Here is a 56740-nt window from a genome sequence, read left to right on the forward strand (position 1 = left end):
CGCAGATCCACGGCCCCGCGCACGACGCGGCCGACGCCCTGGAGCAGGTGCTCGCGGTCGAGATCAACGCGGCCGCCGAGAACCCCCTCATCTCCCCCGAGGACATGGCCGCCTACCACCACGGCGGCTTCTACCAGGCCCAACTGGCCCTCTCACTCGATCACTTCAGGCTGGCGCTGACCCAGGTGGCCCGGCTGTCGACGTCCCGCCTGTCGACCCTCAACGAGCCCGCCTACACCCGCCTGAAGCCCTTCCTCGCCGACCACGAGCCCGCCTCGTCCGGCGTGATGATCCTGGAGTACGCCGCCGGTGCCGCCCTCGGCGACCTGCGCGCGTTCTCGGCCCCCGCCTCGCTCGGCCACGCTGTACTCTCCCGGGGCGTGGAGGAGCAGGCCAGCTTCGCCTCGCTCGCCGCGCGGCAGACACTGCGCGCATGCGACGCGTACCGTCTCGTCGTCGGCTGTGAACTCGTCGCCGCCGTACGGGCGTTGCGGCTGCGCGGCCTCAGGCCCGAACCGGAGCTCGGCGTGAGCCGGGCGCTGGAGCTGGCCGAGTCGGTGCTCGACGACGACCTGGCCGACCGTCCGCTCACCGACGACGTGACGGCGGCGGCGGCACTGCTGGACCGGTTCACGGACATCTGGAGGGGGAGCGCCGCATGAGCGCGGACAGGACCACGAGCGGAACGGCACACGGGGTGTCCCACGGGGCGCCCCACGGGGCCGACAGCCCCGCCGCGCGTCTCCAGGCGCTCTTCGAGGGGCACCGGCTCACCCCGACCCAGCGGCGCATCGCGCACAGCATGGTGCGGCGGGCCGCCGACGTGCCGTTCCTGTCCAGCGTGGAGCTGGCCGAGCTGGCCGGGGTCAGCCAGCCGTCCGTGACCCGCTTCGCCGTCGCCCTCGGCTTCGACGGCTACCCCGCCCTGCGCAGGCACCTGCGCGAGGTCGCGCCCGTGGAGCCGACGGCGGACGCGGGCTCGTACAACGAGTACCAGCAGGCCGTCGAGGCCGAGATCGAGAACCTGCGGCACCTCGCGGAGGTGCTCGCCGACCCGCGCCCGGTGCAGAAGGCCGGACGCCTGCTCGCGGCCTCCCGTCCCCTGCCGGTGCTCGGCCTGCGGGCGGCGGCCTCCCAGGCGTACGGCTTCGCCTACTTCGCCGCCAAGGTCCACCCGGACGTACGGCTGCTGCACGAGGGCGGCACGATGATCCACGACCGGATCGACGCCGCCGTACGGGCCGGCGCGAGCACCCTGCTCTGCTTCGCGCTGCCCCGGCATCCACGCGAGGTCGTGGACACCCTGGCGTACGCCAAGGAGGCCGGGCTGACGGTCGTGACGGTGGCGGACTCCGCCTTCGCGCCGGTCGCCAAGGTCTCCGACCTGCTGCTGCCCGCCGCCGTCGGCACGGGCCTCGCCTTCGACACGGCCTGCGCGCCGATGCTGCTGGGCCGGGTCCTGCTGGAGGCGATGGCCGACGACCTGCCGGACGCGCAGGCGCGGCTGGAGGAGTTCGACGCACGGGCGGCGGCCCGGGGGCTGTTCGTCGAGTGAGTTCCTGAGAGCTTCTTAAGGCTCGTCTCACGTTGGCTGGCTAGCGTGCGCGCACAGCGGCTGGACAGTGCTGAGACAGGAGGCGGACGTGGCACGCGGTGGAGGGCAGGGGCTGGCTCGGGTGGCCGTCGTCGTACGGGCCGGGGCGGTGCCGTTGTGGTGGCTCGGCGTGTTCGCGGCGGGCATCGGGGCGCTGGTGCCGGGCCTCACGGGGCGCAGGATCGGCGCCCTGGCCGGCGCCGCGCTGTTCATCGTCGCGGCGGCCGTGGTCGCCTGCGTACGCCGCAAGCGGTACACGGCCCTGGCCCGCTCGGCGGCCCGCGCGGGAAAGCACGATGTGCTCCAGGACCGTGCGGTGGCCGCGCGCAACTGGCGCCGGGGCCACCGATGGTGGCTGCTGCCGGCCTTCCTCGCCGCGCTGGGCAGCGCGTTCGCGGTGCCGGCGGCCGGCGGGCTGCTGCTGGCGGGGTGCGGGGCGGGGCTCCGGCTCAAGGCCGCGTGGCTCGGACGGCTGGAGCGGGCCGAGAACGCCCTGCTGTGGGTGCGGGTCGACTGGCTCGACGGCCGGGGCGGCCGCCCCGCGGGCAAGGCCGTGAAGGGCTACCGCACCACGGGTGTCGCCGCGGGCGACGCGGCCCCCGGGGGAGCCCGCCGCCGCACCGCGGCGCTCGTGTAGGTCAGACCTCCAGGTCCTCCTCGATCTTCTTCAACTGGTGCCTGGCCATGGCCAGGTTGGCGCGCTTGGCGTCGAGGACCAGGTACAGGAAGAGACCGTTGCCCCCGCGCCCGGCGATCAGCCGGATCAGGTGGTACTGGTCGCTGAGGGTGATCAGGATGTCCTCGATGCCGCCCTTCAGCCCGAGGTGCTCCATCGTGCGCATCTTGGCGCGGACGACGTCGGTGTTGCCGGCGGCGGCGACATTGAGGTCGAAGGTCTTGCTGCCGCCGAGCGTGCCCAGCGCCATGCCGCTGGTGTAGTCGACGAGCGCGACCCCGGTCGCGCCCTCGATCGAAGCGAGGCATTCCTTCAGCGTGGTCTCGGTGTTGGCCATGACGTGTGTTCCTCTCAACCTTCAGTAGTGGTAGGCGCGTTGGCATCGGTGCGTGCGGCACGCGCGGTTCTGGTGCGGGTGGGCATGGGTTTGGCGGGCTCCCTGGCGGCGCTCTTGGCAGGGCTGCGGCGCACAGGTGCCGCCTCCGCGTCGACGAGCTCCCCGATACGGGCCCCCGCGCGGCGGCCCTCCAGGTGCAGCCGGCCGACGTTGACGCCGTCCTGGGCGAGCAGCGTCAGCACGGCGGTACGGCCCGCGGCGTACGTCGCCACATAGCCCTCCGTGCCGCGCATGAGCAGTTCGCGGAAGTCGCCCCGGCCGGTCGCGTCCGTGACCCGCACCGCGACGCCGAGCGCGGCGGCGGTGAGGGCGGCGAGGCCGTCCGGTTCGACGCCGGGGGTGTCGTGGGCGAGGACGAGGCCGTCCACACCGGCCGCGAGTGCTCCGGTCAGCTGGGGCACGCGGGCTCTGAGCCGGCGGAATTCGTCGAGTATCGGGGCCTCGGCCGCCATCAGGTGTCTCCTCTCGGCGCGGGACCGCTGCGGCGGGCGCCGCGGCTCGGGCGGCCCGGGCGGCTCGCGGTCCTCGAAGGGTTTGCGGTCAAAGGGCCTCCAGCGCATCCCTGACCCTCTTCAGCAGCGCGACGTAGGGATCGGCTGTGTCGGACGGGGGGTCTTCGACGGCGGGCGGCGGCTGCGGGGCCACGAGCCCCGCCGCGGCCAGCCGCCGTATGTGCACCAGCGTGTGGAACGCCGGCCGGCCCAGCTCCCGCGCGATGTCCGTGGCCCGTCGTACGCCGTCCACCCGGGCGAGTACGGCGGCCTGCCGGGGCGGCACCGCGGGCGCCGCGACCGGGTCGGCCCGGATCAGGGGCGCGCTGTCCGTCGCCGGGTCGGGCCAGAGGCGCAGCAGCAGGGCCCGGCGGCGCAGCGTCTCGCGCTCCACGGCGACGACCGGCACGGGATGCACGGAGGCGAGCCAGTGCGCGGTGCCGTAGCGGAAGCGGCCGGGTGTGCTGCTCGGCGCGAGCGCGAAGTACGCCGCGTCGTACAGCGCGCTCACCTGCGCCAGCTCCAGCGCCCCCGGCGTGACCCCGTGCCGCAGCAGCCGCCCCTCGTCGGCGCTGTCCTCGGCGTCCCGCCAGGCCTCGGAGCCGAGGATGCCGTGGGCCGTGAGGAGCTCGTCGAGACCGGGAGCGAGCGGGCTCTCGGCGTGCACCACCCGGCCTTCGGCGAGATGGAGCGTGCCGTGCTCGCGGTCCAGGACGCCGGTGGCCCGCTCGTCCGCGAGGCGGGTCAGCATCGGGGAGACCCCGCCGGCCCGCTGGTGCGCCGTCTGCCGGTCCCGTACCGGCAGCTGCGGTGGTGGTGTGACCACGGTCATCTCAGCACCAGCCGTTCGGCCATCTCGCCGAGCCGGATGCGGGCCAGCGCGAGATTGCCGTCCGCGCGGGCCAGCCACAGGTACAGGAACACACTGCTGTCGAACGTCGTCGGCACGAACCGGAGCACGTGATAGCTGTCCCGGTTGCTGAGGATCACGTCCTCGACGGGCGGATCCGTGGCGTCGGAGCCGTCCTCCGGCCCGAAGGCGTGCTGCTCGGCGGCCAGCCGTGCCAGCTCCGCCGCCTCGGCGGCCGCCGTCTCGTGGTCGCCGCCCGGAGGATCGCCCACCGTGCCCAGGGCCAGCCCGCTCGTCCAGTCGATCAATGCAGCACCACGCGCACCTGGCAGCCGCATCGTCTCCAGCAAGCACTCGTCGATTCCGGGCACCGTCGCTCCCCTCCCGCCTCGGGGTCCGGCTGAGTGACCGCCAAACTACGCAACGTGTGTGCGGCGAGTGAGCGTTCGGGCATTTTCCAGTGGAACATGCGCCGAGTGACTAGGGTGGGTCAACTGACCCTGTTTTCACGTGGCTTGATCGCATATGGCGTACTGCTGCGTGTTGACCTACGTCAACGGCGCCCCGGCGTGGCCAGGGTGGTGAGCGAGTCCGCGTGCGCCCCTCCCGATTCGGCCACGATCTCTTCGGGCGTCTGCGGCTCGCGCACGGTGGCGAAGGCGATGCCCCCGGCCCCGTCCGGCACGAAACCGTGGATGCCGGGCCGGGCGAGCGAGTTGTACGCGTAGTGGTGCGCGAAGTAGTACGCCCCCGTGTCCAGCGCCGCCGCGAAGTCCCCCTGCTCCAGCAGCGGCAGCGCGGCGCCCTCGGCCAGCAGGTCCCCCGAGAAGCAGGCCGGCCCGGCCACGTCCTGCACCACGGCCGGACCCCCCTTCGCGCGTCCCTTGCCGTCGTACGCGGCGATCCTGAGCGGCCAGCTCCCCGGCGCGTACACCGTCCGCGTGGCGACCTGCACGCCCGCGTGCGTGACCGCCACCGGCCGCCCGCCCGCGCTCTTGGCGTACTCGACCCGCGCCACGACGGTCCCGTGCTTGGCCAGCAGCGACCGCCCGAACTCGGTGACCAGCCCGTACCGCCCGTCGAACAGCCCGGGCACCGCCTCGCCCAGCAGTCGCACGTACTGCGCATACGTCGGTGTCGTCACGTCCGACGCGAAGTTGACCGGCAGCCCGCCGCCGATGTCGAGCGTGTCGATCTGCCGCCGCCCGATCCGCCCGTTGATCTCCTCGGCGAGGGCATACGCCTCCGCGACCCCCTGCGCCATGAGCGACAGCGGGATGCCCTGCGAGCCGGTGTGCGCATGCAGCCGCGTCAGCCACGGGCGGTCCTGATAAGCCCGCACGACCCACTCCCGCGCCCCCTCGTCGCGCAGCGCCACCCCGAACTTCGACGTGGCCGTGGCCGTGGACGTCGCCTCGATGGAACCCCCGCCGACCTGCGGGTTCACCCGGATCCCGAGCGGAGAGCGGCTGGCCGCCGACCTCATCAGGGCGTCGACGCGGTCCAGCTCCTGCGGGTTGTCCGCGTTGACGGCGATGCCCAGCGCCAGCGCCTCCCGCAGCTCGGCCGGCGTCTTGGCGGGCGAGTCCAGGACCGTCATCTCCGGGCCCAGCCCCGCTGCCCGCGCCAGCGCCAGCTCACCCGGGCTCGCCACCTCCGCGCCGACGCCCTCCTCGCGCAGCAGCCGCAGCACCGCCACCAGCGGGGTCGCCTTCACCGCGAAGGCGTGCAGCACGGGCGTGCCCGGCGCCACCGCCGCGTCGAACGCCGCCCGCAGCGCCGCCGCGGACTCCCGGATACCGGTCACGTCCAGCAGACCGACGATCGGGGAGCCGGGCCCGAGCAGCCCCTGCTCCACGGCAGCCCGCACCGCCTCGTCCCGCCGGGCCACCCGCTCGGCGTCGGACGCCGGGATCCCGGCTCCGCTGCCCGCTCCGTTGCCCACAACATCCCCCGTCATGCCGTCGTCCCCCGTCACGTCGTCGTACGAGCCCATGCATCCAGCCAAACATCCGGGACGCGCCGATGCTGGCGCACGGATGTATTGACTAGTTCTATTCAGGCGGCCAGGATGTGAATACCCACCTCAACAGTTCGCAGTCACAGTCCGCTGGGAGGCAGACCATGTCAGGACCCCGCCCCGTCCGAGCACCGCGCGGTACGGAACTGAGTGCCCTGGGATGGCAGCAGGAAGCCGCCCTGCGGATGCTGCAGAACAACCTCGACCCCGAGGTCGCCGAGCACCCCGACAAGCTCGTCGTCTACGGCGGCACCGGCAAGGCCGCCCGCGACTGGCGCTCCTTCGACGCGATGGTGCGCACGCTGAAGGGCCTGAAGCAGGACGAGACGATGCTCGTCCAGTCCGGCAGGCCCGTCGGCGTCATGCAGACCCACGAGTGGGCCCCGCGCGTCCTCATCGCCAACTCCAACCTCGTCGGCGACTGGGCCAACTGGGAGGAGTTCCGCCGCCTGGAGGCCCTCGGCCTCACCATGTACGGCCAGATGACGGCCGGCTCCTGGATCTACATCGGCACCCAGGGCATCCTCCAGGGCACGTACGAGACCTTCTCCGCCGTCGCCGCGAAGAAGTTCAACGGCACTCTCGCCGGGACGATCACCCTCACCGCCGGCCTCGGCGGCATGGGCGGTGCCCAGCCGCTCGCCGTGACCATGAACGACGGCGTCGCGATCTGCGTCGACTGCGACCCGCGTGCCATCGAGCGGCGCATCGAGCACCGGTACCTCGACGTGAAGGCCGACTCCCTCGACCACGCCCTGCAGCTGGCCACCGAGGCCCGCGACGCCCGCCGTCCGCTGTCCATCGGCGTCCTCGGCAACGCGGCCGAACTGCTCCCGCAGCTCCTGGCGATGGGCGCCCCCATCGACATCGTCACCGACCAGACCTCGGCGCACGACCCGCTGGCGTACCTGCCGGTCGGCGTCGACTTCGACGACATGGCCTCCTACGCGGCCAAGGACCCGGCCGGCTTCACCACCCGGGCCCGCGAGTCCATGGCCAAGCACGTCGAGGCCATGGTCGGCTTCATGGACGCCGGCGCCGAGGTCTTCGACTACGGCAACTCGATCCGCGGCGAGGCCCAACTCGCCGGTTACGACCGGGCGTTCGCCTTCCCCGGCTTTGTGCCGGCCTACATCCGCCCCCTGTTCTGCGAGGGCAAGGGCCCCTTCCGCTGGGCTGCCCTCTCGGGCGACCCGGCCGACATCGCCAAGACCGACAAGGCGATCCTGGACCTGTTCCCGGAGAACGAGTCCCTTGCCCGCTGGATCAAGATGGCCGGCGAGCGCGTGCACTTCCAGGGACTGCCCGCCCGCATCTGCTGGCTCGGCTACGGCGAGCGGGACAAGGCCGGCGAGCGCTTCAACGACATGGTGGCGTCCGGTGAGCTCGCCGCGCCGCTGGCCATCGGGCGCGACCACCTCGACTGCGGTTCCGTCGCCTCTCCCTACCGTGAGACCGAGGCCATGCTCGACGGGTCCGACGCGATCGCCGACTGGCCGCTGCTGAACGCCATGGTGAACGTGGCGTCCGGCGCGTCGTGGGTGTCCATCCACCACGGAGGCGGCGTGGGGATGGGACGGTCCATCCATGCCGGGCAGGTCACGGTGGCCGACGGCACGAAGCTCGGCGGTGAGAAGATTCGTCGCGTCCTCACCAACGACCCCGGGATGGGCGTCATCCGGCATGTCGACGCCGGGTACGACATCGCGGAGTCGGTCGCCGACGAGCGGGGCGTCCGCGTCCCGATGCGCGAAGGTGACGACGCGTGACCCAGCATTCGGGCGGGCACGGCAACTCTTCGGTGGGGACTGAGGTCTCGTCGCCGGGTGCCGGTTCGGCCGTGCAGGGCAGCTCCTTCCACTCCATGTGGCGTGACCTGCTCCCCATCGGCCGGCACCCCGCCTCCCGCGGCTACCGGCGTTTCGCCTGGACCGGTGTGGACCTCGAATGCCGGGCCTGGTTCAAGGAGCAGGCCGAGGCGAGGGGGCTCGACTACGAGGTCGACCGCAACGGGAACCAGTGGGCCTGGCTCGGGGACCCCGCCGCCGGGGACGCGGTCGTCACCGGGTCGCATCTGGACTCGGTACCGGACGGGGGCGCCTTCGACGGCCCCCTCGGCGTCGTGTCCTCCTTCGCCGCCCTCGATGAACTGCGCGGCAGGGGCGCCGACTTCACCAAGCCCCTCGCCATCGTCAACTTCGGCGACGAGGAGGGCGCACGGTTCGGGCTCGCCTGTGTCGGGTCCCGGCTCACCGGCGGGCAGCTCACCGTCGAGGGCGCCCACAAGCTGACCGACGGCGAGGGGGTCAGCCTGCCCCGGGCCATGGAGGCCGCCGGCTACGACCCCGACACCATCGGCGCCGATCCGGAGCGGCTCGCCCGCATCGGGGCCTTCGTCGAGCTGCACGTCGAGCAGGGCCGTGCCCTCGACCTGTCCGGCGACCGGGTCGGCATCGCCAGCGCCATCTGGCCGCACGGCCGGTGGCGGTTCGACTTCCGGGGCGAGGCCAACCACGCGGGCACCACCCGGCTCGTGGACCGGCGCGACCCCATGCTGTCGTACGCCGAGACCGTGCTCGCCGCCCGCCGCGAGGCCGAACTCGCCGGTGCCGTCGCCACCTTCGGCAAGATCAGCGTCGAGCCCAACGGCGTCAACGCCATCCCGTCCCTGGTGCGCGGCTGGCTCGACTCCCGTGCCGAGGACCAGGCGAGCCTGGACCGCGTGGTCGGCGGCATCGAGAAGGCGGCCCGTGAGTACGCGGCAGCCCACGGCATCGACCTCGACGTCGTCCGCGAGTCCTTCACGCCCGTCGTCGAGTTCGACCACGCCCTGCGCGACGAACTCGCCCGCATCCTCGGCCAGGAGAGGGAACCCGAGCTCAAGGTCCCCGTCCTGGGCACCGGCGCCGGACACGACGCCGGGATCCTGTCCGGGAGCATTCCGACCGCCATGCTGTTCGTACGCAACCCCACGGGCGTCTCGCACTCCCCGGCCGAGTTCGCCGCCGAGGACGACTGCGTGGCCGGAGTCATCGCCCTCGCCGACGTTCTGGAAGGACTGGCCTGCACGTGACGCCCACCCAGCAGACCCGTACCTACTGGCTGGAACACGCCTGGCTCGGCACTCATGTCGAGCCGGGCGTGGCCGTCGAAGTCGCGGACGGCCGCATCACCGCCGTCCGCACCGGCACAAAGACTCCGCCGCCGGGCGCGGAGGCCCTCCGCGGCCTGACGCTCCCCGGCCTCTCCAATGCCCACTCCCACGCCTTCCACCGCGCCCTGCGCTCCACGGTCCAGGTCGGCTCCGGCACCTTCTGGACCTGGCGCGAGGTCATGTACGCCACCGCCGACCGGCTGACCCCCGAGACCTACCGCGACCTCGCCCGCGCGGTGTACGCGGAGATGGCGCTGGCGGGGATCACGTCGGTCGGTGAGTTCCACTACGTGCATCACACGCCGGGCGGCACCCCCTACGCCGACCCCAACGCCATGGGCGAGGCCCTCATCGAGGCCGCCGCCGACGCCGGCATCCGCATCACCCTCCTCGACACCGTCTACCTGTCGTCCGGCTTCGGACAGCCCCCCAACGCCCACCAGCGCCGCTTCTCGGACGGCAGCGCGGAGGCCTGGGCCGAACGCTGTTCAGTTCTCAAGGACCAAGATCACGCACGGATCGGGGCGGCGATCCACTCCGTACGGGCCGTGCCCGCCGACCAGTTGGCGACCGTGGCTCAGTGGGCCGAGGAGCGGCGAGCCCCGCTGCATGTGCACCTGTCCGAGCAGACCGCGGAGAACGACGCCTGCCGGGAAGCCCACGGCTGCACGCCCACCCGGCTGCTCGCCGACCACGGTGTCCTCGGGCCGCGCACCACCGGCGTCCACAACACCCACCTCACCGAGGAGGACATCGCCCTCATCGGCGGCAGCGGCACCGGCACCTGCATGTGTCCGACGACCGAGCGGGACCTGGCGGACGGCATCGGACCCGCCGTCGCCCTTCAGCGGGCCGGCTCCCCGCTCTCCCTCGGCTCCGACAGTCACGCCGTGATCGACCTGCTCGAAGAGGCGCGCGCCATGGAGCTGAACGAGCGCCTGCGCACCCGAACGCGGGGTCACTGGACGGCGGCGGCCCTTCTGCGGGCGGCCTCGGCCGAGGGCCACGCCTCCCTCGGCTGGGACGGCGCGGGCGCCATCGAACCCGGCGCGCTCGCCGACCTCACGACGATCGTGCTCGACTCGGTCAGGACGGCAGGGCCGCCCCCGCGCCTCGGGGCCGAGACGGCCGTATTCGCTGCGTCGGCAGCAGACGTGTCGCATACGGTCGTGGGAGGCCGGCACGTCGTACGGGACGGGGCCCACTCCCTCGTACCGGATGTGCCGCAAGCCCTCGCGGACGCCGTCGAAGCCCTGCGCGGATGACACGGGGCCGCCCACCCGCGCGGCCCGCCTGGGCCCCCGAACCCGACCCCACCGCCGACCAGGCCACCAAGGACGCCATGAGCAACGCGACGACCGTCAGCCCCGCCCACTCCGCGAGCAGCGCAAGCACGCTCATCACCAACATCGCCGCCCTGGTCACCAACGACCCCTCCCTCGGTGACAATTCCCCCCTCGGACTGATCCAGGACGCGGCCGTCGTCATCGAGGGCGACCGCATCGCGTGGACCGGTGATCAAAGCAAAGCACCCGCCACTGACAATCGGGTCGACGCCGGTGGCCGGGCGGTCGTCCCAGGCTTCGTGGACTCCCACTCGCACCTCGTCTTCGCGGGCGACCGCACGCAGGAGTTCAACGCCCGGATGTCGGGGCGGCCGTACAGCGCCGGCGGCATCCGCACGACCGTCGCGGCCACCCGGGCGGCGAGCGACGAGGATCTGGAGCGCAACCTCACGCACTACCTCGCCGAGGCCCTGCGCCAGGGCACCACGACCTTCGAGACCAAGTCCGGCTACGGCCTGACGGTCGAGGACGAGGCCCGCGCCCTGCGCATCGCCGCCGCCCACACCGACGAGGTCACCTTCCTCGGCGCCCACATCGTCTCCCCGGACCATGCCGACGACCCGGCCGCCTACGTCGCCCTCGTCACCGGCGAGATGCTCGACGCCTGTGCGCCGTACGCCCGTTGGATCGACGTCTTCTGCGAGAAGGGCGCCTTCGACGGCGACCAGGCCCGGGAGATCCTCACCGCGGGCAAGGCCAAGGGCCTGCACCCCCGCGTCCACGCCAACCAGCTCTCCTACGGCCCCGGCGTGCAACTCGCGGTCGAACTGGACGCCGCCAGCGCCGACCACTGCACCCACCTCACGGACGAGGACGTCGACGCCCTCGCGAACGGCGACACGGTCGCCACCCTCCTCCCCGGCGCCGAGTTCTCCACCCGCGCCCAGTGGCCCGACGCCCGCCGGCTCCTCGACGCGGGCGCCACCGTCGCCCTGTCCACCGACTGCAACCCGGGCTCGTCCTTCACCTCCTCCGTCCCCTTCTGCATCGCGCTCGCGGTACGGGACATGGGGATGACCCCGGACGAGGCGATCTGGTCGGCCACCGCGGGCGGCGCGGCGGCCCTGAGGCGCGACGACATCGGCCGCCTCACCACGGGCGCCCGCGCCGACCTGCTCCTGCTCGACGCACCGAGCCATGTGCACCTGGCCTACCGGCCGGGCGTACCGCTGGTCAGCGAGGTGTGGCGACGGGGCGTGCGCGAGGCCTGAGACCGAAGGGGCGCCCGGCCCGGGGCCCTTGCACCCGGGCTAGGCGGCCCCCGCCTTCCAGCGCTGCCCGCCGCCCCCGCTCACCGACTCCAGCGACAGCCCGTCCCCGGCACCCCCCGCCGGGGTCACCGCCGTCCCGAAGGCGATGGCAGGACGGATCACGCCGTCGCCGTCCACCACGAACATCAGGTTCTGACCGTTGCGCCCCTCCACCGAGTCGCACGTCCAGACCCCGACGCCCCGGTCCGTCGAACCCCGGCTGTCCAGGCAGAAGTCGGGATCGGCGGACGACTGGAGCACACCGCGATCCGCGTCGACCCGCCAGCGCTGGGTGCCGGACGACGTGCAGGGAGCCGTGATCACATCGGTCCCGTTGAAGAAGGCCCCGCCCACGTCCAGACACAGCCCCGAGGCGACGTTCACGACCTGGGCATACGTGCCGCTCGGCGGGTACGTGGGGGAGGGCGGCGGCTTGGGCCGGGCCGTCTTCGTCGGCGTCGCACTCTTCGTGGGCGACGGCGACTTGGAGCTCCGCGACGGTGACGGTGACGGCGAGGGCGACGAGGCCGACGGCGTCGCCGACACGGTGGCCGTCACCGTGACCGCCACCGGCGGCACGCTCACCGGCGTGCCGACCGCACCCACCGGATCCTGCGACGACGACCCTCCCTGGGCCACCAGGAACGCCACCAGCGGCAGCAACGCCACCCCGAGCGCCGCCGACACCAGCACCACCCGGCGACGATCGGAAGGCCATCCGGGCCCCGGCCAACTCCTCTTCGCGGCAAACCGGGCGGCCCCCCGGGCGGCACTCCCGCGCCGCACGCCCCTACGCAGCACTCCCTCGCGCAGCACTCCCTCGCGCTCTCCCGCAGCGCCGGCCGCATAAGCCGTCCCGCCCCACGGCAGCAGCCCCTCCGCCAGCGCCGCGCGCGGCGAGTCCCGCAGCGCCGAAAGTTCCTCGTACGCCGTCGTGCAGTGCGGGCAGCGCGCCATGTGGGCGTGCAGATCGGCGCTGTCGCGGGGACTGTCCGGCCGTACGGACTCCTCGATGAGGCGGCCGAAGTCGGAGCAGTCGGGGTCGTCGGAGGCGGTGAGACGGGCGCGCAGGCAGGTCCGGGCCAGCTGCTGGAACGCCGGGTCCGTGCCGTACGTGACGTCCTCGCGGGTGAGGCCGAGGAGACCGGCCGTGCGGTCCGCCGGCTCCTGCTCCACGAGGCCGTACCAGATCAGGCCCTGGGCGCGGGACGGCAAGGTCTGGAACGCCGTCAGCATCGGCGGGACCGGGCCGGAGGGGCCGGCCGTGTTCAGCACGAGCAGCAGTCCCGCGTCGAGGCCCGCAGCCCGCTCGTCCATCGCCCAGGTCCCGGCCAGCCGGGCGGTCAGCATGAGCAGTTGGTGCCGCCAGGGCAGCCCGGGGTCGATGCCGCGCGCCGTCTGACGGGCCGCCAGGGCGAACGCCTGGGCCGCCAACTGCCGGGCCATGGAGTCGTTCGGTGTGCACAGGCGGGCGTAGGCGAGGACGGGCGCGTGATGGCGGGCGCGCAGCTCCTGGAGGGCCGGATACGCGGTGGCCGTGTCGGCGCGCAGCAGTTCGGTGAGCCGTGCGTCGGACGCGCCCGCGTGAATACCGGGGTCACTGCCCCCGCGGTCACGGTCCCCACCGTCGTCGGGCCGAGCCATCCGCCTGCCTCCTTGCAGCCGTGCGACCCGCTGCGGAGTCCTACCTACCGGCGGGTATGACGGCTCATAGTGGAGGAAGGGAAGCCCTGGGGAAAGGGTTTCCGTGGGTAACCCGTGAGTCGCCCATGCACGGCGGGGCGGGACGCTCCCGGTCCCGGAACGCGCTGTGCCCGGTGTCCCGCCGACGGAATTCGGCAGGGCACCGGGCACAGCGCAGGTCAGCGTGGAGGAGACGCCACTCCTGGATCGGTCACTCCTCGACCGTCAGCCCCTTCCGGAGCCGGATCAACGTCCGCGACAGCAGCCGCGACACATGCATCTGCGAGATGCCGAGTTCGTCGCCGATCTCCGACTGGGTCAAGCCCGCGACGAATCTCAGGGACAGGATCTTCCGGTCCCGGGGCGGCAGTTCGGCGATGAGCGGCTTCAAGGACTCGACGTACTCGATGCCTTCGATGCCGTGGTCCTCGTAGCCGATCCGGTCGGCCAGCGCGCCCTCGGCGTCGTCCTCCTCGGGCTGGGCGTCCAGCGACGAGGCGGTGTACGCGTTCGACGCCGCCATGCCCTCGACGACCTCGTCGTTGGTCAGACCGAGGCGCTCCGCCAGTTCGGCCACGGTGGGGGCGCGGTCGAGCTTCTGGGCCAGCTCGTCCCCGGCCTTGGCCAGGTCGAGCCGGAGCTCCTGAAGCCGACGCGGTACCCGCACCGACCACGACGTGTCGCGGAAGAAGCGCTTGATCTCACCGATGATGGTCGGCATCGCGAAGGTGGGGAACTCCACGCCGCGGCTGAGTTCGAAGCGGTCGATCGCCTTGATCAGGCCGATGGTGCCGACCTGGATGATGTCCTCCATCGGCTCGCTGCGCGAGCGGAAGCGGGAGGCGGCGAACTTGACCAGCGCGAGGTTGAGTTCGACGAGCGTGTTGCGGACGTACGAGTACTCATGGGTCCCTTCCTCCAGCGACTCCAGCCGCTCGAAGAGGGTCTTGGACAGGGCCCGCGCGTCCACCGGCCCCACCTCGTCGTACGGGGGGATCTCCGGAAGCCCGGCGAGCGCGTCGTCCTGACCGAACTCCTGACCGAAGTCCTGTCCGGGGCGTACGTCATTGCTCAACTCGATGGGATCCAGCTGTTCCGGTCGGGATGCCGACGTCGCCCTCTGGGTATGCGATGCGTCGAGCCGGGGTGACATGATGTCCTCCATCGTTCTCGGCATACGGCTGCCGAAGCCTGCGTGCACTGCGGTGTGCGGCGCCTCCAAAGCCGGCCGAGTCGGTTACGTGTCTCTACTAGCCCTACCCGCTTTCGGGAGCCCACCGCAAGTGCGCTCTGGTCCGAAATGTCCGATTCTGGGTGGATGTTCGGGTGTTGGGAGGCGTAGGGAAGGCGTAGTGTTCGGGAGCGTCAGTCAGCAGCCACGACGTCGGGAGTGAGAGACGGCATGGACCGCGGCACGGTCGGCAGCGCACAGTCTGGCCGACTTCTGGTCGAGGTGCGGGAAGAGGGCGCCAGCGCCGTCGTGACCCCGGCAGGTGAGTTGGATCACCACACCGCCGATTTGTTGCGTGAGCCACTCGAGGATTGCCTCGAGAGGGGCTTCAGTCGGCTGGTCGTCGACTGCTCGCGGCTCGAGTTCTGTGACTCCACGGGTCTGAACGTACTGCTCGGCGCGCGACTGAAGGCGGAGGCCGCCGGTGGCGGCGTGCATCTCGCGGGGATGCTGCCCGTGGTCGCACGCGTGTTCGAGATCACGGGTGCCGAGGCCGTCTTCACGGTCCACGACTCGCTCGACGCCGCCCTGGCCGACGAGGCCGACGGGGCGGGTTGACCCCTCGCGTCCGGCCCTGCATCAGACGTCACATCATTCATGCCGAATACAGGGGTGTTCCCTCGCCTCGGTCGGGCAGGAGACATCCTGAAACCCGTCGGCTGTGATGTCGGCCACCGGGGGTGGGGGACTGTGACCGACGTATCAGGCAAGGACCGTGTACTGGCGTACTGACTCTACGTACTGACTTGTGAATCGTGTGAACGTTGAACTGGTGAATCGGTGAGGTGAAGCGCTGATGAGCACCACCCGGCCTTTCTCGCCGGGCGACCGCGGCCCTGAGCCCAGCGGCGCTTCGGGGGCGTCCGAGAGCGGCCTTCCGGCCACGGGGGGCTCCGACGAGGGCGCTCCGGCGGCCGGAGGGCCCGGCGGGGGCACCGTGGGGTCCCTGAGGCACATGGAGTCCGTGGAGTCCGTGGAGTCCGCCGAGGTGTCGGCGGGGCGGCAGGTCCGCCGGCTGGTCCTGGAGGGCCAGAGCGGCGTCGTCCCGATGGCCCGTGACTTCGCCCGCCAGGCGCTGTACGCGTGGGGCTGGCTCCCGGCGGCCACCGCCGACCAGCGAGCCGCCGCCGAGGACGTGCTGCTTGTCGTGTCCGAGCTGGTCACCAACGCTTGTCTGCACGCAGACGGACCGGACGAGCTGTGGATCGCCTGCGACAACAAGGTGATCCGTATCGAGGTCTCCGACAAGGGCACGGGCCAGCCGGCGCCGCGCACCCCGCACCGCGCGGGGCGTCCCGGCGGTCACGGCATGTTCATCGTGCAGCGGCTGTGTCTGGACTGGGGGGTCGTGCGGACGCCGGGGGTCGGGGGCAAGACGGTGTGGGCGGAGCTGGGAGCACCGGCGTAGGTCACCCGTTCGGCCTGCCGTGCGGGAAATTCGTTTCCGCACCGCCGCAGCGCCGCTCTACGCTCCGTGCAACGCGCTGACGGAGACGAGTAGCCCGGGTCCGCGAGCCGAGAGAGCCGCCGTTCGCTGTGAAAGCGGCCTCACGACCCAGGTGAATCCACTCTCGAGTGCGGGGAGGAAATGCCCCGCCGGCCGGCCCCCGTCACCGGGCCCGAACGAGACCGCCGTACGGCGGTGAAGGCGTGGTGGCACCGCGAGCACCCTCTCGCCCACGCCCCGAGGGACGACCCCGGGGCGGCCCCTGCCGCTCCGACCGACCGGACGGAGCACACCCCATGCTCGACGTCACCCTCATCCGAACCCACCCCGACCAGGTCCAGGCCGCCCTGCGCAAACGCGCCGCCGCCCCCGACATCCCCGCCTTCCTCACCCTCGACACCGCCTTCCGCGAGGCCCGCACAACGGTGGAACGCCTACGCGCCGAACGCCGCCGCATCTCGACGGAGATCGCTGCGCTGCGGCGGGAGGGAACGCCGGTGGGGGAGGGCGGGGCCGGCGCCGAGGCCCCAGTGGCCCCGGGGCGGGCTGTTGCCGAGCCTCTGGCGGGGGAACGCGGCGCTGCCGTGCCCCCGGCCCCTGCCGCGGCCCCGACGGGCGAGCGCCCGGCCGCTGCCGTGCCTGCGGTGGAGGGGCATGGGGTTGCTGCCTCGCTTCCGGCGGGCGACCACCGACCCCCCACCCCGCCCCCGGTCGACAACCCCCGCACCCCCGCCGCCCAACTCCACACCACCGCCAAGGCCCTGGCCGATGAGCTGGCGCAGGCGGAGGCTCGGCTGGTCGAGCTCGGGGTTCGGCATCAGGAGTTTCTCGATGCGCTGCCCAACCTGCCGGACGACGACGTGGTGGCGGGGGGCAAGGAGTGCAACCAGGTCGTGCGGACCGTGGGGGTGCCGCCCGTCCTCGGGTTCCAGGGGCGGGACCATGTCCGGCTCGCACAGGAGCTGGGGCTTGTCGACCATCGGCGGGGGACCGCGCTCGGTGGCCGTGGCTACTGGGTCTACCGCGGGGAGGGCGCCGCGCTGGAGTGGGCGTTGCTCAATCACTTCCTGGACGCGCATCGGCGGGCGGGATACGAGTTCGTGCTGCCGCCGCATCTGTTGACGTACGAGGCGGGGTATACGGCGGGGCAGTTCCCCAAGTTCGCCGACGAGGTCTTCCGGACGGACGACGACCACTTCCTGTTGCCGACCGCCGAGACGGCTCTGGTCAACCTCCATCGCGGCGAGACGCTCGACGAGCGCGAGCTGCCGCGCAGGTACGTCGCCTACACGCCCTGTTACCGCAAGGAGAGCGGCAGCCACCGCACGGCGGAGCGCGGGACACTGCGGGGGCATCAGTTCAACAAGGTGGAGCTGTTCCAGTTCGCCCTGCCGCAGGACTCGGACGCCGCGCACCTCGAACTGCTCGCCCGTGCGCAGGAGCTGGTCGCCGGACTCGGGCTGCATCATCGCGTCACCAAGCTCGCCGCCGGCGACACCAGCCCCGCGCAGGCCAAGACCTACGACGTGGAGGTCTGGCTGCCCAGCCTGGGCGCGTACACCGAGGTCAGCTCGGTTTCGAACGCCCGCACGTACCAGGCCAGGCGCGGTGGTATCCGGTACCGCCCGGCCGGTGGCGGCAAGGCGGCGTACGTCCACACCCTCAACGCCTCGGGCCTCGCCACCAGCCGGCTGCTCCCCGCGATCCTGGAGCAGCACCAGCGGGCCGACGGGACGGTGCTCGTGCCGGAGGTGCTGCGGCGCTGGGGCCTGCCCGAGCTGCTGCGCCCGGCCTGACCCCGTGTTACCCAGGGTCACCCTGAGGGGTCGGCTCTCCACTCGAACCCCCTGCGGCGCACGCCGGATCGTCACAACTCCGGCGTGCGCCGTCTCTTCCCTCCTCAAGGCGCCGGGCGTACCTTGACGGCCGATCTGATGTGCCGTCAGGAAATGAGGGGACCGTGTCGAAGCAGAAGCGAACCGCCGCGCTCGCGACGGCCGCGGCCCTGGCCGGCTCGGCGGTGCTGATGGCCGCCCCCGCGGCCCGGGCCGAAGTCGTCGACGTCAACTACGCCTGCAAGACGCCGATCGGCGACAAGAGCGCCGTCTCGCCCATCGACATCAAGGGCGTCAAGAGCGGCAGCGGCTACAAGATCACCATGTCGTGGCAGAAGGGCGTATCGTCCAGCCCGGTCGAACTGGGCAAGGGCGCGATGAACCCGAGCGCCACCATCAAGCTGGGCGGCGCCGACAGCGGCACCCTGGCGGTCACAGGACCGGCCAACCAGGAGGCCATCCCCGCCAACACCCCCATCAAGATCAACGACTTGACGGGCACGTACACCCCGACGAAGACCGGCAAGGTCACCTTCACGGCGGGCGTGCTCACCATCAAGGCGCTCGGCACGACGACCACGTGCACGCCCGGCAACAGCCCCGGACCGTCGCTCACCCTCGACGTGACGGCGGCGTCCGGCGGCGGCAGCACGGGCGGCTCCGGCCAGGGCGGCACCGACTCCGGCGCCGAACTCCCGCAGACCGGCCCCGAGGACTCGGCGATCGCCCTGGGCACCCTCGGTGGCACGGTGCTGCTCGCGGGCGCGGCGGGCGCGCTGTGGCTGACGCGGAGGGGTCAGGCGGCACGCCGCTGACCTCACGCCCGATCACCGCTGGAGCCGCCGATGTCGTCAGCCGTCCGTGTCCTGTGCCTGTCCCTGCTGCTGCTCCTCGCGGTCGCTCCCGTGGCGACCGCCGCCGAGGCCTGGACCGTCGCGCCCTCGGGCGGCGGACGGCCGTCCTTCTACGCCGAGGGCGCACCCGGGACGGTCCAGCAGGACACGGTGTCCGTGACGAACCGGGGCGAAGAACCGGTCACCGTACGGCTGCACGGCACCGGCGTGCCGATCGCCTTCGCCGACACCGCGGTACGCGTCCCGGCCCGCACCCGCGCCGAGGTTCCCTTCACCGTGACCGTCCCGCCCGGCACGGCCCCCGGCGACCGCTCCGGCGAGATCGTCGCCCGCGAGACCGACGGTCGCGCGCGGACCGTCCCGCTCCGCCTGCGCGTGACCGGCCCGGAGCTGTCCGCGCTGACGGTCGAACACGTCCGCGTGCACCCCGACGGCATCACATACGAGCTGGTCAACCGAGGTACGACCACCCTCGCCCCGAGCCTCGCGATCCGCGCCGACGGGGTCTTCGGCCGCCTCCTCGACCGTGCCCCACGCCCCCTCTCCGTCGACCTGCCCCCGGGCAGCCGTACGAAGCTCACCGAGCCGTGGCCCGACCGGCCCGCGCTCGACGCGGTCGACCTGCGCCTGACGGTGACGGCGGCGGGCGGGGCGAGCGACACGGCCCGGGTGTCGGCGCGGTTCGTGCCGTGGGGTGCGGTGGCCGGAGTCGGGGGGTTCGTGGTGGCGGCGGTGGGCGCCTTGATCGTCGTACGGCATGGAGGGCGACGTAGGCCCGACGACGGCGACTCGGTCGAGACGGAACAGCCCTACAAGCAAGCCGAGTTGACGGGAGCGGGGACGTGAACGCCAGGGTGCGGATCGCGGTGTTGCCGGCCGTGCTGGCCATGCTGGCGCTGCTGTCGCCGGTGACGGCCGTGAACGTGTCGGCCGCGGACGGCCCGCCCACCGTCAAGCTCTCCAAGTCGCAGGCAGGGACAGGTGGTTCGGTCACCGTGACCGGCAGCGGCTGGCGGGCCCGCACCCTGCTGATGATCCTGATCTGCGGCCAGTCCGTGCCGTCGACCGGCGTGAGCGGCGGCACCAACTCCTGCGCCAACGCGGAGGGCAGGGCCGTCACGACCGACGCGGACGGACGTTTCAGCCGGAAACTCCCGGTGGCCGAGCCGCCCGTGCCGTGCCCGTGCGTGGTGCACGTGGCGACGGTGACCGGGGCGAAGGCCGAGGCCGACGCGATCTTCCAGGTGGCCGGGCACGCGGTCGAGCCGCTGCCCGCGGAGCCGGCCGGCGGACGCCTGTCGGTCCTCACCGACACCCGGCTGGACGGTTCGAGCGGCCTGCTCACCTGGTTCGGCGCACCACCGGCGCGGACGCTGGTGTTCACGGTCGGCAATGTCGGCACCTCACCCGTCAGGAACCCGGTCTTCCAGGTCGGCACCTCCCACGGCGTGTTCGCGCCGCAGTGGCAGGAACAGCAGTGGCGCGGCACGATCCAGCCGGGCCGGAAGGCGCGGATCGAGCTGCCGGTGGAACTCGCCGCAGGCGCGCACGGCGACTACACGGTCTCCCTGAAGTACGGCGGCAAGGTGATGGCCGAACAGCCCTGGGGCGTGGGCCGGCCCTGGGGCGTGACGCTGTTCTGGATCCTGGTCTGTCTGGTCGTACCGGCGGCGGTGTTCCGTGTCGGACTGGCGGTCGTGGACCGGGTACGGCCGCGGCAGACCACCCGCCGCCGCGGGTTCCGGCTGCCCGAACCGGCCCTGCGCATACCGGGGTTGAAGCCCCGCGAAGAGGCGAGGCACGCCCTGCCCTCTTCCTCCTCCTCGGCCCTGCCGTGGTTCACCCCGGACAGCGATCCGGGCACGGCCGGTCGGCTCTCCGCACCGCACGACGACAGTCCGACGAGTTCGACGGGCCCCACGACTCCGTCGACTCCGACCAGGAAGGGACCCCCGTGAGCAAGCGAAGGAGAGTCACACCGGCACGCCCGAGAACGCGCCCGAGGACACGCCCGGGAAGAGGTGGCGCGGCGGGCGTCGCGCTGATGCTCGGCGGCGCGGGCATCCTGCTCGGCGTGTCCGCCGCGCCCGCCCAGGCCGCGGAGGTGGCATACGCGACCGAGTGCATCCCGCCCGCCATCTCCGGGCTGCCGCCGGTCCAGGGCACCACGAAGGTGGAGATCACCGCCCCCGCCGAGGCGAAGGTCGGCGACGAGGTGGAGATCGTCTGGAAGTTCGTCCAGGCCGCGTCCAAGAACCCCGACATCCTCGACCTCCAGGCGAACACGGTCCAGCCGTCGGGCACGCTGAAGGCGGCCGGTGCGCAGACCGCGGACGTCGCCATGCAGGGGCCTCGGGAGAATCCGGCGATCCCCAAGGGCAGCGACATGAAGCTGTCCGACATGAAGGGCAAGCTGAAGCTGACGGCACCGGGTGAGGTGACCCTGACGCCGGGCGCGTACAACATCAACGTCAACAAGCCGATCTCCACGGACACCAAGTGCGCGCCGAAGGAGACGGTGCAGAAGGCCGCGACGATCAAGGTGACGGACGGGGGCGGGAGTTCGGGCGGTACGACGGGAGGCCTGCCGACGGTCGTCCCGACGCTGCCGACGAGCGTGCCGACCGGCCTGCCGACGGGGTCGTCGAGCCCTACGGACCCGGCGCCGAGTGAGAGCGCGACGGGCGGGGACAGCGGCGGTACCAGCACCGGGGGCGGCGACGGCGGCCAGACCGACTTCACGGGCAAGGAGGTCCAGGTCCCGTACAAGTGCAAGACGCCCATCGGTGACAAGGAGGCGACCTCGCCGGTTCAGATCAACGCCAAGAAGAACGGCGGGAGTTTCGATCTGACGGTGCAGTTCAAGAAGTCGGTGATGGACAGCCCCGCCGACATCCCCAAGGACTCGGTCAAGCCGTCGATGGAGGTCGCCCTGGGCGGCGCCGACAAGGGCACGGTCCATGTCGAGGGGCCGACCAACTCCGAGGCCATCAAGTCGGGCGACCCGATCGAGATCCCCGACCTCACGGGCACCTACAAGCCGGGCGCGAGCGGCGAGTCGACCCTCTCCCCGGGAGTCCTGACCATCGAGGCCCTCGGCACGACGACGACCTGCACACCCGCCAAGTCGGAGGTCTCCCTGACCCTGGACACCAGCGAGCAGGCGAGCGGCGCGTCCGGCGGCGGCTCGACGGGCGGTTCCGCAGGCGGTTCGGCCGACGGCTCGTCGACGGACGGCGGCCTGGCGGCGACCGGCGCGGAGGACCAGGGGTCCCTGAAGGCGCTGGGCCTGGTGGCGGGGACGGCACTGCTGCTGGGCGGGGCGGTCTTCACGTTCATGCCCGGCCGCCGTCTGCGGTAGCGCTCCGCCGGTAGTGCCGCGAAAGGGCTGTTGGCGGGCCCCTTGGCGGCGCTGCCGGCCCGCAGCTGATCAGTTCCGCGGATGCGATCCATCGACCTGACCGGCGTGACGTGGCGTAAGAGCAGCTTCAGCAATCCGGACGGCGGCGAATGCGTCGAGGTCTCCGACGACTTTTTGGCCGGAGCCTCGTGGCGCAAGAGCAGCTACAGCAACCCCGACGGCGGCGCGTGCCTCGAAGTCGCCGACAACCTCCCCACCCCCACCCCCCTCGTCCCCGTCCGCGACTCGAAGAACCCCCACGGCCCCGCCCTGATACTCCCCGCGGCCGCCTGGGCCTCCTTCGTCGCTGCCGTACGACGCGACGAGATACCGAACTGAGCCGACCCGCAAAAAGCCGGAGGCCGCCGCACCACCCTCGGTGCGACGGCCTCCGGCGGCTCCGGCAGCGCCCTAGCGGACGTTGCCCATGAGCTCCTTGACCTTCTTGCGGTACATCCACACCGCCACACCGGCGAGCACGGCGAGCGTGGCCTCCAGGGCGACGATGTTCGTCTTGTTCAGGTCGACCCCGAAGATGGAGAGCAGACCGGTCGTGGCGTCACCCGCGGTGACCGCCAGGAACCAGACGCCCATCATCTGCGAGGCGTACTTCGCGGGCGCCATCTTCGTCGTCACCGACAGGCCCACCGGGGAGAGCAGCAGCTCACCGACGGTCTGCGTGAAGTAGATCGCCACCAGCCACATCGCGGCCGCCTTGTGACCGCCCTCGGCGATCGTCAGCGGGGCCAGGAAGAGGAAGAAGGAGGCGCCGACCAGCACCAGGCCGGAGGCGAACTTCACGATCGTGCTCGGCTCCTTGCCGCGCCGGTTCAGCGCGAGCCAGAACCAGGCGAAGACCGGGGCCAGCGCCATGATCAGGACCGGGTTGACCGACTGGTACCAGGAGACCGGGAAGCCCCAGCCGAAGACGCTGTTCTCGGCGGAGGAGTCGGCGAAGAGCGACAGGGTCGAGCCGCCCTGGTCGTAGATCATCCAGAACACGGCCGCGGCGACGAAGAACCAGATGTACGCGGACATCTTCGACTGCTCGGGACGGTCCAGGTCCTTGTCGCGCTTGATGCGGATCAGCACCATGGCCGGGATGATCACGCCGAGCAGGGTCAGCGGGACCAGGATCCAGTTCAGCGTGTAGTTGCCGGAGAAGCCGACGATCGCGTAGAAGACGACCGCGATACCGGCCCAGATCCCCGCCTTGCGCAGCGTGGAGGCCTTCTCCTCCGCCGACAGCGGCGTCGGGACGACGCTGGAGCGCTCCGCCAGGTGGCGGGAGCCGAGCAGGAACTGGGCGAGACCCAGCGCCATGCCGAGTGCGGCAAGCGCGAAGCCCAGGTGCCAGTTGACGCTCTCACCGATGGTGCCGATGATCAGCGGGGCCGCGAAGGCACCGAGGTTGATGCCCATGTAGAAGACGGTGAAGCCACCGTCGCGGCGCGGGTCGTCCGGTCCGTCGTAGAGGTGGCCGACCATCGTCGAGATGTTGGCCTTCAGCAGACCCGAGCCGATCGCGACCAGGCCGAGACCGGCGTAGAAGGTGCCGGAGGAGGGCAGGGCCAGCGTGAGGTGGCCCAGCATGATGATTCCGCCGGCGATGGCGACCGTCTTGCGCGGACCCCAGACGCGGTCGCCGAACCAGCCGCCCGGCATGGCGAGCAGGTACACCAGCGACACGTACACGGAGTAGATCGCGGTCGCCGTCGCCGCGTCGAGGTGCAGGCCGCCCGGAGCGACCAGGTACAGCGGGAGCAGAGCCCTCATGCCGTAGTAGGAGAACCGCTCCCACATCTCGGTCATGAAGAGGGTGGCCAGTCCGCGGGGGTGGCCGAAGAAGGTCTTCTCGGAGCCGGGGGTGCCCGGGCGGGCCGAGTCCTTCGTCAGGCTGGACGCCATGGTCGATCCTTGCTGGTCGGGACGCGCAGCGACGTAGATACGAATCACGCGCCCGGTGGGGGGGCGGCCGGCACCGGCGGGACGGCCGCCGGGCCCCACGCCCGGGGGGAGTCCCGCTCCGGGTCGCGAAGCGGAGGGCGGCGACCGCCGGGATCCACGCCCCCGCCTTCGGGGGCCCGGCCCACAGGTCATTCCTTTTTCGGTGCGCACATATTCGGTGCGCACATAAAAGAGACCCTCAGCGTCAAATGCGCCGAAGGTCCCCGCAGTGCTACAGGCGTAGAGTCACCATACGTCAGGACACCGCCTGAAATGGAAGGACTTGAGACGCGGATCACAGGTGTCGAGGGAACCGCAGGCGCCCTTTCGAAGGTCCTTCCCAGGATCGCACTTCGTAGCCATGGTCTGTACCACTGCGGCCGAAGGTAAGAGATTCACCCGAGCCGGGTAAGAGCGAAGGCGTCCGATCACACCCCGGCTCTTGTCATGGGCGGACTACCATCAGCTCATGACCCGTGTACTGCTCGCCGAGGACGACGCGTCCATTTCGGAGCCGCTGGCCCGCGCACTGCGCCGGGAAGGGTACGAGGTCGAGGTGCGGGAGGACGGCCCCACCGCACTCGACGCAGGAATGCAGGGCGGGATCGACCTGGTCGTGCTGGACCTCGGCCTGCCCGGCATGGACGGCCTGGAGGTGGCCCGCCGGCTGCGCAACGACGGTCACGCCGTGCCGATCCTCATCCTCACCGCGCGTGCCGACGAGGTGGACACCGTCGTCGGGCTGGACGCGGGCGCCGACGACTACGTCACCAAGCCGTTCCGGCTCGCCGAACTCCTCGCGCGGGTCCGGGCCCTGCTGCGCCGCGGCGCCGCCGAGCCGCAGCAGCCGCCCGCCACACACGGCGTGCGCATCGACGTCGAGTCGCACCGCGCGTGGATGGGCGACGAGGAACTCCAGCTCACCGCCAAGGAGTTCGACCTGCTGCGGGTGCTGGTGCGCGACGCGGGGCGGGTCGTCACCCGGGACCAGCTGATGCGGGAGGTCTGGGACACGACCTGGTGGTCGTCGACCAAGACGCTCGACATGCACATCTCCTGGCTGCGCAAGAAGCTCGGCGACGACGCGGCGAACCCCCGCTACATCGCGACCGTGCGGGGCGTCGGCTTCCGTTTCGAGAAGAGCTGAGCCCGCTGCCCCACCGGCACGGCACACAGGTAAGTAAGAGGACATGCGCCGCCGACTGATCCAGTCCACCCTCGCCGTGGTACTCGTGGTGATCGCCGTCTTCGGCGTCTCACTCGTCATCGTCGAGACCCGGACGATCACCAGCACCGCCCAGGAGCGGGTGGACACCGAGGCGGTGCGGCTGGTCAGCATCGTGGACAGCCGGCTGCTCGGCGACGAGACCGTGAACGCCGCGGTGCTGCGGGACCAGATCCAGGGGGACCGGTACGCCGAGATCCGCATCCCGGGCAAGCCCCTGATCGAGGTGGGCGACCGGCCGACCGGTGACGTCATCAGCGCCAGTGAGACGGGCGAGGAGGGCGAGACGGTCACCGTGCAGGAGCCGCGCTCGTCGGTGACGCGCGAGGTCGGCCGTACGTTGCTGATCATCGGGGCGGTCGCCCTGCTGGCGGTGATCGCGGCGGTCCTGCTGGCGGTGCGCCAGGCGAACCGGCTGGCCTCACCGCTCACCGACCTCGCGGAGACGGCGGAACGTCTCGGCTCGGGCGACCCGCGGCCCCGGCACAAGCGGTACGGCGTCCATGAGCTGGACCGCGTGGCGGACGTCCTCGACTCCTCCGCCGAACGCATCGGGCGCATGCTGACCGCGGAACGCCGCCTCGCCGCGGACGCCTCCCACCAGCTCCGCACGCCGCTCACGGCACTGTCCATGCGCCTGGAGGAGATCACCCTCACCGACGATCCCGACACGGTGAAGGAAGAGGCCACGATCGCGCTGACGCAGGTGGAGCGCCTCACGGACGTGGTCGAACGCCTCCTGACCAATTCCCGCGACCCCCGCACCGGCTCGGCCGTCACCTTCGACCTCGACGAGGTCATCCAGCAGCAGCTGGCGGAGTGGCGCCCCGCCTACCGCAGCGCGGGCCGGGCCATCGTCAGCTCGGGCAAGCGGCACCTGGAGGCCGTCGGCACGCCGGGCGCGGTGGCACAGGTCCTGGCGGCCCTGATCGAGAACTCCCTCATGCACGGCGGCGGCACGGTCGCGCTGCGCACCCGGGTCACCGGCAACCAGGCCGTCATCGAGGTCACGGACGAGGGCCCCGGCGTCCCGGCGGACCTCGGCGCCCGCATCTTCGAGCGGGCCATCAGCGGCCGCAACTCCACCGGCATCGGCCTCGCGGTGGCCCGGGACCTGGCCGAGGCGGACGGCGGCCGCCTGGAAATGCTCCAGACCAAGCCCCCGGTACTGGCCCTGTTCCTCTCCCGCACACCCCCGCCGAAGAAGCAGGGCCAGGAATCGGGGCCGACGGTCAGATGACTGCCGGCCGCCTCCAGGAAGGCCGCTGACGCGTCGGCGTCAGCCCACCCGCACCCGCGACTTCTCCGGCTTGTGCGCACCCCGCGCACCCCGCCGGGGCGTCTCCAGGAACGATTCCGCTCCGGCCTCCGCCTCCTCCGAGGGAAGCGCACGGAACACCCACGTCCGGTAGGACCAGAACCGGAACAGCGTCGCGATGCCGATGCCGAGGAACTTGAAGATGTTGCTCTGCAGCGGGCTGTCCCAGCCGAAGCCGTACGTCGCCGTGTACAGGACGCCGTTCTCGATCACCAGACCGACCGCGCTGAACAGCAGGAACAGACCCAGTTCCTTCGTGCGGCGGCTCTTGTCGCGATCCCGGTAGGTGAAGTACCGGAAGCCGATGTAGTTGAAGATGATCGCGACCACCGTCGCGATGACGCTCGCGCGCACCACCTGCAGGTCGGTCACATGCCGTACCAGGTTGAACACGAGCAGGTTGACAAGAAGTCCGGCTCCACCCACCGCACCGAACTTGGCGACCTCACGAACCAGCCGGTCGATGCGTTGCCGCACGGCACTGCGGGGTGCCGGAGACGCCGTATGAAGCCCCGAGGAACCACGTCCCATGGTCGTAAAGGCTCCTGTCGGTCGGTTTGTCGGTTGGTTTCGTCAACCCAGCCATGCTAACCACCCCCCTCGACGATTGCCTGTGCGCAAGCCCATAGGTCGGGAAGAGGCCCGGAAAACCCGGGTAAGAAGACCGGCGAGGGGCGGCGACAAGGGACGGAATCCGGCCGCCGCGAAGTGGCCGATACCCTAGGGGCGTGACGTTCCCGGTAGTCGGCATGGTCGGCGGGGGTCAGCTCGCTCGTATGACACACGAGTCGGGCATCCCGTTGGGCATCAGGTTCAAGCTCCTCAGTGACACCCCTCAGGATTCCGCGGCGCAGGTCGTCAGTGATGTCGTCATCGGCGACTATCGCGACCTCGACACGCTGCGCGACTTCGCGAGGGGCTGCGATGTGATCACTTTCGATCACGAACACGTACCCACCGAGCACCTCAGAGCTCTGGAGGCGGACGGCATTCCCGTCCGCCCGGGCCCTGACGCGCTCGTGCACGCCCAGGACAAGGGCGTGATGCGGGCGAGGCTCGACGCGATCGGTGTCCCGTGCCCACGGCACCGCATCGTGACCGATCCACAGGACGTGGTCGCCTTCGCGGCCGAGGGCGACGGCTTCCCGGTCGTCCTCAAGACCGTCCGCGGCGGCTACGACGGCAAGGGTGTCTGGGTCGTCGAATCGGCCGAGGAGGCCGCGGACCCCTTCCGCGCCGGCGTCCCGGTCCTCGCCGAGGAGAAGGTCGACTACGTCCGCGAGCTCGCGGCGAACGTCGTCCGCTCCCCGCACGGCCAGGCGGTCGCCTACCCCGTGGTCGAGTCCCAGCAGGTGGGCGGCGTCTGCGACACGGTCATCGCGCCCGCCCCCGACCTCGACCAGGTCCTCGCGCTCAAGGCCGAGGAGCTCGCCCTGACGATCGCCAAGGAACTGGACGTCGTCGGCCACCTCGCCGTGGAGCTGTTCCAGACCCGCGACGGCCGCATCCTCGTCAACGAGCTGGCGATGCGCCCGCACAACTCGGGCCACTGGACCCAGGACGGCGCCATCACGTCCCAGTTCGCCAACCACGTCCGGGCCGTCCTCGACCTCCCCCTCGGCGACCCGCGCCCGCGTGCCAGGTGGACGGTCATGGTCAACGTCCTCGGCGGCGACTACCCCGACATGTACTCCGCGTACCTGCACTGCATGGCCCGCGACCCCCAGCTCAAGATCCACATGTACGGCAAGGACGTGAAGCCCGGCCGCAAGGTCGGTCACGTCAACACCTACGGCGACGACCTCGACGACGTGCTGGAGCGCGCCCGTCACGCTGCCGGCTACCTGAGAGGGACCATCACCGAATGAGCCCCGCCCACCCGTCGCCCGACCACCACCCCTCGACGAGCGCTGACGCGCGCCCCTATCCATTGGTCGGCATCGTCATGGGGTCGGACTCCGACTGGCCCGTCATGGAGGCCGCCGCCCAGGCCCTCGACGAGTTCGAGATCGAGTACGAGGTCGACGTCGTCTCCGCGCACCGGATGCCGCGCGAGATGGTCACGTACGGCGAGCAGGCGGCCGAGCGCGGCCTGAAGGCGATCATCGCCGGCGCCGGCGGTGCCGCCCACCTGCCCGGCATGCTCGCCTCGGTCACGCCGCTGCCCGTCATCGGTGTTCCGGTCCCGCTGAAGTACCTGGACGGCATGGACTCCCTGCTCTCCATCGTGCAGATGCCGGCCGGCGTCCCCGTGGCCACCGTCTCCGTCGCCGGCGCACGCAACGCCGGTCTGCTCGCCGCCCGCATCCTCGCCGTGCACGACGAGGACCTGCTCCAGCGGATGCGGGAGTTCCAGCAGGAGCTGAACGACCAGGCCACCGAGAAGGGCAAGCGCCTGCGCGCCAAGGTAGAAGGCGCGAGCGGCTTCGGCTTCGGCTCCGGGAAGTGACGCCGATGACCTCCCTGGAGGCAGCCCGGGAACTCCTGCGCGAGTTCCCGGTCGTGGACGGCCACAACGACCTGCCGTGGGCCCTGCGCGAACAGGTCCGCTACGACCTCGACGCCCGCGACATAGCCGGTGACCAGGGCGCCCACCTGCACACCGACATCCCCCGCCTGCGCGAGGGCGGCGTCGGCGCGCAGTACTGGTCGGTGTACGTGCGCTCCGACTACGCCGGCGACAAGGCGGTCAGCGCCACCCTCGAACAGATCGACTGCGTACGGCAGTTGCTGGCCCGCCACCCCGCCGACCTGCGCCCGGCGCTGACGGCGGCGGACATGGAGGCGGCCCGCGCCGAGGGCCGTATCGCCTCCCTGATGGGTGCGGAGGGCGGCCACTCCATCGCCGACTCCCTCGCCACGCTGCGGGCGTTGTACACGCTCGGCGTCCGCTACATGACGCTCACCCACAACGACAACATCGCGTGGGCCGACTCGGCGACGGACGAGCCCGGGGTGGGCGGTCTGTCGGCCTTCGGCCGCGAGGTCGTGCGGGAGATGAACCGCGAGGGCATGCTGGTCGACCTCTCGCACGTGGCGGCGACGACGATGCGCGACGCGCTCGACACCTCCACCGCCCCGGTGATCTTCTCCCACTCCTCCTCCCGCGCGGTCTGCGACCACCCGCGCAACATCCCCGACGACGTCCTGGAGCGCCTGCCCGGCAACGGCGGCGTCGCGATGGTGACGTTCGTGCCGAAGTTCGTGCTCCAGGCGGCCGTCGACTGGACGCTCGCGGCCGACGAGAACATGCGCGCCCACGGCTTCCACCACCTCGACACGACCGCCGAGGCGATGAAGGTGCACCGCGCCTTCGAGGAGACCACCCCGCGCCCGATCGCGACGGTGTCGACGGTCGCCGACCACCTGGACCACATGCGCGAGGTCGCCGGCATCGACCACCTCGGCATCGGCGGCGACTACGACGGCACCGCCTTCACCCCGGACGGCCTCAGCGACGTCTCCGGCTACCCGAACCTGATCGCCGAGCTGCTGGACCGCGGCTGGTCGAAGCCCGACCTGGCCAAGCTGACCTGGCGCAACGCGGTACGGGTGCTGGGCGCTGCGGAGGACGTGGCCCGCGACCTTCAGACGACACGGGGTCCGTCCAACGCGACCATCGAGGCACTGGACGGCTGATCGTCGAGGGCGGGGTAGTCGGTGTAGCCGGTCGCCCCGCCCGTGTACATCAGGTACCTGTCCCGCACCGGGTTGAGCGGCGCCCCGAGCGCGAGCCGCCGCACCAGGTCGGGGTTGGCCAGGAACGGGCGGCCCAGGGCGATCAGATCGGCACCGGCGGCGAGGAGCCGGGCGGACTCGGCGCCGATCGCCTCGGCGGACAGCTCCGGGAGTACCGGGTTGGCGATCAGAGTCCCCGGCCAGGCGGCGCGGATCCGGCCGAACAGCGGGTCCGCCGGGTCCGCGTACACGAGGTGCAGATAGGCCGGTCCGAGCCCGCCGAGCGCCTCGACGAGCGCCGGGTGGAGCGTGTCGCTGTCGGTCTCGTCGATGCCGTTGACGGTGTTCCGGGGAGAGATCCGTACCCCCACCCGCTCCGGCCCGATCGCGGCGGCCACCGCCTCGACCACCTCCCGCACGAACCTGATCCGCCCCGCCACCGAGCCGCCGTACTCGTCCGTGCGGTGGTTGGTGTTGCGGGCCAGGAACTGGTGCAGCAGATGACCGTTGGCCGAGTGCACCTCGACGCCCTCGAAACCGGCGGCCACGGCATTGCGGGCGGCCGTCGCGAAGTCGGCGACGGTGGCGCGGATGTCGTCGACGGTCATCTCCCGCGGGACGACGGCGGGGCGGTGCCCGTCCGGCGTGAAGATCGTCTCCGGGAGCGGCACGGGCGACGGCGAGAGGGGGGTCAGTCCGCTGGTGGCCGGGTGCCCGACCCGGCCGCCGTGCTGGAGCTGAAGGAACATCGGCCCGCCGCCCGCGCCCCGCACGGCGTCCGTGACGCGCCGCCAGCCCGCCACGTGCGACGGCGTGTGGATCGCGGTGATGTTCGGATACGTCTGCCCGACCGCGTTCGGCGTCGAGGCCTCGGCGATGATCAGCCCGGCCGTCGCGCGCTGCGCGTAGTAGGCGGCCATGAGCGGCGTCGCAGTGCCGTCCGCAGCCGCGCGGTTCCTGGTCAGCGGCGCCATGACCAGGTGGTTCGGCAGGCGCAGGGATCCCAGACGGGCCGGTGCGAGGAGGGTGCGTACGGCTGCCTTCGTGTCCGTCGTGTCCGTGGTGTGCGTCATGGCCGTACCGTAGAAGTTGACATCAGTGTCAGATTCAAGCCCGGACGGACCAGAGGAGGCAGGGGCGGCATGCGAATCGGTGAGCTGGCCCGGCTTACGGGAGTGAGTGAGCGGTCGCTGCGCTACTACGAGGCCCAGGGGCTGCTGCGCGCCGGGCGCACCCCCGGCGGGCACCGCGACTATCCGGAGGCGGCCGTCGACCGGGTCGTCCGGATCCAGGAGCTGTTCGCCGCCGGACTGCACAGCAGCAGGATCGCGCAGCTGCTGCCCTGTATGCGGGACACCGACGGCGGCCCCTCCGCGACCGCCACGCCCCGGCTGGTCGAGGACCTCACCGCCGAGCGCCACCGCATCGACCGCATGATCGCCGACCTGGTCCGCTCCCGCGACACCCTGGACGAGGTGATCGAGGCGGCGCGGGAGAGCTGACGCGCGCGTGTACCCACGCGCCCGCCGTTCCATGCCCGTCGGCACGCGGTACCCCCGAACGCCCCGCCCACCAGGAAGCCCCTCCGGGTCCGTGGGACGGTGAACCGTACTGCTGATCATCACGCCGATCACGTACGGAGAGCGCCATGGCAGACCTCAAGTACGAAGCGGACACCAGCCCCGAGGTCGGCGAACTCGACGAGCTGCCCGACCCGCTGCCCGGGGAGCCGTCCGACTCCGTCACCGACCCGGGTGAGGGCACCGACGCGGACCTCCTCGAACGTGCCCACGCCCTCCTCGCCGCCCATCCCGTCGCCGACGGCTACAGCGGCCTGCCGTGGGCGCTGCGCCGCCTGCCCTGGTTCGACCTGGAGCTCGGCGAGAGCGCCGTCGACACGGACGTGCCGCGGATGCGCGAGGGTCACGTCGGTGCGCTGTTCTGGGCGCTGCACCTGCCGGACGGGCTGGACGGCGACCGGGCCGTCGGTGCCACGCTGGACCAGCTGGACCTGGTGAAGACCGTCGTACGGGCCCACCCGGAGGGCCTGCGCCTGGCCGACAATCCCGGCCCGGTCACCGACGTCCGCCACTGCGGCCGTATCGCCGTCCTGCCGGGCCCGGCCGGGGCGGCCGCCCTCGGGGACTCGCTCGGGATCCTGCGCTCCCTGCACGGGCTGGGACTGCGCGCCCTGACGCTGTCCGGCGTGGCCTGGGCGAGCGAGGCAGGGCTGACCCGGTTCGGCGAGGAGGTCCTGCGGGAGATGAACCGCCTCGGCGTGCTGGCCGACCTCTCCGGCGCCTCCCCGGACACCGTGCGCCGGGCGTGCGCGGTGTCCAAGGCCCCGGTGCTGTGCGCCCGCTCCGCCGCCCGCGCCCTGCGTCCCCACCCGGCCAACCTCCCCGACGACCTGCTCGCCGAGCTGGGTGCCGCGGGCGGCCTGTGCATGGTGCCGCTCACCGCCGAGCAGACGGGCCCGTCCGTACGGGACGTCGCCGACCATCTCGACCACGTCCGTGAGGTCGCCGGCGCGCAGTCCGTCGGCCTGTCCGGCACCTACGACGCCGGCACCGCCCACCCGCAGGACCTCACCGATGCCTCCTGCTACCCGCACCTCGTCGCCGAGCTGCTGCGCAGGGGCTGGTCCGAGACCGACATCGCACTGCTGACCTGGGGCAATGTCCAGCGCGTCCTGCGCGAGGCCGACTTCACGGCCCGGGAGGCACAGCGGCGCCGGGCGCCGTCGACGATGAAGATCTCCGAGCTGGACGGGTAGCGAGGGAGAGGGCGGGGCGGGAGGGGCGCAGGACTCAGGGTTCCTCGATCCGGCAGAGGCAGAACGGATGCCCCGCCGGATCGGCGTACACCCGGAAGTCCTCCATGTCCTCCGCGTGCAGCAACCGCGCGCCGAGGGCCAGCACCTTCTCCTGGGCCGCCTCGACCTCCGCCCAGGTGGACCCCGCGTCGAAGTCCAGGTGGAACTGCTGGGAGTTGCGGTCGGCCCGCGGCCACTCCGGCGCGGTGTACCCGGGTGCCGGCTGGAAGGCGAGCCGGGGGCCGCCGGGGAGCTGGAGCACGACCCATCCGGGGTCGTCGTCGTCGACCGTGCCGCCGCCGACGCCGGCGTAGAAGCGGGCGAGGGCGCGTGGGTCGGGGCAGTCGATGACGACGGAACGCAGACGGGTCACGCGGGCCATGGGTTCCTCCCGGGGGTCACGGGGTGCTCGGCACTCAGCAGGCGCACAGGCAGAACGGGTGCCCCGCCGGATCGGCGTAAACACGGAAGGTCCGCGAGCGGTCCTCGGTCTCCAGCGGCTTCGCACCCAGGGCCAGCACCTCCTTCTCGGCGGCGTCCAGGTCCTCGACGGTCAGGTCCAGATGGAACTGCTGCGAGTGCTCGGGCGACGGCCACCGCGGCGGTACGTAACCGGGGGCGGCCTGGAACGACAGCGTCGGAGCGCCGGGCACCTTCACGTCCACCCAGTCCTCCTGCTCCTCGACGCTGCCGCCGAGCACGCGCGCATAGAAGTCGGCGAGGGCGCGGGGGTCGGGACAGTCCAGGACGACGGCGCCCACTTCTGCGATGGCCATGGCTTCCTCCTCGAAGCGGTGGTTACCCGTTTCCGGCATCAACGGGTAACGCGGTTACCGCATCCTCCCGCATTGGAGGTAACGTCGCAAGGGGATTCGGGAGGTAGCGTGCAGCCATGAGTGAGAGATCGCCCGCGCCCGGGGGCCTGGAGCTCGTCCAGTCCCTGGTCAACACGCTGGACATCGACTCGGGCGCGGACTCGCTGGACACGGCCGAGGGGCGGGAGCGCTTCGGGCTGGCCGAGGAGGACATACCGGACGCACGGGAGTTGCGGGAGTCCCTGCGCGTGGCCCTCCTCGCCCACGCGGGGCATCCGCCGCACCGTGCGGTGACGCCGCTCGGCGAGCTGCTGGCGGCGGGTCCGCTGGTCGTCACGGTCGATGCGGCCGACGGCTCCGCCGGTCTGGCCGCCGCGGACGAGGGCTCGCTGCTGTCCCGGGTGGCTGCGGCGATTGCCCGGGCCCTCGGAGACGGGACCTGGGCGCGGCTGAAGGCGTGCGAGGCGGTCGACTGCCACTGGGCGTACTACGACCGCAGTCCGGCGGGGCGTGGGCGGTGGTGCTCGATGCAGGTGTGCGGGGCGCGGGCGAAGATGCGGAGGTATCGGGCGAAGTAAGCCCTTTCCCGATGAGGTTGAGCGACCGCTCGGCGCCGGGTGGTCCGGTTGGGGCAGAATGCGACAAGACGCCGTTTCGGCCGACTGAGCCTCGGCCGAAACGGCGTCGTTCTGTCTCGGGGGCGATTCATTGCGGCGCGGGGGTTGAGGGCGTTGCGGCGCTGTGGCTGGACCTTGCGGCGAGGTGGATCAGGACCTTCCGTCCTGTGGCGCCGGACCGTGCGGTCCCGTGGCGCCGGACCTTCCCGTCCTGTGGCGCCGGACCGTGCGGTCCCGTGGCGCCGGACCTTCCCGTCCTGTGGCGCCGGACCGTGCGGTCCCGGCGCGCAGATCATCCGGCCCGGTGACTCTGGGCCTTCCGGCCTTCCGGCCTTCCGGCTCCGGCCCCGTGACTCGGGATCGTCCGCTGTGGCTGACGACGCCCTGGCTTGCAAGGTGTTCCGGCCCCGTGTCCAACGGCACCCCGGCCCTGTGCCTCGGAGAGGTTCGGTCCCCGCGCGTCCCCGCGGCCCGGTCCGTCGGCCGGGTGTCCCGCGGCCCGGTCCGTCGGCCGGGTGTCCCTCGGCCCGGTCCGTCGACCGGGTGTCCCGCGGCCTAGGCCGTCGGCCGGCCCATCGCCCGGTAGCTCCAGCCGGCCTTCCGCCACACCTCCGGGTCGAGCGCATTGCGCCCGTCCAGGATGACCCGCGCCGCAGCGACCTCGCCGAGCGTCGCCGGGTCCAGCTCGCGGAACTCCCGCCACTCCGTCAGGTGCAGTACGACGTCCGCGCCGCGCACCGCGTCGATCGCGGTGTCGGCGTAGCCGAGGGTCGGGAAGAGGCGGCGGGCGTTGTCCATGCCCTTGGGGTCGTACACCGTGACCTGGCCGCCCTGGAGGTGGATCTGCCCGGCGACGTTGAGGGCGGGGGAGTCGCGGACGTCGTCCGAGTCGGGCTTGAAGGTGGCGCCGAGCACGGCGACCCGCTTGCCCAGGAAGGGACCGCCGCCCAGCGCCTGCCGGGCGAGCTCGACCATCTGCCCGCGCTGGCGCATGTTGATCGAGTCGATCTCGCGCAGGAAGGTCAGCGCCTGGTCGGCGCCCAGCTCACCGGCGCGGGCCATGAAGGCGCGGATGTCCTTGGGCAGACAGCCGCCGCCGAACCCGATGCCGGCCCGCAGGAACTTCTTGCCGATCCGGTCGTCGTGGCCGATGGCCTCCGCGAGCTTGGCCACATCGCCGTCGGCCGCCTCGCACACCTCCGCCATCGCGTTGATGAAGGAGATCTTGGTGGCGAGGAAGGAGTTGGCGGAGGTCTTCACCAGCTCCGCGGTGGGGAAGTCGGTGACGACGAAGGGGGAGCCGTCCGCGATCGGCGTCGCGTACACCTCGCGCAGCAGCTTCTCGGCCCGCTCGCTGCGCACGCCGACCACGATCCGGTCCGGGTGCAGGGTGTCCTGGACAGCGAAGCCCTCGCGCAGGAACTCGGGGTTCCAGGCGAGCTCGACCTCGCCGCCGCCAGGGGCGAGCTCCAGGATGCGGGCCGCGAGCCGGTCCGCGCTGCCGACCGGCACGGTCGACTTGCCGACGACGAGGCTGGGCCCCCGCAAGTGCTTGGCGAGCGACTCGACGGCCGCGTCCACGTAGCTCATGTCGCAGGCGTACTCGCCGTGCTTCTGCGGGGTGTTCACACAGACGAAGTGCACATCGCCGAACTCGGCGACCTCCGCCCAGTCCATCGTGAAGCGCAGCCGCCCGGTGGAGCCCTCGATGCCGGCCACGTGCTTGCGGAGCAGCTCCTCCAGGCCCGGCTCGAACATCGGGACCCGGCCCTCGCCGAGCATCTCGATCTTCTCGGGCACCACATCGAGCCCCAGCACCTCGAAGCCGAGCTCGGCCATGGCCGCGGCGTGGGTCGCGCCGAGGTAACCGGTGCCGATCACGGTGATCTTGAGGGCCATGGGGACTCCAGAAAGAGGGACGGGGACATGCGGGCCCGAGCATAGTCGGAGCGTCTGACGGGCAGCTTCCCCGCTGTCGCCAAGCTCACGTATCACTCCCGTGGGCCGCCCCCTAAAATTTGAGTTACTTAACGGTAATTAGCGCCAGCTTCGCACTGACCACACAGCGTCCTTGGAGCGTGAGAGACCTTGGCCGGATCGGCTGACTTCGACCTGTACCGCCCGTCGGAGGAGCACGACATGCTCCGTGACGCCATCCGCTCGCTGGCCGAGGCGAAGATCGCGCCGTACGCCGCCGCCGTGGACGAGGAGGCCCGCTTCCCGCAGGAGGCGCTGGACGCGCTGGTGGCGGGCGACCTGCACGCCATCCACGTGCCGGAGGAGTACGGCGGCGCGGGTGCGGACGCCCTTGCCACGGTGATCGTCATCGAGGAGGTGTCCCGCGTCTGCGCGAGCTCCTCCCTCATCCCCGCGGTGAACAAGCTGGGCTCGCTCCCGGTGATCCTCTCCGGCTCCGCGGACCTGAAGAAGCGGTACATGACCCCGCTCGCCAAGGGCGACGGCATGTTCTCGTACTGCCTCTCCGAGCCCGACGCCGGCTCCGACGCGGCCGGCATGAAGACGAAGGCGGTCCGCGACGGCGACCACTACGTGCTGAACGGCGTGAAGCGCTGGATCACCAACGCCGGCGTCTCCGAGTACTACACGGTGATGGCGGTCACCGACCCGACGAAGCGCTCCAAGGGCATCAGCGCCTTCGTCGTCGAGAAGTCCGACGAGGGCGTCTCCTTCGGCGCCCCCGAGAAGAAGCTCGGCATCAAGGGCTCCCCGACCCGCGAGGTCTACCTGGACAACGTTCGCATACCGGCGGACCGCATGATCGGCGAGGAGGGCACCGGCTTCGCCACCGCGATGAAGACGCTGGACCACACCCGCATCACGATCGCCGCGCAGGCCCTCGGTATCGCCCAGGGCGCCCTCGACTACGCCAAGGGTTATGTCCAGGAGCGCAAGCAGTTCGGCAAGCCGATCGCCGACTTCCAGGGCATCCAGTTCATGCTCGCCGACATGGCCATGAAGATCTCGGCCGCCCGCGCGCTGACCTACCAGGCCGCCGCCGCCTCCGAGCGCGGTGACGCCGACCTGACCTACCTGGGCGCCGCCGCCAAGTGCTTCGCCTCGGACGCGGCGATGGAGGTCACCACGGACGCCGTCCAGCTCCTCGGCGGTTACGGCTACACCCGTGACTACCCCGTCGAGCGCATGATGCGCGACGCCAAGATCACGCAGATCTACGAGGGCACGAACCAGGTCCAGCGCATCGTCATGGCGCGCAACCTGCCGTAACCTCACGGGATTTGATGGTGAAGGGTGTCCGGGTCTCCGGGCACCCTTCACTCATTTGGACCTGTTTCACCGCCTTGCGGCGGAACACTGGCAACCGTGCCCTGTGTGGCATCTGGTGGGAATTGTTCCCGTCCGCCCGATGGCGCGGCGTGGCGGGCGGGCGTAGGACGGAAGGGCACGGGGCCCACCCCCGGGCTCCCGCACCCCCAGGAGGAGCCATGACCCAGCCCCAGACGATGCCCGCGATGAGCAAGGAGATGCAGGACTGCGTCGACGCGTGCCTGAACTGCCACAGCATCTGCGAGGAGACCATGAGCTCCTGCATGCAGATGGGCGGCCAGGCTCAGATGCAGATCATGCGGGCGCTCATGGACTGCGCCGAGACGACCCGTATGTGCGCGGACATGATGATGCGCCGCTCGCCCATGTCGGCCGAGATGTGCGCGATGTGCGCCAAGGCCTGCGAGATGTGCGCGGAGGCGTGTATGTCCATGCCGGACGATCCCCAGATGATGCGCTGTGCGGAGGCGTGTCGCCGCTGTGCCACGACCTGCCGCGCGATGGCGGGCGCCACGATGTGACGACCGTCTGACAACAGTTGAGGGCACCCCGCCGGGGTGCCCTCAACTGCTGCCGTCCGGTGCCTCAGTTGCCCGAGACGGTGACCTTCTCGTCGTTCTTCAGCTGCTCCACCAGCGTCTTCACCTTGGCGGTGTCCCACTGGAGGTTGCCGTTCGCGGAGTTGCCCGAGATCGGCATGTTCATGGACTTGCCGTCACCGCCGCTGACGCCCTTCATCGCCCAGAACATGGACGCCAGGTCCCACAGGCCCATGTCCTTGTCGACGATCAGGGTGTCCAGGCCGGCGCCCATCGTCGGGTACAGCTTGAAGGGGTTCAGGACGGTGCTCGGGGTCGCGACCTGGTTGGCCAGGGCCGAGAGGAACTTCTGCTGGTTCTTCGTACGGTCCAGGTCGGAGCCGGCCAGCGCGTACCGGGTGCGGACGAAGGCGAGCGCGTCCTGGCCGTTCAGGGTCTGCTTGCCCTTCTTGAAGTCCGCGCCGGACTTGGAGTCCTTGATGTCCTGCGGGATGTCGATCTCGACGCCGCCGACGGAGTCCACGATGTTGGCGAAGCCCGCGAAGCCGATCTCGACGTAGTGGTCGATGTGCAGACCGGTGTTGGACTCGACGGTACGGACCAGCAGTTCGGGCCCGTCCTCCGCATACGCCGCGTTCAGCTTCACCTGACGGCCGGTGCTCTGGTAGAGCTTCCCGGAGTCCGAGCCCTCGTACGACGGGATCGTGACGTTCGAGTCGCGGGGGAGCGAGATCAGGGTGTCGCCGTTGCTGCCGACGTGCAGGATCATCATCGAGTCCGTGCGCTTGCCGTCGGCGGACCCGGTGCGCAGGTCCTTCTTCTGGTCGTCGGACAGTCCCTCACGGCTGTCGGAGCCGACGATGAGGTAGTTCGTGCCCTCGCCCGCCTCCGGCCGGTCGATGACCATGGACAGGTCGACCTCGCGGTTGAGCTTGGAGTCGGCCCAGAAGTAGGTCGCGACGGAGGTCACCACCAGCACCGTCACCAGCGTGATGGTCGTCACCTTGATACGACGCCGCCAGTTCGGCGCCGGACGCGGCTCGCGCATCCCGCCGCCGTCGCGGCCACCCCCGCCACCGCCGTACACCTGGCCGGTGTTGTAACCGCTGTCGTACCCGTCGTCGCCGTAGCCGCCGTGGCCCTGGCCGTTCACGTACGACGGCTGCTGCGGGACCCCGCCGTAGCCCTGGCCGGGGGGCGCCGCCTGGCCGCGGCGGACCTGCCGCATCACGCGCGCGCTCTCCGGCTGCGGGCTCGCGCTGCCGCGTCCGTAGCGGTGGCCGCGGTTGTCGTCGGGTGCCTGGGGCCAGTCATTCATGCGCCCCAGTGTGCAGGGCATGGCCAGGTCACTTACAAGGTTCGGCGGAAAATAGAGGCACGGCTGTTGCGAACCCAACACAAAGTCCGCGAATGTCGACGCGGCATAAGGTGGAGGCCATGACAGACCAGGTCACCGCCGCAGAGTCGGGCACTCCGGAGATCCCGGGCAAGCCGACCTCCGCATCCCGTACCACGCTCAGCCACATCATGACCCACAACGACACCAACCTCCTGGGCACGGTGCACGGCGGTGTGATCATGAAACTCGTCGACGACGCCGCGGGCGCGGTGGCCGGCCGGCACAGTGGCGGCCCCGCCGTCACCGCGTCCATGGACGAGATGGTCTTCCTGGAGCCGGTCCGCGTCGGCGACCTCGTCCATGTGAAGGCCCAGGTCAACTGGACCGGCCGGACCTCGATGGAGGTCGGCGTACGAGTCCTTGCCGAACGCTGGAACGAGTCCGCGCCGCCCACTCAGGTCGGCTCGGCCTACCTGGTCTTCGCCGGGGTCGACGCCGACGGCAAGCCACGCCGCGTCCCCCCGGTACTCCCGGAAACCGAACGCGACAAGCGCCGCAACCAGGAGGCCCAGATCCGCCGCACCCACCGCCTGGCCCACAGACGAGCCATCAAGGAACTCCGCGAGAAGAGGGCGGCGGAGGGGTACGAGGACTGAGACCCGGCCGGGACGCTGAGGATCCGGAGCCCTGGGGGGCCACGGCCGGGAGACCGGCACTCCCGGCACTCCGGGTGCCGGAGGCCCGCCCCCAGGGGCCCCGGGGCCTGAGGAACCGGATACCGAGTGCGCCGACCCCGGTCCGCCGACCCCGGTCCGCCGACCGTGACGGCCACGGCGCCGTGCGGCTCGGGGGCGTTGAAGACTCAGTGCGTCGAAGACTCGGGGCCGGGGCTCCGGCCTGAGCGCTCCGGGCGGCGCCAAGTGGTCGGCCGAGGGCCTTGCCCGTTCGCAGCAGCTCGGGACGTGCCGGGGCTGCGGGCTCCGAGGCACCGGGGCCGGCGTTCCGGTGCCGAGACAGCATGCGGCGCTGCGGGTGGCGGCTGCTGCGGGTTGCCGTCAGGGCAGGGCGCGGCTAGGAGCACCCCGCCTCATCGCCCCGTACCACCGTCGCCTGGCCCTGGGTCGGGTCCTCGGCGCGTACTTTGCGTACCTTTCTAAAGTCTGTCCCGGCGATCACCTTCAGGGTGGGGCCCAGCCCCTTCACCGGGCGCAGTTCGCTTCCCGGGAGTGCGGCTGCCAAGGACTTCGCCGAGCGGTCCCAGCCGGGGTCGTGGGCGACGACCGTGCGCTTCACGGAGCGGTCCGCCGCGGCCACCGGGCGGCCCGTCGTGCGGAACCCCGCCGCCGCGAGCGCAGCGTCCACGCGCTTGCCGAGGTCGGCCGCAGCCGTGCCGTTCTCCACCTGGACGCGGATCTGCTGCGGGGCGACCTCCACCGGGACGGCCCGCCTCTTCGGCCGTTGGGCGGCCAGCGGCTTGTCCTCGCGCAGGGCCCGGAAGAGACGTTCGGCCTGCGAGGTGTTCCACTTCACCGTGGAGCCGAGGCCCTTCACCTCGTACGCCAGCTGCCCGATCGGCACCGTCGTGAACTCCGACGACGACGGCGAGAAGTTCCGCATCGCCCGCCCGAGGTCGAGCAGTTCACCCGTGCCGAACCCCTTGTCCGCCCGCACCGACCCCAGCACCGCCCGCGTCACGTCCCGGAACCGCATCGGGTTCAGCAGGATCCCGGACGACGTCGCCCGCTCGATCAGCGCCGCCATGAACCGCTGCTGACGGTGCACCCGGCCCAGATCGGAGTCGCTGTCGACGTGCCGCGCGCGGACGTACTGCAACGCCTCCCCGCCCATCAGCCGATGCGTGCCGGCCGGCAGGTCCAGCCCGGTGTAGGAGTCCTTCAGCGGCTCGGCGGTGCAGATCCGCACGCCGCCGACCACGTCCACCGTCTTCATGAAGCTGGTGAAGTCGACCTCCAGATAGTGGTCGATCTTCACATGGGTCATGTGCTCGACCGTGCGCACGGTGAGGTTCGGCCCGCCCTCCGCGTAGGCCGCGTTGATCTTGATGGGATGTGCCTTGCGCCCCTCGCCCGCGGGCACCTCGGCGTACGAGTCGCGCGGCAGGCTCACCACGCTCGCCCTCTCCCGGTCCGCCGAGATGTGCACGATCATGATCGTGTCGGTGCAGTGACAGGGGGCGCCACCGAGCCGGTACCTGCGCCGCTCCTCGTCGCTGATGCGGTCGCGGCCGTCCGTGCCGACGAGCAGGACGTTCATCCCGTTCCCGGCCTGAGGCCGGTTCTTCATGTCCTTGAACGGGTCCACCCGCGCGATCTTCGCGTCCAGGCTGGTGACCACCGCGTGCCCGATCCCGGCGGACGCGAGGACCACGACGGACAGCGTGGTCACCGCCCGCATGGCCCACCGGGGCCGCCTCCGCCGTACGGGCGCGACCCGCCGCGCCCCGCCACGGGGCGGCTGCGGGCTGCGCTGCGACGGGGCGGAAGAGCGGCGGGGCGGCGTGGGCATGGGGGGATACCTCCGCTGGGGTTGCCCTGGGGGCCGTACGTGGGATCCGTGAGCACCGTAGGCCCATACGATCTGCTGCCCGGAGCACCGGCCCCGGCGGGGCGCACCCGTGTCCCCCGTTCGCGGTAACGTGAGCCCCCTATGAACGCCAATCCCGACGTGCAGCTCCCCGCCGTGTCCGTGATCATGCCCGTCCTCAACGAGGAGCGGCATCTGCGCGGAGCAGTCCAAGCGATCCTCGCGCAGGAGTACGCCGGCGAGATGGAGGTCGTGATCGCCCTCGGTCCGTCCACGGACCGCACGGACGAGATCGCCGCCGAGCTCGTGGCCGAGACGGCAGCTTCGGACAACAAGCGCGTACACACCGTCCCGAACCCCACCGGCCGCACCCCCGCCGCCCTCAACGCCGCGATCAAGGCCTCGCGCCACCCGGTCGTCGTCCGCGTCGACGGCCACGGCATGCTCTCACCGAACTACATCTCCACCGCCGTACGGCTCCTTGAGGAGACCGGCGCGCAGAACGTCGGCGGCATCATGCACGCCGAGGGCGAGAACGACTGGGAGCACGCCGTCGCCGCCGCGATGACCTCGAAGATCGGCGTCGGCAACGCCGCCTTCCACACCGGCGGCGAGGCGCAGGCCGCCGAGACCGTGTACCTCGGTGTGTTCCGGCGCGAGGCGCTGGAGCAACAGGGCGGCTACAACGAGGAGTTCATCCGCGCCCAGGACTGGGAGCTCAACTTCCGGATCCGGGAAGCGGGCGGGCTGATCTGGTTCTCGCCCGAGCTGAAGGTGTCGTACCGCCCGAGGCCGTCGGTGAAGGCCCTCGCCAAGCAGTACAAGGACTACGGCCGCTGGCGGCACGTCGTCGCCCGTTACCACGCCGGCTCCATCAACCTGCGCTACCTCGCCCCGCCGACGGCGGTGTGCGCGATCGCGGCGGGCCTCGTGCTGGGCGCCCTGGTCACCCCGTGGGCGCTGGTCGTCCCCGGCGGCTACCTCGCGGCCATCACCGCGGGCTCACTCCCGGCCGGCAAGGGCCTCCCGCTGAAGGCACGCCTCCAGATCCCGGTCGCCCTCGCCACCATGCACATGTCCTGGGGCTACGGCTTCCTGACCAGCCCGCAGGCCCTGGCGAGGAAGGTCATCGCCTCCCGCCGCCCGGCCGTGCTCAGCGTCGACAGCGCCGGCTGAGCCCGCCGGGCGGGGCGCCGGTCACCACGTGAAGTCCGGGTCCACCTTCATACAGGCCTTGGTGTCGGAGGCGTTCAGCGCCTCCGCCGTGTCCGGCGTCCTGTCGTCCTGCTTCGGGGCCTTGTACGCCGTCCCCTCCCGCCAGTCCGCGCCGACGACGAGGGTGACGCCCGAGACGTCCGTGGACCTCTCGACCGCGTCGGCCGGGATGCCGAGGGCTTTGGCGAGCCGCAGGGCGTCGCCCTCCAGGTCGGCGCTCGGGTAACGGACGAGGGTCGTGTCCGCGATCGGCGTGGTCGAGGAGTCCGCAACGGCCTGCGTGAAGCCCTCGTCGACGAGCAGCCCGGCGACGGTGGTGGCTCGGCCCTGGGCCGGGGCGAGGATGTCGGTGCGGGTGCCGTTCTGCACCTGCACGGCGATCTCGTCGTCCGCCGCGGCCGGATCGGTGGAGGTCTTCTCCTCGGTGGCCTTCTTCTTGTCCTTGCCGTCGAGGGCGATGTCCTCACGCACCAGGCGGAACAGCTTGGTCGCGTCCTCGGTGGGCTCGACGCGCGAACCGACGTAGCGGTTGGGCATCGTCGTCATGGTGATGCGCGAGGTCGGCACCTTCTTGAGCTCGCCGGCCAGGTCGTAGAGCTTGGCCACCGTGCCCAGGCCCGGGTCGACGGTCAGCGCGTTGGTGGCCGCCTCGGCAAGGGCGCGCAGCTTGCCCGGGTTGCTCAGCTTGGCGTTCTTGCGCAGCTCGCGGACCATCGAGTTCATGTACTGGTGCTGCGCCTTGGCACGGGCCAGGTCGCTGCCGTCCTCGAAGCCGTACCGGGTGCGCAGCCACTGCAGGGCCTGCTCGCCCTTGACGTACGTCGTGCCCTTCTCCAGCTTCAGCCCGGAGCCGTGTCCCTGGCTGTCCTTGGAGTGGATGTTGGCGTTCACACAGACGGGGACGCCGCCGATGGCGTCCGCCATGGACACCACGCCGGAGAAGTCGATCATCATGAAGTGGTCGATGTGGATGTCGGTCAGCTTCTCCCACGTCGCCACCGTGCACCCCGGGCCACCGCGGCCGAGCGACTGGTTCGTCATCGCGCGCCGGCGGGCCTGGTAGACGTCCCCGCTGTCCGGGTCCGTGCACTTCGGGATGTCCACCAGCGTGTCGCGGGGCATGCTGACCACCGACATGTTGGTGCGGTCGGCCGAGACGTGCAGCAGCATCTGGACGTCGGCGAGGGGCGTGCCGCCGAAGGTCTCCTTGGCGCCGCCGAGCTTCTGGTTCTCCTTGCTGTCCCGGGCGTCCGAGCCGATCAGCAGGATGTTCAGCGGCGTCTGACCGGCCGCGTTCGCCTCGGTCTCGGCAGCGCGGTCCTTGGCGTCGCCGATGTTGAGGTCGTCCTTCTTCAGGTTGCCGTTGAGGTGCTGGTAGTAGAGATACCCGGCACCCGCGGTGCCCAGTATCACTACCGCCAGAACCGTCGCCGACCAGCGCAGCACGCGCCGTTTGCGGGGTCTGCCGTCGCTCCCACGGCCGCCCCTGGAACCCCCGCCACCGTGCCGGCCGCCCTGGTCGGCCGGCGTGTCCTGGTCGGCCTGCGGTGTGAGGGACATGGTGTCCTCCACCGCGGGGGCCGCCCCTCGCACACTGCTCTGCGCCAACTGTCTGCCCTTCCCCACCCTTTGCCCGACACAGCTCCGCCCCGCGCCGGACCTCCCTGTCCGGTGTGGAGCGAACCATGTCGGACCACCCTGTCCGACGTCGGTTCGCAACCTGTCAGACCCCTGTGGGCCCGAGCCCGGTTGGCCACGTGTCGGCAAAATCCACGCTCGGCACGGCCGCGTGGTGTGTCTGGCCAACGCCGCCTGACACAACCACGTCCTGTGTCAGACCAACGAGAGTCGGCCACAGTTGCGTTCCCAGCCCGAGTTTCCGTACCGGAGCTTCCGTACCGCAGATTCCGTACCGGAAATTGCATGCCGTGGTGCGGCACCGCAGATGCGGGGGCCACGGATGCCCTGCCGGGGCTTCCGAGCGGAACGAGCCCGCCGCACGTCAACAGACGGCCGGACGGGCCCGTTGAGGGACTACTTCGCGCACTCCACCTTGTCGGCCGTGGACTTCTCCACATCGGGTGCCTTGCTCGGAGCCGTGAGCGACACGCCGGCACCCTTGAAGTCCTTGCCCAGCGTCAGCGTCATCGTGGGCAGGCCCTGGGAGTTGGTCACGCTCTTGCCGGGCTTCAACGCGGACCCGGAAAGCCCCATGATCGCGGCGAGTGAACGTGCCTGGTCCGCCTGGTCCGGCGCGTACTCCAGCGTCGTCTTCGACAGCGGCTCCGGGGCGTTGCCCGCGTTCTCGGACTTCTCCACGCCCTCCTCGGTCTGCAGCCAGGTGAGGGTCTCCTGGGCGCTGCCCGCGGGGGCCCCGCCGTTGTAGACCTGCACCCGCACATCTGCGGGGTCGGCCTTGGTGCCCTTGAGCCGGGCGGCCACGGCGGCGGCTTCCTTCTTCTTCTGCTCCTTGACCGCGGTGAAGGAGACGTCGTTCTGGATCGCCTGGAAGACCTGGGGAGCCGTGGTCGGGTTGGGGACGACCGTCGCCCGGACCTTCTCCGTCGGGTTGTCTATCACCGGAACCGTCGTGAAGGTCAGGTTCTTGGTGTTGAGCTTGCCGAGCTCAAGGCCGAGGTCCTTCAGCTTGTCGATGGTGTCGAGTGCCGAGTCGACGGTGAGCGCCTTGGTGCCCGCCTCGGCCAGCTTGATCATCTTCGACGGGCTGGTGAGGGTGTCGTTCGACTTCAGCTTGCGCATCAGCGCGCTGAGGAACTGCTGCTGGAGGCCGATCCGGCTCAGGTCGCCGCCGGTGCCGACGGCATGCCGGGTGCGGACGAAGGCCAGCGCCTGCTCGCCCTCGATCACATGCTCGCCCTTGGGGAGGTCGAGCTTGGAGTCGGGGTCGTTGATGTCCTTGGCGAGGCACACCTCGACGCCGCCGACCGCCGACGTCAGCGTCTTCACGGCGTTGAAGTCGGCCACCATGAAGTTGTCCGCCTGGATTCCGGTCAGCTCGGTGACCGTCCGCACGGTGCAGCTGGGCGTGCGGCCCTCCTGGCCGAGGCTGGTGTTGAACCGGACACCGGTCTCGCCCGCGATGACCTTCGAGGAGCCGTCCTCCTGAGTGGTCGGGCAGTCCGGGATGTCGACGATCAGGTCACGCGGGATGCTCAGCGCGGTCGCGTTCGAGCGGTCCTTGGAGACGTGCAGCAGGATCGTGGTGTCGGCGTGCCCGGCGCTGCCGGAGTCGCCGTACTTGTCGTTGCCCGCGCCCGTGCGCTTGTCCGTGCCGATGAGCAGGATGTTGATGGCCTTGTCCTTCGAGAAGCCACCGGTGCTCGCGCCGTCGTCGGAGACGGACTGGATGTTGTCGTTGAGGTGCTCGATGTAGAGATACGCGCCCGCGGCGGCGGCGACCACCACGAACGCGGTGATTCCGCCGGTCCAGAGCAGGGCCCGCTTCGCCTTGTTCTTCTTCACCGGCCGCCGGCCACGCCGGCCCGGCGGCTCCTCGGGCGCCCCCCTGCGCCTGCGCTGCGACGGGACCTCACGGCCCGGCGCGGGACGCGTCTCGCGGGCGGGGGCGGCGGTGCGATTGCGTACGGCACCTCCGGCGCCCGCGCCGCCACCCGCACCCGCTGCTGTCGCACTCCCGGCTGTCGTGCCCCCGGCGGTCTTGCCGCCGGCCCGGGATGCCGCTCCTGCCCGGGAGGCGGATCTACGTGGTCCGGGTACCGACGACTGCGGTGCGGAAGGAGCCAGTCGCAGTTCGTATTCGCCGGTATTCGGATTGAGCACCCACTGGTCTGCGGGATCGATGTCGTCCGCCCGCCCACGGCCTTGCGCGTCCACGGTTGTCAGAATCCTCCGTCGGGGCCACGCGGCGCCTACCCCTCCAAGGCGCTCGGGTCTCGGTCAAACAGTGCGCAAGCCTAACTACGGCCGGGCGCACCGGATCGCTCACACTATCCGTCCAGTTCAGCGTCGAGCGACGACGGTGACAAATTCCACGTCCCTACAACTGGGCAATCCGGCTCATTTCTTTGAACTAAGGTTCGTCGACTTGGTGAGCGCTTTACCCGCAGGGGTTCTGGGCGGCGGTGTTGCCGCGGAAGGTGGGTGCCGGGGAGGCGTCGTCCGAGGGCTCGGACCCCTGGGACGTTTCGGGCGAATTCACGACTTCCACCGGGGCGTCGAGGCGCAGTCGCTCGAATAGTCGCTCGGCCTCGGGTTCCACGAGTTGGTCGCGATTGGCGTTGTAGATGTACGACTCCCTCGGGACCGTGAGGAATTGCACGCGTTCGGTGGGGATGTCGCGCACCTCGCGAGCGAGTTCGTACAAACCGCGCAAGCTGGCCAGGGCCGGGTCCGTGGTGAGGGAGGACGTGGCGGCGTCCAGCACCGGGTAGAGGCGGACCGGATTCAGCAGTACGTCGTTGCTCTGCACCTTGTGCACGAGCGCGGCGAGGAAGCGCTGCTGGCGGTCCATGCGGTCGGTGTCGCTGCCGTCGCCGAGGGTCTTGCGGGCGCGGACGTAGCCGAGGGCCTGCTCGCCGTTGAGGGTGACCTTGCCGGCCGGGAGTCTCAGCTTGGCGGCCTTGTCGTTGATGGGCTTGCTGAGGCAGATCTCCACGCCGTCGACGGCCTCGACCATCTCCTTGAAGCCGTGGAAGTCGACGACCATGTGGTGATCGACCCTGATGTCGGTCATCCGCTCCACGGTGCGGATGGTGCAGGCCGAACCGCCCATCTGGAAGGCATAGTTGAACATCGCGAACATGGGCTCGCTGCGGGAGCCGTTGGACTTCCGGCAGCCGGGGACGTCGACCATCAGGTCGCGGGGTATCGAGACGGCGGTGGCGCTGCGGCGCTTGCCGGAGATGTGCAGCAGGATGGTGGTGTCGGAGCGCTCGGTGCCGGAGTCGCGTCCGTAGCGGCGGTTTCCCTGGCCCGCCCTCGAGTCCGACCCGATGAGCAGGATGTTCTGGGCGCCGCTGACGCCTGCGGTGGGGCGCTCTTTCTCGTACCGGGCGAGTTCCGCTGCGGCGGCCTCGTCGGGCGTGATGTTGGAGTCGAGCTTGGCGTAGACGGCCCACCCGGCCCCACCGGCGGCGATGACCACCAGCCCGACCGCAAGGGCTCCCCGCCGCACCCACCGCCGCACGGACCGCTTGTCCCTGCCCGCCTTACTGCCCGAGGCCCCGGGGCGCGCGCGTGCGGAGTCGGTCACGGCTGGGTCCACCCCTCAGTGCGTGGTGCGTGCGGTGTGGGCTGCTGTTACCACCGTGGCTTGGATGGGGGTGGAGGGCGGGTGGTGGGGGGCTGAATGGGTGACGGTTGCCTCCGGCGGTTGGGCGGGGTGCCTGCGGCGGCCTGTGCGGGGTGGGTGGGGGTTCGCGTAGCGCCTGCGGTGCGGTGGGTGGGTCGGGGCTGCGCCGGGAGTGTCCGTCCTCGGACCGGCGGCCGGGGTCGGGCAGAGAGGTCTTCGTTTCTTGACGCCGGCCACTGCGGGCGGACACCCCCCGGGCGCGTCCCCCTCCCGCCGTGGGCGACTGCTGCGCCGCGGGGGTGCGCGGTCGACGCCGGTGGGGGTTGCGCGCGGGTACGTACGGCGTCTGCCGGCGTGGGTGTGCCGTGGTGTCGACGGTCCTTCTCGGTGAAGGTCCTGACTCCCGCCTACTCGCAGGGGGGAGACACGGGTGCCGGGGGGTGCTTTTCGGTGCCGACCTTGGTCAATCAGCCCGTCCGCCGTATGAGACCGCCACCGTCCCGCAGGGGGCTGCGCACCGTGGCGACGGCCCTTCTCGGCGCAGGCCGGGATCTTGCGGCCCGTGCGGTGTTTGAGGCGGCGTCCGTCCTTAGCGCCCGCCCACCCGGGGGGGGTGCGTACCGTGGTGATGGTGCTGCTCGGTGCCGGCCAGGATCATTCAGCCCGTCCGGCGTTTGAGGCGGCGTCCGTCCTTAGCCCCCGCCCACCCGTAGGGGGCTGCGCACCGTGGCGACGGCCCTTCTCGGCGCAGGCCGGGATCTTTCGGCCCGTGCGGTGTCTGAGGCGGCGTCCGTCCTTAGCCCCCGCCCACCCGCAGGGGGCTGCGTGCCGTGGTGACGGTGCTGCTCGGTGCCGGCCGGGATCTTTCGGCCCGTGCGGTGTTTGAGGTGGCGTCCGTCCTTAGCCCCCGCCCACCCGTAGGGGGCTGCGCACCGTGGCGACGGTGCTGCTCGGTGCCGGCCAGGATCATTCAGCCCGTCCGGCGTTTGCGGACGAGGCCGTTCAGGCCGATGGGGGTCCAGGGGGCGGAGCCCCCTGGCCGGGTCGAAGGGGCGGAGCCCCTGGGGGTGGGACGGGTAGGGGCGGCGGGGGCGAGGAACCTCGGGGGTCGGCACGGCGCCGGAGGACGAGGCTCGCGGAATCGCCGAAGGCTAGCGCGCTGTCGCCGTCACCCGTTCGGCCTCGATGCGCTTGGCCAGGCCATCCTCGCCCAGGGATGCGAGATGCCGGCACAGCACCACGGACCCCCCGGTCGCCAACGCCGCGTACAGCCCGGCATTGAGCCCATCCCAGGTGTCGTACGGAAGAGCGGAGAGAATTCGAGAGCCCGGCCCCGTAAGCCCCAACCCCGTCGCCTCGGCCTGCGCCCGCTCCACGACCTCGGCCCCGCTGAACTCCCGCCCGGCCACGATCAACGCGGGATCCTCGGGATCAACCGGAGCGTACGGCGCGAAACGGTCACCCTGACTCGGCACCTCCACCGCGTAGTCGGCGAAGCCGGCCGGCGGCTGCGGAAAGCGGCCCCCCAGTGGCCGTAGCGCCAACGCGACCCGTTCCCCCCGGCATGCCCGCGCCGCCTCCAGCCCTTCCGGCCCGCTCACGACCACGTCGGCCGCCGCGGGATCCCCGCCCACGTCCGCGATCGCGCCGACCGACGAGCAGGCCAGCAGCCAGACGGCCGTCTGCCAGTGGGCGGGCAGCAGGAGCGTGACGCGGTCGCCCGGACCGGCGCCCAGGTCCCCCTGGAGCAGATTCGCGGTCTTGGCCACCCAATTGGCGAACGTGGCCACGGACAATTCGACGCGTTCCCCGGTGGCGTCGTCGTAGAAGGTCACCAGGGGGCGGCTCGGATCCGCGGCCAGCGCGGAACGCAGCAGGTCGGCAGGGGTGCGATCGGTGGCATTCACCCGCGCAAGCGTACGCGGACACGCGCCCGCGCACCCCCCGCCGGGGCCATCCGACCGCCACCGGTTCGGACGAATCGCATGCCGACGCCCCGTCAGCTCCCCAATGGACAGGTTTGTGTGACTATGTCCAACATCATTGGTATGCGTGGATTCCTTGCTTCCTCAATCGGTGTCACGTGCGCGGCCGCTCTGGCCCTCCCGCTCACCCCACCTGCCGTCGCGGCGACCGCGAGACCGGCGCTCGGAGCGGAAGTCGCCACGAGCGCAGGACCGGTGGCCGGGTCGGCGGTGCGTCAGCCGGGCGGCGAGTCGTACGTCCCCGGCAGCACCCAGTCGCTGCCCCTCGCCCCCCTCGACGGTGACCGAGCCAGCGGTACCCCCGCCGAACAGGGCCTGTCCCCCCGCGGCGTACGGCACTTCTCCCTCGTCGGCGTCATCTGGGACGACCCGGACGCGGAACTGCACGGCCGCGTCCGGGTCCGTACCCGCGCCGTCGGCACGGGCACCTGGTCCGGCTGGCAGGACATCGAGACCCACAACGCCGATCACGCGGCCGACCCCGGCACCGACGAACCCACCTCGGGCCGGGTCCGCGGCTCCACCGCGCCGTTGTGGGTCGGGGAGTCGGACGGCGTGGAGGTACGGGTCACTCCGGAGGACACCGGGTCCGCCGGCCCCACGCCGACCGGGGAACCCGAGACGGCCTCGGAGAAGCCCGAGGACGGCGTACCGGGCAGTGGTGACGACACGACAGCCCGCCCGGAGGCCGCCTCGACGCTGCCCGACGGCCTCCGCCTCGAACTCGTCGACCCCGGCGACCCGGCCCCCGCGCAGGGCGGCGACACGGCCGGCGCCCCGCGTCCCGGAACGCTCAACCCCGAGACCCTCGAGACCGCCGAGTCCCTGGCCGCCTCCGCCGCCAACGCCGACCTCGCGCCCGTCGGCGCCGCCGAGATCGCCGAGCTCGGCCGGGCCGCCACCGAGCGGGAGCTGTTGGCGCTGCGCGGTGCCGAGTTGACTCAGAAGCAGCGGGCGAAGCCGTACATCGGCCCACGGCCGCGCATCGTCACGCGGCGCGGCTGGGGCGCGAACGAGAGCTGGCGGGAGCGGAGTTTCGTCTACACGAAGAAGGTGCAGGCGGCGTTCGTGCACCACACGGCCTCCGGCAGCAAGTATGCGTGCTCGCAGGTCCCCTCGCTCATTCGCGGTATCTACCGCTACCACGTGGTGAGCATGGGCTGGCGTGACGTCGGCTACAACTTCCTCGTCGACAAGTGCGGAAACATCTACGAGGGGCGTGCCGGGGGAGTGGCGAAGCCGGTCCTGGGTGCCCATACTCGCGGTTTCAACACCAACAGCATGGGGATCGCCGTCCTCGGCAGCTACGGCGTCACCAAGCCGACCGCAGCCTCGGTGAAGGCCGTGGCGCGGCTCACGGCCTGGAAACTGGGGCTCTACGGTGCCAATCCGCGCGGAAAGACATACCTGAAGTCCGGCGGTGGCAATCTCTACCGAAAGGGAAAGAACGTACGACTGAATGTGATCTCCGGCCACCGGGACGGCTTCTCCACGGAATGTCCCGGCCGGCAGCTCTACAGCAAGCTCGGCTCCGCTCGCGCTTCGGCGGCCCGCTACCAGGGGCGCTGAGAGAGCGCGGAGTTCAGGAGCTCGGGATCGCATTCACCGCCGTCGGGGGCATGAGGCGGACTGCCGCACTGCCGCACTGGCCGTCGAGGGCGTCGCACAACGGTCTGCATACACTGGCCGGCCGAAAGACAGTTCGGCCGGTCCCGGCAGGAAGCAGAGACGACAGGTGACAGAAGCGATCCTCCTGGTCGGTGGCAAGGGCACTCGGCTGCGTCCGCTCACCGTGCACACGCCGAAGCCCATGGTCCCGGCGGCCGGGGTCCCGTTCCTCACGCACCAGTTGGCGAGAGCGAGAGCGGCCGGCGTCGAACACATCGTCCTGGCGACGTCGTACCTGGCCGAGGTCTTCGAACCGTACTTCGGGGACGGCTCGGCGCTAGGCCTCCACCTGGAGTACGTGACGGAGGAGGAGCCCCTCGGCACGGGCGGCGCGATCCGCAACGTGGCCTCCCGGCTCCACTCCGCGCCCGACGACCCGGTGCTCATCTTCAACGGTGACATCCTGACGGGCCTGGACATCGGGGCCCTGGTGCGTACGCACGAGACGACGGGCGCGGACGTCTCCCTGCACCTCACACAGGTGACGGATCCGAGGGCGTACGGCCTGGTCCCGACGGACGACACGGGCCGGGTGACGGCGTTCCTGGAGAAGCCGCAGACCCCCGAGGAGATCGTCACCGACCAGATCAACGCGGGGGCGTACGTCTTCCGCCGCTCGGTCATCGACACGATCCCGGCGGGCCGCCCCGTCTCGGTCGAACGCGAGACGTTCCCCGACCTCCTCTCGGCCGGCGCCCACCTCCAGGGCATGGTCGACTCGACGTACTGGCTCGACCTGGGCACCCCCGCGGCCTTCGTCCGCGGCTCGGCGGACCTCGTCCTGGGCCGGGCCCCGTCCCCCGCGGTCCCCGGCCGCTGCGGCGACCGCCTGATCCTCCCCACGGCCAGCGTCGCCCCCGACGCCAAGCTGACCGGCGGCACGGTGGTGGGCGAGGGCGCTTTCGTGGCGGAGGGCGCGCGCGTCTTCGGCAGCACGATCCTTCCGGGCGCCGTCATCGAACCCGGCGCGATCATCACCGACTCCCTCATCGGCACCCGCGCCCGCGTAGGCCAGCGCTCGGTCCTCACAGGCACGGTCATCGGCGACGGCGCGGTGATCGGTGCCGACAATGAGCTGAGGGACGGGGTCCGGGTGTGGTGCGACGCTCGGATTCCGGCGGGGTCGGTACGTTTCTCGCCGGACCTGTAGACCCGGCGAAGCCTGACGGCCACTTCTCGGCGCCGGCCCTCAGGCTTTTCAGCCCGTCTGGGGGTGCCCCCTCTGGGGGAGTTTGAGGACGAGGCCCGTTCAGGGCCGATAGCGGGGGTCTGGGGCAGCAGCCCCCAGGTCCGGGGTCGAAGGGGCTGAGCCCCTTCAAGGACGGGAAGGGTAGGGGCGGCGGAGGCGAAAACCCCGCCCCGCAAACCACGGCGCGAGCCGGCCCCTACAACCGCCCGATGTCCCCCACCGGCATCCGCGGAGCCCGCCGCCCCGGCACCCGCCCGCTCAACAGAATCAACCGAGCCGCCCGATGCCGCTGCCCCGCATACGGCTCCAACAACTCCAGCATCACGGAGTCATCCGCATCCCGATCCCCGGCAAGCGCAAACCCCACGATCCCCGGCAGATGCAGATCCCCCACGGTCACCGCATCCGCCGCCCCATGACTGCGCTGCACAACCTCCGAGGACGTCCACGGCCCGATCCCCGGCACGACCTCCAACCGAGCCTGCGCCTCAGCCGGAGCCATCCGAACGGCCTCCTCCAGCCGCGCGGCGACCCGTACGGCCCGCAGAATCGTCGACGCCCGCTTGTTGTCGACGCCGGCCCGATGCCACTCCCACGACGGGATCATCCGCCACGTCGCCGCGTCCGGCATGACACACATCCGCCCGGGCGCGGGCCCCGGCGCCGCCACCCCGTACTTCCGGACCAGCAACCGCCACGCCCGATACGCCTCGTCGGTGGTGACCTTCTGCTCCAGAATCGACGGAATCAACGACTCCAGCACCAGCCCGGTCCGCGTCAACCGCAGCCCCGGCCGCCGATGCCGAGCGAGCGCCACCAGCCGATGCCGCGGCACGAAGGCGGACGGATCGTCGGCGGCCCCGAGCAGCTCGGGCAACTGCTCCAGCAGCCACTCGGCCCCCGGCCCCCAGGCCTCGCCCCGCACCTCGGCACCCCGCACGCCGACCCGCAGCGTCCCGGGCCCGGCAGGGGTGAGACAGGCCCGCCACACCGACCCGTCCGGCATGGCCCGGAACGTCGGATCCCCGGGCCCGCGCCGCAGCGGCCCGAGCACCAGCCCGAGATCGAGCGGCCACTCCGGCACCCAGGTGCGCACCCGCCCGGGGGCCGGCGCCTGACGCGGTATCCCCGAGGGCACGGGGACATGCCCGCCGCGCACGGTCGTACGCGTGGACTGCGGAGTGAAGCGTCCTGCCACGAGTGAAGTCCTAGGGGAACCGGAGGGGGCTACGAGTGTCGGTAGGTACTACGTATGCCGGGTATGTCGGTATGCCGGTATGGGGAGGCCCTACGAGCGTAGGCGCTGTACGGCGCGAATCACCGCACCGCGATGAAAGCCCCCGCATCCCGCTCCGCCCTTGGCCGCGGCTCCTCCGCCGCATGCCCCACCGCCACGGCCCCCATCGGATCCCAGTCCTCCGGCAGCCCCAGCACGTCGCGCACCACATCCCGGCAGAACATCGTCGACGACACCCACGCCGACCCCAGCCGCTCCGCGGCCAGCGCGACCAGGAAGTTCTGCACCCCGGCCCCGGTGGCGACGACGAACATCTCCCGCTCCGCAGCGTCCCGCCGCGCGTCGCCGTAGGTGTGCGAACCGTCCATGACCAGGCACGGCACCACGAGATACGGCGCGTTGCGCAGCACGTCCCCGCGTCGCACCCGCTTGGTGATGGACTCCTCGCTCTTGCCGTCGCGCCGCAGGTCGGCGATCCAGGCGTCCCGCATCGCGTCGAGCAGCCGCGTCCGCGACTCCCGCGACTCCAGCAGCACGAACCGCCATGGTGTGGTGTGGTGCGGCGCCGGTGCCGTGACCGCCGCCGCGACCGCTCTTCGTACGGCCCCGGCGTCGACCGGCTCGTCCGTGAAGGCCCGTACCGTACGGCGCTGGGTCACCGCCTCCCGTACCGCCTCCGACGTGCCCAGCCGGAACATGTCGTCACGCGCGCCGCGCACCATGGCCCGCGCCCCCTCGCCGTGCTCCTCGGCCACCGTGTGCGCCAGCCCGCGCACCACGGCCACGGGCAGCCCGGCGGCCTTGCCCTTCACCAGGTCACCGGCGGCGGCGAGTTCGTCGGCCGTCGCCACGACGGTCGCGCTGAGCGGATTGCCGTGCGCGTCCGTGCCACCGCGCAGATCGTCGAGTACGCGGATGCCCGCGGCTCCGATCGCCACGTCGGTGAGCCCGGTGCGCCAGGGGCGGCCGAAGGTGTCGGTGACGACGACCCCGACGTCGACACCGAGGGCGTCCCGCAGTCCTTCCCGGATCGCCCGCGCGGACGCGTCGGGGTCCTCGGGCAGCAACAGCACGGTTCCGGCGGGGGTGTTGGAGGCGTCGACCCCGGCGGCGGCCATCACGAGCCCCTGCCGGTTCTCGACGATGCGCAGGGCGCCCCGGCGCGCCACGACCCGTACGGTCTCCGCGTCGATGGCGGCTTCCCGGTCGGTCGCCTCGACGATCCGCCCCTCGGCCTTGGACACGATCTTCGAGGTGACCAGGAGCACGTCGCCGTCGGCGAGACCGGGTGCGGCGGCGGCGATCAGCTTCGCGAGGTCGTCGCCCTGCTGAATCTCGGGCATGCCGGGGACGGCCCAGACGCGGTAGCCGTCGGCAGACACGTCGCTCAAACCGCTCGCACCTCCTCGGCCAGCGTCAGCGCCTCGCGGGCCATCTGCGTGGTCGCGTCGAGGTCGCTCATCATCAGCGGTACGGCCCGGCAGCGGATCCCGGCCGCCTCGACCTGCTCGACGGAGCCGGCGTCCACGGTGTCGACGAGCCATCCGTCCAGCAGTCCCGAGCCGTAGTGCTCGGCGACCGCCGAGGCCGTCGACTCGACGCCGACCGCCGCGAGCACCTTGTCGGCCATCCCGCGCACGGGGGCGTTCCCGACGATGGGGGAGAGGCCCACGACCGGCACGCCTGCGTCGGCGATCGCCTCGCGGATGCCGGGCACGGCGAGGATCGTGCCGACCGAGACGACCGGGTTGGACGGCGGGAAGAGGATGACGTCCGCGTCGGCGATCGCCTCAAGGACACCGG

Annotated in this window: 51 protein-coding genes (2 of these 51 only partly in view); 29 read left to right on the forward strand and 22 right to left on the reverse strand. The window is 71.4% G+C overall.

Translation table 11 applies throughout. From position 1 onward, the window contains the following. The 3 genes from ACZ7L5_RS40330 to ACZ7L5_RS40340 all read left to right on the forward strand — a co-directional run. On the forward strand, positions 1 to 662 hold the final stretch of the coding sequence (locus ACZ7L5_RS40330; protein WP_471523504.1) for an aromatic amino acid ammonia-lyase. Its footprint begins 856 nt before the window's first position; the window shows 662 of its 1518 coding nt (coding positions 857-1518); its start codon lies beyond the left edge, outside the window; it ends in the stop codon at positions 660 to 662. Further along, on the forward strand, positions 659 to 1555 hold the full coding sequence (locus ACZ7L5_RS40335) for a MurR/RpiR family transcriptional regulator (RefSeq protein WP_471523506.1): 897 nt from the start codon (positions 659 to 661) through the stop codon (positions 1553 to 1555). The genes ACZ7L5_RS40330 and ACZ7L5_RS40335 overlap by 4 nt, the downstream gene beginning before the upstream one ends. 88 nt (positions 1556 to 1643) lie before the next feature. Further along, positions 1644 to 2231 carry a hypothetical protein gene (locus ACZ7L5_RS40340; RefSeq protein WP_471523508.1) on the forward strand — a complete coding sequence of 196 codons (588 nt, stop codon included), beginning with the start codon at positions 1644 to 1646 and terminating at the stop codon, positions 2229 to 2231. A 1-nt stretch (position 2232) separates the two neighbouring features. Here ACZ7L5_RS40340 and ACZ7L5_RS40345 read toward each other — a convergent pair whose 3' ends face one another. The 5 genes from ACZ7L5_RS40345 to ACZ7L5_RS40365 all read right to left on the reverse strand — a co-directional run bounded on the left by ACZ7L5_RS40345 (position 2233) and on the right by ACZ7L5_RS40365 (position 6004). After that, positions 2233 to 2607, reverse strand: a complete 375-nt coding sequence (locus tag ACZ7L5_RS40345; protein WP_471523510.1) for a roadblock/LC7 domain-containing protein — start codon at positions 2605 to 2607, stop codon at positions 2233 to 2235. A 14-nt stretch (positions 2608 to 2621) separates the two neighbouring features. Then, on the reverse strand, positions 2622 to 3119 hold the full coding sequence (locus ACZ7L5_RS40350; RefSeq protein WP_471523512.1) for a roadblock/LC7 domain-containing protein: 498 nt from the start codon (positions 3117 to 3119) through the stop codon (positions 2622 to 2624). 88 nt (positions 3120 to 3207) lie between these two features. Then, complete coding sequence (locus ACZ7L5_RS40355) at positions 3208 to 3990, reverse strand: transcriptional regulator (protein ID WP_471523514.1); 783 nt, start codon at positions 3988 to 3990, stop codon at positions 3208 to 3210. Beyond that, the gene (locus tag ACZ7L5_RS40360) at positions 3987 to 4379 is read right to left on the reverse strand and encodes a hypothetical protein (protein ID WP_328881191.1); all 393 of its coding nucleotides are present in this window, start codon (positions 4377 to 4379) and stop codon (positions 3987 to 3989) included. Before ACZ7L5_RS40360 ends, ACZ7L5_RS40355 begins: the two co-directional genes overlap by 4 nt. A gap of 182 nt (positions 4380 to 4561) precedes the next feature. Further along, positions 4562 to 6004, reverse strand: a complete 1443-nt coding sequence (locus tag ACZ7L5_RS40365; RefSeq protein ID WP_471523516.1) for a type III PLP-dependent enzyme domain-containing protein — start codon at positions 6002 to 6004, stop codon at positions 4562 to 4564. A gap of 128 nt (positions 6005 to 6132) precedes the next feature. On the opposite strand from ACZ7L5_RS40365, the gene hutU reads away from it, so the two are divergent. The 4 genes from hutU (at position 6133) to hutI (ending at position 11739) form a co-directional block, all read left to right on the forward strand. Beyond that, positions 6133 to 7797 (forward strand): urocanate hydratase, encoded by a 1665-nt coding sequence (gene hutU / locus ACZ7L5_RS40370; protein WP_471523518.1) that lies wholly within the window; start codon positions 6133 to 6135, stop codon positions 7795 to 7797. Positions 7798 to 7892: 95 nt separating this feature from the next. Beyond that, the gene (locus ACZ7L5_RS40375; RefSeq protein WP_467480069.1) at positions 7893 to 9101 is read left to right on the forward strand and encodes an allantoate amidohydrolase; all 1209 of its coding nucleotides are present in this window, start codon (positions 7893 to 7895) and stop codon (positions 9099 to 9101) included. Further along, complete coding sequence (locus ACZ7L5_RS40380) at positions 9098 to 10447, forward strand: formimidoylglutamate deiminase (protein WP_471523520.1); 1350 nt, start codon at positions 9098 to 9100, stop codon at positions 10445 to 10447. The genes ACZ7L5_RS40375 and ACZ7L5_RS40380 overlap by 4 nt, the downstream gene beginning before the upstream one ends. Continuing rightward, the gene (gene hutI / locus ACZ7L5_RS40385; RefSeq protein ID WP_471523522.1) at positions 10444 to 11739 is read left to right on the forward strand and encodes an imidazolonepropionase; all 1296 of its coding nucleotides are present in this window, start codon (positions 10444 to 10446) and stop codon (positions 11737 to 11739) included. Before ACZ7L5_RS40380 ends, hutI begins: the two co-directional genes overlap by 4 nt. Positions 11740 to 11778: 39 nt before the next feature. Here the strand turns inward: hutI and ACZ7L5_RS40390 are convergent, their stop codons facing one another. Both ACZ7L5_RS40390 and ACZ7L5_RS40395 read right to left on the reverse strand, forming a co-directional pair. Continuing rightward, positions 11779 to 13422 (reverse strand): ricin-type beta-trefoil lectin domain protein, encoded by a 1644-nt coding sequence (locus ACZ7L5_RS40390; protein WP_471523524.1) that lies wholly within the window; start codon positions 13420 to 13422, stop codon positions 11779 to 11781. A 250-nt stretch (positions 13423 to 13672) separates the two neighbouring features. Then, the gene (locus tag ACZ7L5_RS40395; RefSeq protein ID WP_328884424.1) at positions 13673 to 14626 is read right to left on the reverse strand and encodes an RNA polymerase sigma factor SigF; all 954 of its coding nucleotides are present in this window, start codon (positions 14624 to 14626) and stop codon (positions 13673 to 13675) included. A 237-nt stretch (positions 14627 to 14863) separates the two neighbouring features. On the opposite strand from ACZ7L5_RS40395, the gene ACZ7L5_RS40400 reads away from it, so the two are divergent. From ACZ7L5_RS40400 to ACZ7L5_RS40435, 8 genes are all read left to right on the forward strand, one after another. Next, positions 14864 to 15250, forward strand: a complete 387-nt coding sequence (locus tag ACZ7L5_RS40400; RefSeq protein WP_471523526.1) for an STAS domain-containing protein — start codon at positions 14864 to 14866, stop codon at positions 15248 to 15250. 238 nt (positions 15251 to 15488) lie between these two features. Continuing rightward, positions 15489 to 16100 carry an ATP-binding protein gene (locus tag ACZ7L5_RS40405; RefSeq protein ID WP_471523528.1) on the forward strand — a complete coding sequence of 204 codons (612 nt, stop codon included), beginning with the start codon at positions 15489 to 15491 and terminating at the stop codon, positions 16098 to 16100. A gap of 335 nt (positions 16101 to 16435) precedes the next feature. After that, a complete protein-coding gene (serS, locus tag ACZ7L5_RS40410) occupies positions 16436 to 17935 on the forward strand; it encodes a serine--tRNA ligase (protein ID WP_471523530.1) in 1500 nt (499 codons plus the stop codon). Positions 17936 to 18099: 164 nt separating this feature from the next. After that, complete coding sequence (locus ACZ7L5_RS40415; RefSeq protein ID WP_471523532.1) at positions 18100 to 18789, forward strand: LPXTG cell wall anchor domain-containing protein; 690 nt, start codon at positions 18100 to 18102, stop codon at positions 18787 to 18789. A 30-nt stretch (positions 18790 to 18819) separates the two neighbouring features. Continuing rightward, positions 18820 to 19674, forward strand: a complete 855-nt coding sequence (locus tag ACZ7L5_RS40420; RefSeq protein WP_471523534.1) for a COG1470 family protein — start codon at positions 18820 to 18822, stop codon at positions 19672 to 19674. A 41-nt stretch (positions 19675 to 19715) separates the two neighbouring features. Then, positions 19716 to 20786 carry a hypothetical protein gene (locus tag ACZ7L5_RS40425; RefSeq protein ID WP_471523613.1) on the forward strand — a complete coding sequence of 357 codons (1071 nt, stop codon included), beginning with the start codon at positions 19716 to 19718 and terminating at the stop codon, positions 20784 to 20786. Between the two features lie 86 nt (positions 20787 to 20872). Continuing rightward, entirely contained in the window at positions 20873 to 22189 is a 1317-nt protein-coding gene (locus ACZ7L5_RS40430) for a hypothetical protein (protein ID WP_471523536.1), read from the forward strand. An 81-nt stretch (positions 22190 to 22270) separates the two neighbouring features. Further along, positions 22271 to 22567 carry a DUF397 domain-containing protein gene (locus tag ACZ7L5_RS40435; RefSeq protein ID WP_471523538.1) on the forward strand — a complete coding sequence of 99 codons (297 nt, stop codon included), beginning with the start codon at positions 22271 to 22273 and terminating at the stop codon, positions 22565 to 22567. Between the two features lie 72 nt (positions 22568 to 22639). Here ACZ7L5_RS40435 and ACZ7L5_RS40440 read toward each other — a convergent pair whose 3' ends face one another. Beyond that, positions 22640 to 24136, reverse strand: coding sequence for an oligopeptide:H+ symporter (locus ACZ7L5_RS40440; protein WP_471523540.1), 1497 nt, complete (start codon positions 24134 to 24136; stop codon positions 22640 to 22642). A gap of 508 nt (positions 24137 to 24644) precedes the next feature. Between ACZ7L5_RS40440 and ACZ7L5_RS40445 the strand changes: the two genes are divergently transcribed. Then, positions 24645 to 25322: a response regulator transcription factor gene (locus ACZ7L5_RS40445; protein WP_362384775.1), complete on the forward strand. Its 678-nt coding sequence runs from the start codon at positions 24645 to 24647 to the stop codon at positions 25320 to 25322. Between the two features lie 43 nt (positions 25323 to 25365). After that, a complete protein-coding gene (locus tag ACZ7L5_RS40450; RefSeq protein ID WP_471523542.1) occupies positions 25366 to 26640 on the forward strand; it encodes an ATP-binding protein in 1275 nt (424 codons plus the stop codon). 39 nt (positions 26641 to 26679) lie between these two features. Here the strand turns inward: ACZ7L5_RS40450 and ACZ7L5_RS40455 are convergent, their stop codons facing one another. Next, positions 26680 to 27249, reverse strand: a complete 570-nt coding sequence (locus ACZ7L5_RS40455; protein WP_471523544.1) for a GtrA family protein — start codon at positions 27247 to 27249, stop codon at positions 26680 to 26682. Between the two features lie 197 nt (positions 27250 to 27446). On the opposite strand from ACZ7L5_RS40455, the gene ACZ7L5_RS40460 reads away from it, so the two are divergent. From ACZ7L5_RS40460 to ACZ7L5_RS40470, 3 genes are all read left to right on the forward strand, one after another. Beyond that, positions 27447 to 28586, forward strand: a complete 1140-nt coding sequence (locus ACZ7L5_RS40460; protein ID WP_471523546.1) for a 5-(carboxyamino)imidazole ribonucleotide synthase — start codon at positions 27447 to 27449, stop codon at positions 28584 to 28586. Between the two features lie 77 nt (positions 28587 to 28663). Then, on the forward strand, positions 28664 to 29167 hold the full coding sequence (purE, locus tag ACZ7L5_RS40465; RefSeq protein WP_471523615.1) for a 5-(carboxyamino)imidazole ribonucleotide mutase: 504 nt from the start codon (positions 28664 to 28666) through the stop codon (positions 29165 to 29167). 5 nt (positions 29168 to 29172) lie between these two features. After that, complete coding sequence (locus ACZ7L5_RS40470) at positions 29173 to 30357, forward strand: dipeptidase (RefSeq protein WP_471523548.1); 1185 nt, start codon at positions 29173 to 29175, stop codon at positions 30355 to 30357. Here ACZ7L5_RS40470 and ACZ7L5_RS40475 read toward each other — a convergent pair. Then, on the reverse strand, positions 30306 to 31469 hold the full coding sequence (locus ACZ7L5_RS40475; protein ID WP_471523550.1) for an alkene reductase: 1164 nt from the start codon (positions 31467 to 31469) through the stop codon (positions 30306 to 30308). The genes ACZ7L5_RS40470 and ACZ7L5_RS40475 overlap by 52 nt on opposite strands. Positions 31470 to 31538: 69 nt before the next feature. Between ACZ7L5_RS40475 and ACZ7L5_RS40480 the strand changes: the two genes are divergently transcribed. Together ACZ7L5_RS40480 and ACZ7L5_RS40485 are read left to right on the forward strand one after the other, a co-directional pair. Then, a complete protein-coding gene (locus ACZ7L5_RS40480) occupies positions 31539 to 31898 on the forward strand; it encodes a MerR family transcriptional regulator (protein ID WP_471523552.1) in 360 nt (119 codons plus the stop codon). Between the two features lie 146 nt (positions 31899 to 32044). Further along, entirely contained in the window at positions 32045 to 33172 is a 1128-nt protein-coding gene (locus ACZ7L5_RS40485; RefSeq protein ID WP_471523554.1) for a dipeptidase, read from the forward strand. Positions 33173 to 33206: 34 nt separating this feature from the next. On the opposite strand, the gene ACZ7L5_RS40490 is transcribed toward ACZ7L5_RS40485, so the two are convergent. Both ACZ7L5_RS40490 and ACZ7L5_RS40495 read right to left on the reverse strand, forming a co-directional pair. Continuing rightward, a complete protein-coding gene (locus tag ACZ7L5_RS40490) occupies positions 33207 to 33593 on the reverse strand; it encodes a VOC family protein (RefSeq protein ID WP_471523556.1) in 387 nt (128 codons plus the stop codon). Between the two features lie 34 nt (positions 33594 to 33627). Next, the gene (locus ACZ7L5_RS40495) at positions 33628 to 33987 is read right to left on the reverse strand and encodes a VOC family protein (RefSeq protein WP_328427214.1); all 360 of its coding nucleotides are present in this window, start codon (positions 33985 to 33987) and stop codon (positions 33628 to 33630) included. 116 nt (positions 33988 to 34103) lie between these two features. On the opposite strand from ACZ7L5_RS40495, the gene ACZ7L5_RS40500 reads away from it, so the two are divergent. Continuing rightward, a complete protein-coding gene (locus ACZ7L5_RS40500) occupies positions 34104 to 34604 on the forward strand; it encodes a CGNR zinc finger domain-containing protein (RefSeq protein WP_471523558.1) in 501 nt (166 codons plus the stop codon). A gap of 594 nt (positions 34605 to 35198) precedes the next feature. Here ACZ7L5_RS40500 and ACZ7L5_RS40505 read toward each other — a convergent pair. After that, complete coding sequence (locus tag ACZ7L5_RS40505; protein ID WP_384192319.1) at positions 35199 to 36542, reverse strand: UDP-glucose dehydrogenase family protein; 1344 nt, start codon at positions 36540 to 36542, stop codon at positions 35199 to 35201. A 189-nt stretch (positions 36543 to 36731) separates the two neighbouring features. Here ACZ7L5_RS40505 and ACZ7L5_RS40510 point away from each other — a divergent pair, with 189 nt between their 5' ends. Both ACZ7L5_RS40510 and ACZ7L5_RS40515 read left to right on the forward strand, forming a co-directional pair. After that, positions 36732 to 37889: an acyl-CoA dehydrogenase family protein gene (locus ACZ7L5_RS40510; RefSeq protein WP_471523560.1), complete on the forward strand. Its 1158-nt coding sequence runs from the start codon at positions 36732 to 36734 to the stop codon at positions 37887 to 37889. A 218-nt stretch (positions 37890 to 38107) separates the two neighbouring features. Beyond that, positions 38108 to 38470, forward strand: coding sequence for a four-helix bundle copper-binding protein (locus ACZ7L5_RS40515; protein WP_328427218.1), 363 nt, complete (start codon positions 38108 to 38110; stop codon positions 38468 to 38470). Positions 38471 to 38534: 64 nt separating this feature from the next. Here the strand turns inward: ACZ7L5_RS40515 and ACZ7L5_RS40520 are convergent, their stop codons facing one another. Continuing rightward, positions 38535 to 39806: an LCP family protein gene (locus tag ACZ7L5_RS40520; protein WP_471523563.1), complete on the reverse strand. Its 1272-nt coding sequence runs from the start codon at positions 39804 to 39806 to the stop codon at positions 38535 to 38537. Positions 39807 to 39925: 119 nt separating this feature from the next. On the opposite strand from ACZ7L5_RS40520, the gene ACZ7L5_RS40525 reads away from it, so the two are divergent. Further along, positions 39926 to 40483: an acyl-CoA thioesterase gene (locus tag ACZ7L5_RS40525; protein WP_471523565.1), complete on the forward strand. Its 558-nt coding sequence runs from the start codon at positions 39926 to 39928 to the stop codon at positions 40481 to 40483. A gap of 415 nt (positions 40484 to 40898) precedes the next feature. On the opposite strand, the gene ACZ7L5_RS40530 is transcribed toward ACZ7L5_RS40525, so the two are convergent. Continuing rightward, positions 40899 to 42353 carry an LCP family protein gene (locus tag ACZ7L5_RS40530; RefSeq protein ID WP_467480001.1) on the reverse strand — a complete coding sequence of 485 codons (1455 nt, stop codon included), beginning with the start codon at positions 42351 to 42353 and terminating at the stop codon, positions 40899 to 40901. Between the two features lie 141 nt (positions 42354 to 42494). Between ACZ7L5_RS40530 and ACZ7L5_RS40535 the strand changes: the two genes are divergently transcribed. After that, positions 42495 to 43547: a glycosyltransferase family 2 protein gene (locus ACZ7L5_RS40535; protein WP_471523567.1), complete on the forward strand. Its 1053-nt coding sequence runs from the start codon at positions 42495 to 42497 to the stop codon at positions 43545 to 43547. 21 nt (positions 43548 to 43568) lie between these two features. On the opposite strand, the gene ACZ7L5_RS40540 is transcribed toward ACZ7L5_RS40535, so the two are convergent. From ACZ7L5_RS40540 to ACZ7L5_RS40555, 4 genes are all read right to left on the reverse strand, one after another. Continuing rightward, positions 43569 to 45146 (reverse strand): LCP family protein, encoded by a 1578-nt coding sequence (locus ACZ7L5_RS40540; protein ID WP_471523569.1) that lies wholly within the window; start codon positions 45144 to 45146, stop codon positions 43569 to 43571. A gap of 474 nt (positions 45147 to 45620) precedes the next feature. Next, complete coding sequence (locus ACZ7L5_RS40545) at positions 45621 to 47441, reverse strand: LCP family protein (RefSeq protein WP_471523571.1); 1821 nt, start codon at positions 47439 to 47441, stop codon at positions 45621 to 45623. A gap of 223 nt (positions 47442 to 47664) precedes the next feature. Continuing rightward, entirely contained in the window at positions 47665 to 48819 is a 1155-nt protein-coding gene (locus ACZ7L5_RS40550) for an LCP family protein (protein ID WP_471523573.1), read from the reverse strand. 1190 nt (positions 48820 to 50009) lie between these two features. Continuing rightward, the gene (locus ACZ7L5_RS40555) at positions 50010 to 50765 is read right to left on the reverse strand and encodes a TIGR03089 family protein (protein WP_471523575.1); all 756 of its coding nucleotides are present in this window, start codon (positions 50763 to 50765) and stop codon (positions 50010 to 50012) included. 141 nt (positions 50766 to 50906) lie between these two features. Here ACZ7L5_RS40555 and ACZ7L5_RS40560 point away from each other — a divergent pair, with 141 nt between their 5' ends. Together ACZ7L5_RS40560 and manB are read left to right on the forward strand one after the other, a co-directional pair. Next, positions 50907 to 52412, forward strand: a complete 1506-nt coding sequence (locus ACZ7L5_RS40560; RefSeq protein ID WP_471523577.1) for a peptidoglycan recognition protein family protein — start codon at positions 50907 to 50909, stop codon at positions 52410 to 52412. A 166-nt stretch (positions 52413 to 52578) separates the two neighbouring features. Then, the gene (gene manB / locus ACZ7L5_RS40565) at positions 52579 to 53661 is read left to right on the forward strand and encodes a mannose-1-phosphate guanylyltransferase (RefSeq protein ID WP_328881222.1); all 1083 of its coding nucleotides are present in this window, start codon (positions 52579 to 52581) and stop codon (positions 53659 to 53661) included. 235 nt (positions 53662 to 53896) lie between these two features. Here manB and ACZ7L5_RS40570 read toward each other — a convergent pair whose 3' ends face one another. The 3 genes from ACZ7L5_RS40570 to cofD all read right to left on the reverse strand — a co-directional run. After that, complete coding sequence (locus tag ACZ7L5_RS40570; RefSeq protein ID WP_328881223.1) at positions 53897 to 54898, reverse strand: DNA-3-methyladenine glycosylase family protein; 1002 nt, start codon at positions 54896 to 54898, stop codon at positions 53897 to 53899. A 119-nt stretch (positions 54899 to 55017) separates the two neighbouring features. Next, positions 55018 to 56319 (reverse strand): coenzyme F420-0:L-glutamate ligase, encoded by a 1302-nt coding sequence (locus tag ACZ7L5_RS40575; protein WP_471523617.1) that lies wholly within the window; start codon positions 56317 to 56319, stop codon positions 55018 to 55020. A 5-nt stretch (positions 56320 to 56324) separates the two neighbouring features. Then, positions 56325 to 56740: the end of a 2-phospho-L-lactate transferase gene (gene cofD, locus ACZ7L5_RS40580; protein ID WP_471523579.1), read on the reverse strand. Its footprint extends 544 nt past the window's final position; the window shows 416 of its 960 coding nt (coding positions 545-960); its start codon lies beyond the right edge, outside the window; it ends in the stop codon at positions 56325 to 56327.

Source organism: Streptomyces sp. NPDC107528 (assembly GCF_055639295.1).

Bases quoted from the DNA above. Each gene is read 5' to 3' on its own strand.
- ACZ7L5_RS40335 (WP_471523506.1), top strand. From the start codon at position 659: ATGAGCGCGGACAGGACCACGAGCGGAACGGCACACGGGGTGTCCCAC.
- ACZ7L5_RS40345 (WP_471523510.1), bottom strand. From the start codon at position 2,607: ATGGCCAACACCGAGACCACGCTGAAGGAATGCCTCGCTTCGATCGAG.
- ACZ7L5_RS40350 (WP_471523512.1), bottom strand. From the start codon at position 3,119: ATGGCGGCCGAGGCCCCGATACTCGACGAATTCCGCCGGCTCAGAGCC.
- ACZ7L5_RS40355 (WP_471523514.1), bottom strand. From the start codon at position 3,990: ATGACCGTGGTCACACCACCACCGCAGCTGCCGGTACGGGACCGGCAG.
- ACZ7L5_RS40365 (WP_471523516.1), bottom strand. From the start codon at position 6,004: ATGGGCTCGTACGACGACGTGACGGGGGACGACGGCATGACGGGGGAT.
- hutU (WP_471523518.1), top strand. From the start codon at position 6,133: ATGTCAGGACCCCGCCCCGTCCGAGCACCGCGCGGTACGGAACTGAGT.
- ACZ7L5_RS40375 (WP_467480069.1), top strand. From the start codon at position 7,893: ATGTGGCGTGACCTGCTCCCCATCGGCCGGCACCCCGCCTCCCGCGGC.
- hutI (WP_471523522.1), top strand. From the start codon at position 10,444: ATGACACGGGGCCGCCCACCCGCGCGGCCCGCCTGGGCCCCCGAACCC.
- ACZ7L5_RS40390 (WP_471523524.1), bottom strand. From the start codon at position 13,422: ATGGCTCGGCCCGACGACGGTGGGGACCGTGACCGCGGGGGCAGTGAC.
- ACZ7L5_RS40395 (WP_328884424.1), bottom strand. From the start codon at position 14,626: ATGGAGGACATCATGTCACCCCGGCTCGACGCATCGCATACCCAGAGG.
- ACZ7L5_RS40400 (WP_471523526.1), top strand. From the start codon at position 14,864: ATGGACCGCGGCACGGTCGGCAGCGCACAGTCTGGCCGACTTCTGGTC.
- ACZ7L5_RS40405 (WP_471523528.1), top strand. From the start codon at position 15,489: ATGAGCACCACCCGGCCTTTCTCGCCGGGCGACCGCGGCCCTGAGCCC.
- serS (WP_471523530.1), top strand. From the start codon at position 16,436: ATGCTCGACGTCACCCTCATCCGAACCCACCCCGACCAGGTCCAGGCC.
- ACZ7L5_RS40420 (WP_471523534.1), top strand. From the start codon at position 18,820: ATGTCGTCAGCCGTCCGTGTCCTGTGCCTGTCCCTGCTGCTGCTCCTC.
- ACZ7L5_RS40425 (WP_471523613.1), top strand. From the start codon at position 19,716: ATGCTGGCGCTGCTGTCGCCGGTGACGGCCGTGAACGTGTCGGCCGCG.
- ACZ7L5_RS40430 (WP_471523536.1), top strand. From the start codon at position 20,873: ATGCTCGGCGGCGCGGGCATCCTGCTCGGCGTGTCCGCCGCGCCCGCC.
- ACZ7L5_RS40435 (WP_471523538.1), top strand. From the start codon at position 22,271: ATGCGATCCATCGACCTGACCGGCGTGACGTGGCGTAAGAGCAGCTTC.
- ACZ7L5_RS40440 (WP_471523540.1), bottom strand. From the start codon at position 24,136: ATGGCGTCCAGCCTGACGAAGGACTCGGCCCGCCCGGGCACCCCCGGC.
- ACZ7L5_RS40445 (WP_362384775.1), top strand. From the start codon at position 24,645: ATGACCCGTGTACTGCTCGCCGAGGACGACGCGTCCATTTCGGAGCCG.
- ACZ7L5_RS40450 (WP_471523542.1), top strand. From the start codon at position 25,366: ATGCGCCGCCGACTGATCCAGTCCACCCTCGCCGTGGTACTCGTGGTG.
- ACZ7L5_RS40455 (WP_471523544.1), bottom strand. From the start codon at position 27,249: ATGGGACGTGGTTCCTCGGGGCTTCATACGGCGTCTCCGGCACCCCGC.
- purE (WP_471523615.1), top strand. From the start codon at position 28,664: ATGGGGTCGGACTCCGACTGGCCCGTCATGGAGGCCGCCGCCCAGGCC.
- ACZ7L5_RS40470 (WP_471523548.1), top strand. From the start codon at position 29,173: ATGACCTCCCTGGAGGCAGCCCGGGAACTCCTGCGCGAGTTCCCGGTC.
- ACZ7L5_RS40475 (WP_471523550.1), bottom strand. From the start codon at position 31,469: ATGACGCACACCACGGACACGACGGACACGAAGGCAGCCGTACGCACC.
- ACZ7L5_RS40480 (WP_471523552.1), top strand. From the start codon at position 31,539: ATGCGAATCGGTGAGCTGGCCCGGCTTACGGGAGTGAGTGAGCGGTCG.
- ACZ7L5_RS40485 (WP_471523554.1), top strand. From the start codon at position 32,045: ATGGCAGACCTCAAGTACGAAGCGGACACCAGCCCCGAGGTCGGCGAA.
- ACZ7L5_RS40490 (WP_471523556.1), bottom strand. From the start codon at position 33,593: ATGGCCCGCGTGACCCGTCTGCGTTCCGTCGTCATCGACTGCCCCGAC.
- ACZ7L5_RS40495 (WP_328427214.1), bottom strand. From the start codon at position 33,987: ATGGCCATCGCAGAAGTGGGCGCCGTCGTCCTGGACTGTCCCGACCCC.
- ACZ7L5_RS40500 (WP_471523558.1), top strand. From the start codon at position 34,104: ATGAGTGAGAGATCGCCCGCGCCCGGGGGCCTGGAGCTCGTCCAGTCC.
- ACZ7L5_RS40505 (WP_384192319.1), bottom strand. From the start codon at position 36,542: ATGGCCCTCAAGATCACCGTGATCGGCACCGGTTACCTCGGCGCGACC.
- ACZ7L5_RS40515 (WP_328427218.1), top strand. From the start codon at position 38,108: ATGACCCAGCCCCAGACGATGCCCGCGATGAGCAAGGAGATGCAGGAC.
- ACZ7L5_RS40520 (WP_471523563.1), bottom strand. From the start codon at position 39,806: ATGAATGACTGGCCCCAGGCACCCGACGACAACCGCGGCCACCGCTAC.
- ACZ7L5_RS40525 (WP_471523565.1), top strand. From the start codon at position 39,926: ATGACAGACCAGGTCACCGCCGCAGAGTCGGGCACTCCGGAGATCCCG.
- ACZ7L5_RS40530 (WP_467480001.1), bottom strand. From the start codon at position 42,353: ATGCCCACGCCGCCCCGCCGCTCTTCCGCCCCGTCGCAGCGCAGCCCG.
- ACZ7L5_RS40535 (WP_471523567.1), top strand. From the start codon at position 42,495: ATGAACGCCAATCCCGACGTGCAGCTCCCCGCCGTGTCCGTGATCATG.
- ACZ7L5_RS40540 (WP_471523569.1), bottom strand. From the start codon at position 45,146: ATGTCCCTCACACCGCAGGCCGACCAGGACACGCCGGCCGACCAGGGC.
- ACZ7L5_RS40560 (WP_471523577.1), top strand. From the start codon at position 50,907: ATGCGTGGATTCCTTGCTTCCTCAATCGGTGTCACGTGCGCGGCCGCT.